Below are 57,671 nucleotides of genomic sequence, written 5' to 3' on the forward strand. Positions count from 1 at the left end.
CTTTGCACTCATAGTACATGATAAAATTTATATTCGGAAGATTCTAAAAAATATTTTTCGAGAAAAATAGGATTTTCTATTTTGCATTATTGGCAATAATGTGCGAAGATGCGTGGCTAAATGTTACGGGTTTTTGTGCCTTTTGAATACAATTTTAATCTCAAAGGATTAAGTGTTTAAGGACTGGAGTTTTTAATATGAAATTAAAAAAGCCGACCGTTGAGGAAGCCAAAGAAGCGATAAGGGTTATTTTACGTTGGATTGGTGATGATCCAGATCGTGAGGGGCTTAAAGATACGCCTGATCGTGTTATAAAGTCGTATAAAGAGCTTTTTGCAGGTTATAAACAGATCCCTACCACTCAGGATACATCACGTTTTCATTTTGGGGAAGCATCCAAGTATCAAGATATGGTTTTAATAAAAGATATATCTTTTTTTTCGTATTGTGAGCACCATATTTTGCCTATTTGGGGGAAAATCCATCTTGCATATATCCCTAAAAAACATGTGATTGGCTTGTCAAAATTGGTTCGTATTTTAGAAGTTTATTCACGTCGTTTGCAGATACAAGAGCGGTTGACGATGCAGATCGCCCATGCAATAGAGAGTAGTACTGATTCTAAGGGAGTAGCTGTTTTAATTGAAGGACAGCATATGTGTATGTCTATGAGAGGAATTAAACGGGATGGTTTAACTACAGTGACTACGGCTTTTACAGGTGAGTTTAGTAGAGATAAGGGAAAAACGGATTTTTTCCTTAAAATGACCCATAATCAACGGTAGTGTATATTTTATTGTTTTCTAAGAGATCTTTTTAAAACTCATAGATTTTAGTTATTGTAATTTCAAGTGGTCATTCTGTTTGATTAAATGTTGCGTGAAACGAAATGGCTCTCGCCATGGTATGACTTGTATTTTTAGTAATGCTGTTGAGATTATTGTTTAACGTACATCAAATCTTGCTACAGGAAATTTGCGACATTATTTTTCTATTCTAATAGATAAGATTATTCCATATAGATAGTCCATACAACTACATACAAGAGAACAAATAAAGAAGATTATTTTGCTCAATAGATGATGCCAGTCTTTGGTAACTATAAAAGACATAAAACTGTAGTCAATGAATTCATATTCTGAAATAATATATTTTTAAGATATAAGGTGTACAACTCTAACATAACTTCAGATGATCAGAGAGTTTTACCATGTATCGAGGAATCCATAATTTACAGTTTATAGATCAGCGTGCATTTCAACGTGTCAAAGTGGATCTTAAAGGTCGTTTTCTCTTGTTTGACGGTACAGAATATAACTGTATCGTACGAGAAATATCCCCAGGAGGGCTTTGTATTGTTTGTGATGTTCCGATGTTTCTTGTCGGAGAACGGTCTATCGTTTTTGTTGAAAAGGTAGGTCGTATAGAAGGTAAGGTTGTAAATTTTGATAGCAATAGAGGGTATGCTGTAAGAATCGTTACTTCTGAAAATGAAAGAAGAAAATTAGCGGATAAACTTATATGGCTAGCTAATAAGGATGATTTGCATCTTCAAGATTGTCGAGCGTATGGTCGCAAGATCACTCGAGATCGAGAAGTCGATGCTCAGTTGGTTTTAAATGATAACACTAAACATTCTTGCAAGGTAATAGATATATCAGAATCAGGAGTTTCTGTGAGTGTGGATTTGCAGATAGAGATGTTTTCTAAGGTTCTTTTTAATGATATTTTAGGTCGTGTTGTGAGAATTTTTCCTGGAGGAATAGCAATAGAATTTTCTTCTGTTCAAGAATCAAATATTGCATTTAAATCTTTAATTAATCATTGTTATTAGATTTTTTCTCAGTAGGGATAGGCTTGGAAGTTTGAAGTTTTCGTCGTTTTCTGTGTGCTGATTTTGTGTATCATTTGGTATGGGAGATGGTATATAGTAGAGTAGACGACAAGGAATCTCATAAGTTCGCTACGAATTAACGATCTGGTCTTGCTTTTTACATCAAGCCGCCGTCCAAGGAAATTAGAATTTCATATTCTGTTTCTCTTTAGGCATAAAGAATGGCTCTTCTACCATATTTCTATATTTTATAGTGAAATAGCTATTTTTGTAATTCCAAATGGCGTATTCCGTCAATATTTTTTAAACCTTTGACGGGTTATTTTTTGCACCGTTGTTGCTTTCGTAGTTTCTATACTACACAATCTTTTCGTATTGATATATTGAGCAGCATTTTACCGTCTTAGTAACAATTTCTTTTTGCTTTTCAGCTTCTTTTAGTGGCGATTCTAGGATCTTATTGTTCCTTTATTGCTATTTCTATCTTTCTAATTGCGTGCTTTAGATTCCAAGAATAAGAACAGCTACTCATTATAGCGGTTGATGATATTATAGAAGCTACTATTAATCCCTTGGCATTCATTAAATCAATCCTTTTATTGGTAAATCGCTAGAAGATGCACCTCTAGATGGGTAAGTAAATGGTTTATCATTAGTTGATACACTGTAATTTAAATTATTAATTAGTTCAAAAGAGACCGTTTGTGGAATTATGGTTGAAAGATTACAGCTTGGTTTCAATGCTTTTTTAGGATGATTTTTATGGCGCAATCCCATTTCAAACCTGATCCTTGTGATACCCATTGACCCGACTTTCAAAATTTTTTTCTCTACTTTACTCATCTATGAAAAATAATCTTTGGTCGAAGATCTTTTTTCTATTATCCCCGTTAACACAAGATACCACTGCTTGTATTCTCGGTTCTTGGTTCACACGTAAAATATTTTAGAAGAAAAGGTTTAAACCCAGTCTAGCCGATTTAATCATTATAATATTCATAATTTTTATAATGTTTATAATGTGGGGCGGCTCTATAATAACTGCGGACATAAGTCCCGTTTTTTCTGAAATAACCCCTGACTTAGACATTTTTACAACCGTGCGTCCCATATCCATGGCATGTATTGGTCTTATACGCAAAAGCAGGATATCCTGCAATCATGAGTATAATACTCAATCCTAAGAAAAAGTTACGAAACATTACTTATCTCTTGATATGTAAAAATAACGTTATAGTTGCTATATAGTCAGGTATTCGCCTTTTTGAGTCAATGTTTGTATATCTCTAATTGTTACTAAAGTTAAAAATGTGTAATCTTTATAAATTGTCTAGCTATACTATCTAACCATTCTTACTTATATGATTTTTCCTTCCTTTTTCAGTGTTCAAAGGTGCGGGAGGGGTTTCAAAAAAGTATCGTAGAATCAATGGGATTTCATCGCTGTTATTTAAAGGTAAGGGGGCGGTAAGTATTTGATTTAACTCCATAATTATCATTTTTTAACGAACATTATAATTAAATATAAACTATGCGAGTATTTGTTTGTTAAGTGTGATGATACTTTTTTAGAAAAGAGATAAAATAGTTTTAGACTTCATTAAATATTTTATTGAAGTGAAGGTAATTTTTGGAGTATCCTGACCCTTGAATCGTGTTGTATGTTTTTTGTGAAATTGACTATTTCGTCTCATAAATTTCTCGTGTAATCATTGATTTTTTTTATCAATATCAATAAAGTTCCGTTTTTAAAGGCATAGAAATTTTCAATAGGAGTTTGTGATGGCGAGAATTATTGAAAATAATGTAGGCGGTGTAGCACTAACATTTGATGATGTTTTATTGCGGCCAGAATTTTCTAATGTTTTGCCAAGAGATATTGATATATCTACACGAATAGCAAAGGATTTTACCTTGAATTTGCCTATTATGTCAGCTGCTATGGATCAGGTGACTGATTCGCGTCTCGCTATAGCAATGGCACAAGCAGGTGGTTTAGGTGTCATACATAGAAATTTTTCTCCTTCTGAGCAAGTTGCCCAAGTACATCAGGTCAAAAAATTTGAAAGTGGGATGGTTGTTAATCCTGTGACCATTTCCCCTTACGCCACATTGGCAGATGCATTGGCTTTGATGAAAAAATATAGTATATCAGGCATTCCTGTTGTTGAATCTGATGTTGGAAAATTAGTTGGTATATTAACTAATCGAGATGTACGTTTCGCTTCTAATGCTCAGCAAGCAGTAGGCGAATTGATGACTCGAAATTTGATTACGGTGAAGAAAACAGTCAATCTAGAAAATGCCAAGGCGTTGCTTCATCAACACCGAATTGAAAAATTGCTTGTTGTTGATGATGATGGTTGTTGTATAGGATTGATCACCGTCAAAGACATAGAAAGATCACAGCTTAATCCAAATGCAACAAAGGATAGTAAAGGGCGTTTACGAGTTGCAGCTGCTGTTTCAGTAGCGAAGGATATTGCAGATCGAGTAGGTCCTCTTTTTGATGTGAATGTTGATTTAGTAGTTGTTGACACTGCTCATGGACATTCTCAAAAGGTTTTGGATGCAGTGGTTCAAATTAAGAAAAACTTTCCTTCTTTGTTGGTGATGGCAGGAAATATTGCTACTGCTGAAGGGGCATTGGCATTGATTGATGCAGGTGCTGACATTATAAAAGTTGGTATAGGTCCTGGATCAATTTGTACAACTAGGGTTGTAACAGGAGTTGGTTGTCCGCAGCTTTCTGCTATTATGTCGGTTGTTGAAGTAGCGGAGCGTGCTGGTGTTGCGATTGTTGCTGATGGAGGTATTAGATTTTCTGGTGATATTGCTAAAGCAATTGCCGCGGGTTCTGCATGTGTAATGATAGGGTCTTTGCTTGCGGGCACTGACGAAAGTCCGGGGGATATTTTTCTTTATCAAGGACGCTCCTTTAAATCTTACAGGGGGATGGGATCTGTTGCTGCTATGGAACGTGGATCTTCTGCGCGTTATTCTCAGGATGGAGTAACCGACGTATTAAAATTAGTACCTGAAGGTATAGAGGGTCGAGTACCCTATAAGGGGCCTATAGCATCGGTTCTTCATCAGATGTCGGGTGGGCTTAAGTCTTCTATGGGATATGTAGGGGCTTCAAATATAGAAGAGTTTCAGAAAAAAGCAAATTTTATTCGTGTTTCTGTTGCTGGTTTACGAGAGTCACACGTACATGATGTGAAAATTACACGTGAAAGTCCTAATTATTCCGAGACGATATAGATTTTATATATCACGTTTATGTTTTTTGAATCGGTATACTGAATAAAATGGTTCATAGTGAAATTTATGAATCTCTTTCAATCGACTTACACTGATGTTGCAATGTATCAATTTCTTGTATTATTGCTTGTGTCAATGAGCTATTGGTTTTTTGATTTGTTCTAAGCAAATCAAATATAAGAGATTTTTCCCCTTCGCGGAAAACGATTAATGCTATGATACGCGCAGTAATAATATATATTTTTGTGCGTATTTCTTGATTTGGGGTGTCTCTTGATTTTTTAGATAATATTGCGGAAATTTCCTCTATTTGAAGACGAATGTTGTGTACGACTTCGGACTCTAAAAAAACCTCTTTTTCCCTGCTATCATAAAACAAATCTATACCTCGTAACAACTAACTGTGTAGCAATACTACTCATTTTAAAAGAAAATGAACAGTGTATTAATTGGTATATAAACAACAAGTGCAGAGGTATGGTGTTTTTTTAGAAAGTTATTGCGTTTTCGTCTTAAATCATAAGGATAGAATCAGTATTTAATAGGGATTTCAAAGGCTTCTTGTCAGGCAATTTTCTATCTCTTTATTGATTATATAAGGTGTTCTGAACAACAAACAGTCCTATGCATGAATGTAATAATCATTTGGTCAAAATTCATTTAATTGTCAAAGAGATTATTTATAACGGGTGATTGAGTTTATTATCTTGAAGATTACAGGATTTTTGTGGGAAAATATTTTCATCCACGGAGTAGGATACAACAAGTGAGTATTATCAGGGGATGATTTCTAATTATTATACCTAGAATTGTTTTAACAACCTATAATATGATTATTCATACTGGTGATTCAGTTTTAACAAGAAAGAAGAATTTGGGTAAATAGCGGTATTTCAATGGAAATTTGATGAACTTTTGAGGAGAAAACATCTGTGGCTAAAAATATTTGTTTTAATCTTTCTTCAATGGATCTTGTTGCACTGTTATGCAGCCGCATTTGTCACGATATTATTTCGCCGATAGGTGCCATTCATAATAGTTTAGAATTATTGGATGAGGTAGGGATTGAAGATGAAGTCATGCAACTTATTCGTTTAAGTAGTATGAGTGCTATCATTCGCCTTAAGTTTATGAGACTGGCTTTTGGTTATACTGGATCCGTTGATTCTTTAATTGGTTTGGGGGATATCGAACAAGTTATTGAAGATTTTATTGCTGTTGATAAGAGGGTTCAAGTGTCTTGGACGGGCGAGAAAATAGATCTTTCTAGGGAAAGAGCTAAGATTCTGCTTAATCTTTTTATGGTAGCGCACGCTTCTCTTCCTAGGGGAGGCAAGGTGACGATATCTGTTCAAGATTCAAAAAACGAAAATATTTTTTCTCTGAAAATAAATGGCAATTTAGCGCGATTTCCTGAAAAATTTACTCAGATCGTAGATGGCAATGTAGAGTCGACAATTGATTCACATGATATCCAATTTTATTATGTTATTTTATTGGCTCATGAAAATAAAATTAGATTATTGCCTGAGATTATCGATGATCACAATGTTGTATTGTCAGCGTTATTGGAAAAATAAATCAAAATATTTTTAGTTGTATTTAATTTGATTATAGTAGGAATAGTTTAGGATTATTGTGAGAGAATGGGCTTATGTTCAATACTAAGGAGTGATTTTATGGATAGCCTTCTTTTAGTTGATTCTTCTCATATTGTTAGAAAAGTGGGGAGGCATCTTTTTAACGATTTTGGTTTTATGGTTTTTGAAGCTACTAGTGTATGTGAGGCGCGGGAGTTCTGCGAGAAAGAATTGTTGCCAAATTATTTGGTTATCGATGAATCTATGGAAGGCGTTCTAGAATTTATTGCTCACGTTCGACAAATGCCTTTGGGCACTGACGTATTTGTCTACTATCTTCTCATGGAGGTGGATTTTGAAAAAATGATCGCTGGTGCTAGAGCTGGAGCGAATAGCTTTTTACTCAAACCTTTTAACCGCGAAACTCTTCGATTCGCAATGAGAGAATTGCCACAAATGCAAAAATCGAAAGATGAAAATCAGTTTTTGGATGCAATTTAAGTACGAGAATCTTTCTTATTGATAATCAGTAAGCTAAGCAAGTAAGCAGGGGGGGAGAAAAGACGGTTTCTCCCCTACGTATAACCATCATACCAAAATTCACCTTTATGCTGTTTCGAGATACTCACATGTTTCGTCTTTTGCGTTCTCTCTCAACACATATCCACGTCCCCAGACTGTTTCGATGTAATTTTTTCCTCCAGCTGCATTGCTGAGCTTTTTGCGTAGTTTGCAAATAAATACATCAATAATTTTTACTTCTGGTTCGTCTCTGCCATCATACAGATGATTGAGAAACATTTCTTTGGTGAGAGTTGTGTTTTTACGGAGAGATAACAACTCTATCATCTGGTATTCTTTGCCAGTGAGATGAATTCTATGACCTTGAACTTCCACAGTTTTTGCATCAAGGTTGACTGATAGGTCTCCGGTGACAATGAGTGACTGGGCATGTCCTCTAGATCTACGCACGATTGCACGTATGCGTGCTACAAGTTCTTCCTTATTAAAGGGTTTGCTTATATAATCATCGGCTCCAGATTGTAGTCCCCGCACTTTATCTTCTATACTAGACATACCAGACAGTATACATACGGGAGTTGAAATTTTTGCTACGCGCAAGGCTCGAAGTACTTCGAATCCAGGGATATCAGTAAGACCCAAATCCAAAATGATCGCATCAAATTCGTAAAATTTACAAAGTTCTATACCATCTTCCCCTAGATCGGTGACATAGACATTAAAATTCTCTGACTTTAACATCAGCTCAATACTATGTGCCAATGCCTTATCATCCTCAATCAGTAAAATTCGCATCAATTATCTCCCTAAAGTAATATAACAGCGTTTCAAGGTTAATAGAAGCGGGACTAACCTTTGTATCATCAGACGAATTATGATCACCAAAACCTAAAGATGGATAATAAAAAACAACAAGGAAGAATAATTAGTATACCAGTTATAACTTATCGCAACATTGTTTCATAAGACGAAGAACCCACATCTTCGCAACTAATTATTAATTTTTCTTCAATTCTACCCATCTATGGTTAATAAAGCCACCTTTCTTTAATTACAAGTAGTTTGTTTACTACCTTTTAATTTTGATCTCCTATTATTAACTATGCTCGTAAATGAAAAGTTACTATTTATGAATTTGTGGTGCTTTTATGTTTATTTTTTTAATTTTTTTATATTAAATTTCGTTTTAGGGTGGCGATTGACATAATTTTTGAATTGATAGGGTAAATATATCATGAGATTGCAAGAACAAAGAACACGATTGAAGGAATTTCGATTAAATGACGAGAGACGTCAATTGCAACAACTGCGAGCAACGATATTGGAATTCAGAAGAATAGTTGCTGATTTAGAAAAGCAGATTGCAATAGAAGAAAGACAGGTTGGCATTTATGATAAGGATCATTTTGCATATCCTATTTTGGCTAAGTCTGCACGCCAAAGAATAGATAATCTTCTTCTTTCGATTAGAGATCTTTTATTACGACAGGAATCTCTGGAATCTCATTTGGAATCAGAATCGAATAGTGATAAGTCAGTGAGTTAAGATAATTATAAGAATCGCATTGGTGATAGGCTTAATAAGAAAACAAGTACGGAATCTTTTGATGTCGCCATCACAACTTAAATAATATTTTTTTGTAGTCTGTTTTTTGCAACTGTATACTGTAGATTTTCCTTGTTTTCTACTCGCGGTATTTTTGTATTTGAGTTGTGCGTAATCCTGCGAGACCATGTTGCACGATTGATGCTTGCCAAGAGAGGAATTCCTCTACGGTAAGGGTGTAAATTTGACATGCCTCTTCAAGACTTAGCAGTCCACCTTTTACTGCTGCTACAACCTCTGCTTTTCTTCGTGCAACCCATCTTCGTGTATTGGGAGGAGGGAGATTTGCTATAGTGAGAGGGCTTCCATCTGGGCCAATTACATATTTCATATGGGATTGTATTTTCTCTGTCATCGTAAACTCTATTACTCATTCAATATCAATAATCTTTGTGTATTATAGTAGATTAGATTTAATGAACATCTAATTTTAGAGCCTAAAAAATGAATAAGAGTATGAAAAAATACGCTTTTATGTTATTTTTCTTATTTTTTGATATATTTTCCTGAATTGGTACTTTGACTTAAGTACGTCATCCTTTATTAAGTGATTACTTTTTTTCTGATATATTTATACAGTATTTTGATAAAAAATATGCCTATAATAACTACTATCAAATATTATTTATATTATTCATAAGTTTTAGTTTGATATTTTGATATGTTAATTCGCTTACTTTTTTACATTTTCTCTATTAGATTCTATTTTTGGAAAGATAGGCACAATCATTATAATATATTTTACTTGTAATATTATATCGAAATGAGTATTTCTCGGGAATACATTGTTAAATAAGTATGATGTTATCGAGTAATGAACAGAAGGTAGATTGTGAGGAATGTAGCTTGGAATGATTTTTGCAGTATTTGCAGTGTTTTTTCAATATTTTTTTCTTACAGTTTTTAAATTTTGTATATAAAAGTGGATTAGCGAGTTATGTCAATATTTTCCCTAAGATTGAATAAATACGATAAGATTTTATGTCTTCTAGCTGTGGTATACCCCCTTCTACTTTTTCTCTTCCTTGGTGCTACTAAATCTCAAAAGTATATAGATAGCATGGGAATTCAGATTCTTATATATGTGATGTTTGCTTGGGGTTTAAGCATCGTCGTAGGATCTTTAGGATTGTTGAGTCTTAATTGCGTTATTGCCTATGCAATAGGAGCATATTCTTACGTTATATTAGGGAGTCGTTACGGTTTATCCATATGGTTATTGATACCTGTATCTGCTATGATTTCTGGTGCATGTGGTATGATAATGGGTTTGCCTTCTCTTAAGTTTCGAGGAGACTATTTGGCTATTGCGACATTGATTATGTCGGAAATTTTTCAAAATATTTTAATAAAATGGAAGCCAATAACTAATGGAAAAGCAGGGATTTATGTTGCTGATCGTTTATATTTTTTGGGAACAACTGTTAGATCGTTGATACGTTTTTTCCGATTTCCTTCTTCCTTTGTTATTTATGAAATATTTATGTACTACGTTCTCTTAGGTATGTGTTTTTTATCGGCATCGATAATTTTGTGGTTACGTCGTACAGCTATCAGCAATGCTTGGAGAACGATTAGGGATAATCAAAAAGCCTTTTTTTCTCTCAATACAACAATCATTTTTGCGAAATTATCCGCATTTGCTGTGAGTTCTGCGTTTATAGGGATGGCTGGAGCTTTTTTTGCTGCATCACGAGATAGAATATCTCCTGATATGTTTAAATTCTCTGAGAATATAATCGTTATATCTATTGTTATCCTTGGGGGTATGACCTCCCTTTCTAAAATTGCTAAGGCTACCGCAATTCTTATCGGTGTAGTAGAGCTTTGTTGTGGAATGAATTTCTATTATTTCAATTCATTACTGAAATTTGATTGCTCGTTTAATATGCGTCACACTACTTTGATGGTTATTGCTTTGTTTTTAGTTATATTAATGAGATCTCATTCTTTGCTTAGGTTGCGTACTCCTTCAAATTTCTTAGAAAGGTAATGATCAGTCATTATCTCTACTAGTATTTCCTACAATTATATTTTCGCTGTCTCAGGGTCCGGTGTTTCTTTGTCATACGGTGAAAAAAGGCTTCTTATTTTCAAGGGATTGAGGTATGCCGGTTATATTGTGCGATATTAGTTTTAATATAAAAAACAGTTGGAAGTGTTTTTTACTCTATTGATGCAACAGATATTTTTTCGTTATAATCTTTCGATTGAGTATGTTCTTCATATTATTAGATGGGAAAAATGTTTATAAAATCATAGAGTATAATCAACAAGAGATATTGACGAAGGAGAAAAATATGGACTTATGATGCGATGCTTTTGGGGGAACAAAAGAAAAGATGCGTATTTTTGCATTAAAAGGATGATTTCCTGAGATGTTTGTTATAATCATTTCTTGGGATATCGGTTCATGTACAAAAGGGTAATATCTTCTTTGCGATAATAGGTAATTTGATGGTTTCCTATGTTGTTATCAGTTTGGCTTTGATGTTGAATACCTAAGGTTACTCTTTTGCTGGGTCATTCTCAGAGATGTTCTCGTTTGATTTTTTGCACATGTTCTATAAGTTTTTTCCTCTGTAATATGATTAATGAATTATTTGGTTGGGGTTTGAGATGCAAGTTATTGAAAAATTTTCAGAAGGATTAAAAAGAGAGTTGGATGTGATTATACCATCCAATCGGTTAACTGATAGTTTTAATGAGCGCATAGAGGACATAAGAAGTAAGGCTAATATCAAGGGTTTTCGCCCAGGAAAAGTGCCTTTATCTCATATTAAATCACTCTACGGCAAGTCTATCCTTTCTGAAACCATTGATGAAATCATTAAAGAGATTGTGCCTGAGATTCTCTCTAAGCGAGATGAAAGAGCTGCGATGCGACCAAGCATTACCATTAATGAGGGGGAATCTGACATAACTTCTGGTTTGATAGAAGGGACTGTGGATTTAAAATTAAGATTGTCGTACGATATACTTCCTCAAATTGAAATTAGTTCTTTTGATGATTTGCAGGTCACTCAAGATATTTGTGAAGTTGATGAAAAAGAAATTGATAGACAAATGGCTGAAATTGCCAAGAATAATGTCGCATTTGAGGTGAAAGAAACAGAATCTGAAATTGGCGATAAAGTTACTGTAGATTATACTGTATCTGTTGATAATGTAATTCTCGAAGACCAATCTAAGAAAAATGTTCAATTTATCGTGGGTTCTGCAGATCTTTTCTCTGAAACAACAGAGATTCTAGTGGGATTGAAAACTGGAGATCAAAAAGAAATAGAGCGTTTTTTCCCGGAAGATCATTCCATTAAAGATTTAGCTGGAAAAAAAGTTAGGCTGAATTTTTCTATTAAAGAAGTTTTTTCTCCTCTGCCTGTAGTGGTCAATAATGATTTAGCTGTTAGATTAGGTTTCGAATCAGAATCTGCTATGAGAGGTTTGTGTTCTCAGAAAATAAAGCAACATTCTGAATTTTTAGTACGACAAAAAGTTAAACGTCAGATTTTAGATTATATCAGTAATAAGTATACATTTGACGTTCCAGAATCTCTCGTGGAAAATGAGTATAATGGTATCTTACAAAAAGTAAGATTTGAGATGAGTTCTGCCAATCAAAAATCGCAGAATGTGGATTCTATTGATGAAGAAGATTTGCAATATTATCATATGTTAGCAAAGCGTCGTGTTTTAACAGGGATTGTTTTGGGAACAATAGGAGAGAAGAACAATATAGAAGTCACAGAAGAAGAGATGCAATCTGCTCTCTACCAACAACTAGGACGTTTTCCTGGTCATGAGAAAAAAATGCTTGATCATTTTCAAAAATATCCTAACGCTCTCGCTGAGTTACGAGCTCCAATTTTTGAGGATAAAGTCATTGATCATATATTAAAAAGTGTACAGATTGTTGATCGGAAAGTGACGTTTGATCAGTTATTTGACAATTCCAGTGAATCTTCTCCGGAAAAGTTATTAGATAAGAGTTCAAAGGTTGAAACTTTTCAGAGCGAAGAAGCACCTAGCGAAATATCTTGATTTCATACAAAATGATCGCAGGAAAAATCCCCTATTGGAAGAAACATTGCTGTATTTGCAATAATTTTTCCATGGGGAATTGCGGTTTTTATGGATATTTCTAACAACCTAACTTTTATTATGTCGCATTCATTGGCTGTTCAGTATCTCCTTTAGATACATTATTGGGGTACAATTGTGTGATTTTTTCAAAAGTAATATCCATTGTTATTGTCTTTAAAACGGGGAAATGTCCGTATAGCATCGAAAGTTGACGATGTGCCTCTTCTTTTGGATAGTGAGCAACGATGTATAGATAAACAGCAGAAGCTAATCCGGTTCTATCTGCTCCACTTTTGCAGTGTATTAGAAGAGGTTTGGGAGCTGTTTTAAGAATGGAAATAAGTTGTTTGATTTGTTCATCATTAAGTTCCCGAGTAGCGGAAAGAGGAAAATTTATTAACTGTATCCCCAAGTCGTTTGCAGCCTTTTCTTCCTCTTTATGCCAAGACTCAGGGAGTTTTCCGCGTAGATTTAAGATAGATTTGATTCCATATTCCTTCTTAAGGTATTCTATAAATGTACCATTTGGCTGTGCAGAACGGTATATTTCGTGTGGCACTACTGCATGAAAATTTTGTGTAAAAGTAGTAATTGTGAGGAAATATAATCCTAATGAAACGGCGCACAGGACGAGCACGCCTAATAGAATCTTTATATAAAAAATAAGGAGATTTTTTCTAGGTTTTTTGATTTTTATCATATGATTCGCAATCCTTTAAAACTTACAAAAGCGTCTTTTCCAATAATGATGTGATCATGAACGATAATATTGAGTGGATTCAGAGTTGTTATAATATTTTGGGTCATGTTGATATCGGCATCTGACGGATTTGGATTCCCACTTGGATGATTATGAACTAATATTATAGACGTTGCAGAAAGTTCTAAACAACGCTGTACAATTTCGCGTATATATACAGGTACATGATCTATTGTTCCACGGCTCTGCACCTCATCTGCAATCAAAATATTATGTTTATCGAGAAACAATATGCGAAGTTGTTCGCGTTCTTCATGGGGTAATGCCGTTCTACACTAATCAAGCAAGGTTGACCAGGAGTCAAGAATTTTTTTATTGACCAGTTTGCTTTTAGAATTCGTTGGGACGCTACTGATACTAACTTTAGCTCAAGTGCGACTCTTTTACCAATTCTGTTAATTTCTTGCAAAAGATGCAGTGGCGCTCCGAATACGCCCCCTAATGTTGCAAAGCGTTTTAACAGTGCTTTGGCAATAGATTTAGTATCTTTACGTGGAATAAGTCTAAAAAGAATTAATTCAAGTATCTCATAATATGCCAATGCATTTTCTCCTTTTTGAAGGAAGCGATCTCGCAGACGATTGTGATGCCCAATATAGTCTAAATGGGAATCTTTTGAAGGGGCTTTGCTCATTCGGAAATCTTCCAATTGTAAAATTTATTGAATAGGAGAAATTCCTGGTTGTCCTAAGTTATTGGGAGATAATGTAAAAATTTCGCATCCTGCCTTAGTAATGCCGATCGTGTGTTCATATTGTGCAGATAGAGAGCGATCGCGCGTTACGGCAGTCCATCCATCGGATAGTACTTTGGCAGAAGATCCCCCTACATTCAACATTGGTTCGATGGTGAATACCATTCCTTCTTGAAATGTACCTACAGAAGGATAAAGAGGATCGTAGAAGTGTAAGATTTCTGGTTTTTCATGAAAGGATTTTCCTATACCGTGTCCACAAAAAACCTCAACAACAGAATAGCGCTCACTGTGGGCATATCGCTGTATTGCTTTTCCAATATCTTCTATGTTTGCATTTAATTTAACCGCAGCAATTCCCTTATAAAGAGATTCGTACGTAACTTGGAGAATCCTTTCTGCTGCTCTTTTTATTTTTCCTACTGGATACATACGACTGCTATCGCCGTGCCAACCATTGACAACGTAAGTCACGTCCACATTGACAATATCCCCCTCACGGAGTTGTTTATTGGAGGGTATTCCATGGCATATAACATGGTTGATGGATGTACAGCATGATTTTTTATAACCACGATAATTAAGAGTAGCAGGGATTGCGTTATTTTCCATTCCAAATTTGAGAACAAAATCATCGATTTCTTCAGTTGTCGTCCCTGGTTTTATTATGGGCGTCAAGGAATCCAAACAACGGGCTACTACGTTGCATGCGCTACGTATATTTTCAAGTTCTTCTGGAGTATATATATTGATGGATCCTGATTCTCTAGATGAAGAAGAAAGCATGGCGTCTGTTATCCGTTTATGAAAAGATTAGACAAATTGTTCTATATAAAGCTGGGGGACATCATATATTGTTACTTTTTTGATACCTTTTGTCTCAAATAAATATATACTCTGCCGATTAAAAAATATCAAGATCATATTTTTTTATTAGTAGACCAATTGATTGGTGGAGGGCGCTCCTCATTGAATTTTTAAAGGATCAAGACGATTTGCATAAGCATGTTGAGGCGAATTATCATAAAAATATCTTTAGAATCAATATGATATGGCTTTATTTCTTAAGATATCACCGAGAAATCGACGCTGTTAGAGCATATCATTTGATATTATGGTCAACGTCATTCTTAAAATTATGTGATATAAAAAATCCAATTGAAGTATTTTCTTAATTTAATCCAACGTAGTTGTACATTCGTGATATATTGTGAGTGTCATTGGATTACACATTTATAATGGGCTTTATAGCATACGAGAGAGGATTATTCTCCCCATGGTAAGGGGGCGCGTATTTTTTAGCGAATAAGGAGTTCTACTACTTTTCTGTGTAAATATTTCTACAAGCAATTAATCTGATGGCTTTTTGCAAGGTAAGAAGAAATATGGTATATGTGTTCTATTATCAGACAGTACAACACCAAATAATTTGAAGAAATTTTCTCTATAACTAGTGGTTATGTTCACATAGATCTTCAGTTCCTTTAAAATATTCTGTGTTGGTATCATGGAAGGATCAAAGGTTAATCGAATGGCAGGTGTTTTAAAAGTTGGTGTTGCAGGACTTGGAACAGTAGGGTCTGCCTTAATTCGGAGTATTCAAAAACGAGAAGGAAGATTTAAAGATCTCGATCAGCATTCATTTGTTGTTTCTGCTATTAGTGCTCGTGATAAAAATATTGATAGGGGTATTGATTGTCTCAGATATGAATGGTTCGACGACCCTTTAATCATGGCTGGTGAAGCAGATATTGACGTCTTTGTAGAGCTTATTGGTGGCGAAGACTATCCTGCTTATGATGCTGTGCGTATTGCTTTAATGCGAGGATGCCATGTAGTGACTGCAAATAAGGCTTTGATAGCGAGTCATGGGAAGGATTTAGCTCTGTTGGCGCAAAAAAATAATGCCATTCTAAATTTTGAAGCTGCTGTAGCTGGAGGTATTCCTATCATTAGGATTTTGAAGAATTATGTGGAATATGATGAAATTAATCGTGTTTATGGAATTATAAATGGGACGTGTAATTATATTCTTTCGCATATGAATAATTTGGGATTATCTTTTCAAGATTGCTTAGAAGAAGCTAGAAGGCAAGGTTATGCTGAAGGTGATGCGACATTTGATATCAATGGAGTGGATTCTTCACATAAAATTGCCATTCTCTCCGCGATAGCTTTTGGTATCGATACATCTGTTGAGGGAGTGTATTGCGAAGGTATTTCTAATATTACTCTTGAAGATATTAGGGGTGCAGCGGATTTTGGTTATTGTATTAAATTCTTAGCGATGGCTCGGCGTAAAGGTAAGGGAATCATCCGGTATGTATATCCCGTTTTATTAAAATATGATTCTGTTATGGCATTAGTAGATGGTATAACGAATGCGGTGGTTATTGAAACAAACGGATTAGGGAAATTAACGATGACTGGTCCTGGTGCTGGCGGAAGTGCAACGGCTTCTGCTGTATTAGGAGATATTTGTAGTATTGCTAAAACTAATACCCAAAAGTCGGTGTCTTGGGCTTTGGGAAAGGAAAGTTCTTCTTTTAGTGTTATTCACTGTGATGGTGTATATGAAGAAGAAAAAGAATATTTTATTCGACTAACAATACGCAATTTTGAGGGAATTTTAGATAAAATTACTTCTCAAATGTCTGATTTTAATATTTCATTGCGGTTATTTTCATGCCCACATCAAGAAGAAAATTCTCAAGAATTTTCTGTTTTTATGATAACACATAAGGTGTCGGGTAAATTAATTCGTGATGCCATCGAATGCTTTAATGGGAAAAGTGATGCTATCAGATATTCTTGCGTGATTTGTATTGAGAATTTTGAATCAATATAAGATATCAGCAAAGATCATATAGGATTTTTCTCGCAGTTATAGGAAATAATCATGAATGATCAAGCTTTTTTAGGGGTAGAGTGTTCTATTTCTGGCTTTCGATGGGTATCTTTATTGGGACAAGAAGGAATTAATCGTGCCCTTGCCATTACTCAAAAACATGCAATTCCTGATATCGTTGCTCGTGTTTTAGTGAACCGGAATGTTTCCATTGATTATGCTAAAGATTTTTTAAATCCGTCTATTCGCTTGCTCATGCCTGATCCCTTAATTCTAACTGATTGTGATAAAGCAGCACGTCGGATAGTTCAGGCGATTTATAATTCTGAAAAAATAATGATCTTTGGTGACTACGATGTAGATGGTGCTGCTTCAGTAGCTCTAATGATGCGATTTTTATCACATTGTAGCGTTAATGCTAATATGTATATACCAGATCGTATTGTAGATGGATATGGACCTAATCCTAGTCTCATGGAAAAATTCATAAATGAAGGAGCACAGCTGATTATTACAGTAGATTGTGGATCTACCAGCTATGATGCTTTGCAATATGCTACTAATCAAGGGATTGATGTGATTGTTATTGATCATCATCAAGTAAAAAGTGAAGAAATTCCTGCTTATGCATTAGTCAATCCAAACCGTTTAGACGATTTATCTGGACAAGGTCATTTGTGCGCAGCTGGCGTTGTTTTTCTTGTTTTAGTTTTGATTTATCGTATTTTACGGCAAGATAATAAAGTTCCACTAAATTTTGATTTATTGTCTTTATTAGATCTTGTAGCTCTTGCCACTGTATGTGACGTTGTTCCTTTAATTGGGTTAAATAGAGCCTATGTCGTCAAAGGATTGATGGTTGCTCGTAGGCAAGGAAATCCAGGATTAAAGGCGTTAATTGAACGCGTTAATATTTCTTCTCCCATAACAGCCGAGAATTTAGGATATATGATAGGACCATCTATTAATGCAGGAGGGCGTATAGGAGAATCTAACCTTGGAAGTCGTTTGTTGATTTCAGATGATTCACAAGAACTTGAAATGCTTGCGATGAAATTGGATGTTCTCAATCAGAATCGTCGTTTGATGGAATCTGCAATGTTGGAACAAGCAGAGGCAAAAGTTTTAACACAGTGTGATGATATTCAACAAGCTTCTGTTATTGTAGTAGAAGGAGATAGATGGCATCCTGGTATTGTGGGGTTGTTGGCTGCACGTTTGAAAGAAAAGTTTGGTCGACCATCTTTCGCAATTTCTTTTGAGGAAGATGGAAAAGGCATTGGTTCAGGACGCTCTATTGAGGGTTTTGATATTGGAAAAATGGTGTCGTTTGCAGTAGAAGAAGGGATTCTGGTAAAAGGTGGGGGACACGCTATGGCAGCTGGTTTGACCGTGGAACGTGTAAACTTTGGTCGTTTATGTGATTTTTTTCAAAAATTCGCACATAATATAGTTCCAGCTTTAATTACAACTCCGGTTTTCAAGATAGATGGGGTTCTTAATGCTTCTGCTGTGAATATCGCATTAATTGATATGCTTGAATCAGCAGGACCATATGGTGCGGGGAATCCAAATCCCGTTTTTGCATTTCCTAATCATAAATTACAAAGTATTCGCGTTGTTAACTTAGCTCATCTACAAATGACGTTTGAATCGCAGGATTCAGAAACTCTACAAGCAATTGCCTTTCGTGTTTACGGTACACCTCTGGGTGAATTCTTAATGCAATCTCGTGGAAAACGGATGCACGTCACAGGTCATTTGTGTGTTAACTACTGGAGAGGGAGTAAGCGTTGTCAGCTACGTGTATTAGATGCTTCCCCTGTAGAGGGTCATCATTTTGCCAAAAAGTAGTTATTATGAGATCAAAGAGTGATCATCAATGGGCCTCTATTATTGTTTATCCGATATGCTGAGGTTTTTCTGTAAAGCATCTCGCAGATTATCGCTTATTTTTTCAATAAAATCGGTAGTAGACAACCAATCTTGTTCAGGGCCAATAAGTAATGCTAAATCTTTCGTCATAAAGCCGTCTTCGACTGTTTTAATGCATACACGCTCTAAGTTTTCAGCAAATTTTTTCAATTCAGCATTTTCGTCTAATTTAGCTCGATGCAACAAGCCACGCGTCCAAGCAAAAATAGAAGCAATTGAATTAGTAGACGTTTCCTTGCCTTGTTGATGTTGACGATAATGCCTTGTTACCGTTCCGTGTGCTGCTTCAGTTTCCATCGTTTTTCCATCGGCGGTGATGAGAACTGAGGTCATTAAGCCAAGAGATCCAAACCCTTGTGCTACTATATCTGATTGCACATCACCATCATAATTTTTACAAGCCCAAATATAACCTCCAGACCACTTGATGGACGAAGCTACCATATCATCAATCAGACGATGTGTATATGTAATTCCAAGTTCATCAAATTGATTTTTAAACTCAGCTTCAAAGATTTCATTGAAAATATTTTTAAACCGTCCATCATAAGATTTGAGAATGGTATCTTTTGTGGAGAGATACAGGGGGAGTTGACGTGCTAACGCGTATTGCATTGCAGCACGCGCAAAGTTGCGTATAGAATCGTCTAGATTATACATTGCCATAGCGATGCCACTTCCAGGCGAATCAAAAACCTCTTTTTCAATGGTTTGACCATCGTCACCAACAAATTTTAGAATCAATTTCCCTTTGCTAGGAAATTGAAAATCTGTTGCGCGATATTGATCTCCAAAAGCATGTCGTCCAATGATAATCGGCTTCTTCCATCCAGGAATGAGTCGAGGGACATTGCTACAAATAATTGGTTCTCGGAAAATGATACCCCCAAGAATGTTGCGGATAGTACCATTTGGTGATTTCCACATTTTCTTTAGATTAAACTCTTTGACACGTGCCTGATCTGCAGTGATAGTCGCGCATTTAATCCCAACACCACAATTTTTTATAGCATGAGCTGCATCAATGGTTACTTGATCATCTGTCAAATCTCTATTTTGAATAGAAAGATCAAAGTATTCAATCTTAATATCAAGATAAGGGTGTATAAGGTTTTCTTGGATCAATTGCCATATGATCCTTGTCATCTCATCACCATCTAAACTGACAACGGGTTTGGTAACTTTTATTTTTTTCACGAAAATTTTCCTATAGGGAAGATATCAAATATTTTAGACTATGTTCCGCAATATAACATTGAATACAGATAAAAGAAAGTAAAGGATGATATTTTTCAAGTGATAAATAACGGTTCTCTCTCATCAAACATATAAAATATCAGTGTCTTCTATTGTAGATAGTTTTTTACATGATTCTTATAGATCGCAGTTATCATCAATTTTGCAATTATTGTGGCATGCAAATTGTTACAATCGTTCCTTTTCCTTCTTGAGAAATAATTTTCAATCGCCCACCGTGTAGATTCGTTAAGGCATCAGATATAGCGAGTCCAAGTCCAAATCCTCCAATGCTTTGATCATATTGATTGTGTAATGGTTCAAAGGGTTGCCCAATTTTTTCTAAAGCGGATTTAGGAATACCAATGCCTGTATCAGCAATGGTTATGATCACACATTGACCTATTTTAGAGGTTCTAATCATCATTTTGCCATTATTGTTGGTGAATTTGATTGAATTAGAGAGAATAGGAAATAAAATTTTCTTTATGATTCGTTTATCAGCATTAAAAAATAGTTCTGAAGGTATTTTTTTTTCGATTTTGATATTTTTACTCTGCGCTGAAGAGCCAATCAATCGAATTCCTTCATTAATGATTGGTATTAAATCAGCATTTTGCTTATCTATCGAAATCTTCTCTGTTTCTATTTTAGACATTTCCAGAATATTGTTGATCATATTCAGCAGGTGTTGTCCGCTATAATGAATATCTTGGGCATATTCATAGTATTTAACCGATCCTAATTCTCCAAATATTTCTTTTTTGATAACTTCGGAAAAACCGAGGATGGCATTAAGAGGAGTTCGTAATTCATGAGACATTTTAGCGAGAAATTCTGATTTAGTTTTATTCGCTGTTTCAGCCCGTTCTTTTTCAACTTGATATTTAGCATTAGCAATTGAAAGTTCTGTTTTTTGACGTTCTAATATTTGACGTGACGTGGAAAGATCATTAATGGTCGCCTTGAGGCGACGCTTAGATTCTCGTAATTGCGCTTGATTATGTTTAAGGAGTGTGATGTCCGTTCCGACGGAAATAGTGCCCCCGTCGTGTGTGCACCATTCATTAATTTGGAGCCATCTTGAATCCGCAAGTTTGATCTCTTTACTCATATCCTGTGAACGTTCGGGATCGGAAGTGCGATATTCAATGATGGGACGAGTTTGGGCATCTTGAATAATTGAACGAGCATTTCCTGGTACAAGAACGTGATCAGGTAATCCATAAGCTTTTTGATAATTCGCATTACACATGACGAGTCGGTCATTTTTATCCCATAAAACCAAGGCTTCGGAAGTACACTCTATTGCTTTTGATAATCGCTGATCTGCTTCTGCATAGCGTTTTTCTAGGTGATATTTCTCTGTCAGGTCCATTGCTATGCCAATGATATTCATGCCTCCTGATATTGTTCGCATCATCTGAGCACGTACTTGTATCCAAATATCTGCTCCGCTTGCATGTCGCATATGAAATATCTGATCTAACTGTTTAACATGTTTTCCGGTTACTGATCGTGCTATTTCACATATTTTTTTATTATCATAATGAATGAGGCGTGCTATTGCACGAAATGATAGGGTTTTATTCTCATAAGGAATTCCCATAATTTCATACATAGATCGTGATAAATGAAATTTTTTGTTGTCGAAATTAAAATTCCAGAGGCCACATCTACCACGGGATAAAGCTGTTTCAACACATATATTCGCTTCCAATAAAATAGTATCATTCTCTTTGTTTTTTTTTGCCTGTCTGTAATAACTAAAGAGGATAAACAAAAGAAGTGCAGAAATGATGGAAAAAAAAACAACTTCTAATGTTACTTCTTCCCTCCATAAACGTAATAACGGCACTCTAGAATTGATTATAAGAATCGATCCACTATTATGTGGAAGGTTCACCGATAATACATGATATGGTTGTTGATCAAGAGACGCTTCTGACATTTGAACCGTTTTACTTCTACTTCTCGAGCGAGATAACTCAGGAATTATTTCTCCTATTTTCTTTCCTATATAATGGGAATTTTTTGTGGATGAGGCAAAAACGAGTTCATTGGGTTGAGCAAGAAGGATGAAGCTTTCGGATAGAAAACGTGTTTTGGCAAGAAGTTGTCCTAGCATCGATTCTGCTTTTTTTTGAGATGCCAGATCAAACTTTATGTTGTTGTTTTGAAAAATAATTTCTATAGCTTCCGTAAGCATAAGGGAGGTTTGATTGGTCATCTTCTCCTGTTGTGCATATCTTGTCGTAACTTTAATAATGCTAGAAGTAGCTATAAACACTAGAAATACCATGCTAATCATCGGTATTGTTTGATTGAATGACGAAAAGAAAGAGAATAGATGAGATATGATTGATGTATACGCTCTTTTGAATGCTTGTTTTGAAGAAACAGTGATTTTTTGTCGGTTTCCTGGATAATATAAGCCATAATTTGCTAAAATATTTTGCATATTTTCCATTAGAGTTGCCTCGTCAATCAGTCTACAAAAATAGGGATGAGGGTTTTTCTCTTTCCCGAATCACTAGTAATGAATCAAAGCAGATTCTCCTTGTCCAGAGAAAAGATATACCTTTTGTTAAAATTTTAAGATATTTTGTATATTCTTAGTGGATTTGTTTATTGTTGTTTCATGAACACATGGAGAATTAATTGCGAAAATGGCTGATATTTAGAACAAAACCTTTTTTCTTGTGGTAGAAAGTATTCTCATGACACCATATGCCCCTCAATTACAAAATTCTGCTAAAGGTCCCGTTATTATCCTTGTTGATCCACAATTAGGTGAAAATATTGGTATGGTAGCGCGTGCAATGTGGAATTTTAACTTAACGCAATTGCGCCTTGTTAATCCCAGAGATGGATGGCCTAGTGAAAAGGCTCGCTCTTCTTCTGCTAATGCAGATTGTGTTATAGATTCGGTGCGTGTTTTTTCTAATCTCAAAGAAGCAATAGCGGATCTCCATTTTATTTATGCTACTACAGCTCGTAATCGTAATAATTTTAAATCTGTTTTGGCTCCGAAGGAAGCTGCTATTGTATTGAATGAAAGAATTTTTTCTGGACAAAATGTAGGGATAATTTTTGGGCGAGAGCGCTGGGGTTTAACTAATGAGGAAATTGCTTTGTCTAACGCCATCATTAGTTTTCCAGTCAATCCACTTTTCCCTTCTTTGAACATTTCGCAAGCCGTCTTGTTAATGGTTTGGGAATGTATGGAAAATAGTATTGTATCATCAGAAAAAAATGTAAAAGAACAGAATACTCCTGCTACCAAAGGTGAATTATTGAGTTTTTTGGATTATCTTGAAATCTCTTTGGAAGAACGAGGATATTTCCGCCCTGTGGAGAAAAAGAAAAAGATGCTAGATGATTTGTATTCCATATTCATTCGTCCTGAGTTGATGCGAGAAGAGGTTTTTTTATTACGAGGCATTTTTTCTACATTAGATAAATTTTCTAGGCAGTCTTCGCGCAGAAATAATGTTTTGCTTCAGAAAACAGAAAAATCGGAATGAAAATAGATAACTATCCTTGTGAAAAAAAACTTCAGAATAGTATTCTTATCTTCGACAGTGGTATCGGCGGACTTATTGTCTTGCAAAAAATGCGTTTTTTAATGCCTGAATATCACTTTATTTACGTTGCCGATGATGTTGGTTTCCCTTATGGGAATTGGGAAGATCATGCATTAAAAAAACGTCTTATGTTTCTTTTTTCAGATATTTTAGACAAGTATCAACCCGTATTATCAGTCATAGCGTGTAATACTGCTTTTACTTTGATTAAAGATGAGTTGCGTTCAACTTTTCCATCCATGGCTTTTCTTGGTGCAGTTCCTGCTATCAAACAGGCAGCAGCTTATACACAAAGTGGTTTAATTTCTATTTTATCAACGCCTGCGACACTAAGGCGTACATACACCAGTAATTTGATTCATTCTTATGTATCACAATGTCATATTCATCTTGTTTCTTCGATGATACTAGCGTCTAGAGTAGAGGAGTATGCTTGTGGGATCAAAATCAAAGAGGATGAAATCAAAAAAGAAATAGAGGGATGTTTCATTGAAAAAGAGGGTAAACGGACTGATGTTATTGTACTTGCTTGTACACATTATCCTTTGATCGTGCATGTTTTCCGACAACTATCTCCTTGGCCAGTAGATTGGTTGGATAATTCAGATTCCATAGCTCGTCGTGCTCGTTGTCTGCTGCCGAGAATTAACACACATCAGACTAGAGTATTCGATGATCATGCGCTTTTTTTATCGGGTAAACCAGATATAGCTATGCGACGTTTAATGCAAGGATTTGGTTTAAAATCTTGATCAAATCTTAATATTTAACCAAAATGAACGACATAATTATGTCGTTTCGCTTCAGTCAAAAATGGTATTAGTGATCGAAGCTAAGTCTTGGTTGAAATTATCTTTCCCATTCTCTAACGTATCTTTCACCATTCCATCCTCCTTCCCAGCGACTAGGGCCGGGTTGTGGTTCTATTATATTGTTCTTTATCTTTATGGATGATGTATTTGGTTTTTTTTCCGTAGGCTTTTGATTATGGGAGTCGTCTATTGGGAAAAGAAGATCAAGATGATTTTTTGTATTGTTGATTTTATTATGTTGCTTAGAGTCAGAGAGAGTATCACCACAAGAAGAAAGTATCATGCCTGTAATAAAGAAAAGAATGGCTTGATTTTTTGATATTGTCATTAGTATATTCTACGTTCAAATATGTTGTTTGAAATTTCTTGATTGATATACACGTTTCTTATTTTCTGCTATACCGTATTGGAGGGTATAGCAGATTAGTTTTTAATCTTGAGTAGCATTAAGATGACGATAAGAGGGACTTTAGGCTCCTTCTTTTTTATCCTCTTTTGTCAGCAAATCTATTCCTAGATCTATTATATCAAGGGTAATCTCTTTTGCTTTGTCTTTGTTGCTTGATTCTGTTTTAGGTGCTTCTGTTTTATTTTTAGGAGGGGCGGCAAGAGCGACGGGAGCAGGAGGGATAGGGGTGATGTTACTCTTTTTAGCGGGGTCAGATGCGGAATCGCAAGAAATGAGAGCTGTGCCCATTGCAAATACTGGAGCAATTTTGGAAAAAAGTAATTTCATTGTATAAATATCCTATAAGGCTATATATTGTTCCTTTCATATGATTGCGACAATGAATTCATTGCTGCAATCATATGCTAAAAGTGTGATAGCGTGGTTATTAAATAGCTTTGACAGCTAATCCTCTTTTGTGTTTTCTGCTATCTTGTCTTTAGATGATGGATCATTTGTTGCGTTGGATTGATTGTTTATCCCATCCGTTGTACCTTGACGCTTTTCGTTAGGTGTTTTTTCGGCGTCTGTTTGTGATGTTGTTGTCTTATTGATGACTTGTTGTTGTGTTTCTTGAGATTCGGGCTCTATATTGGCTGCTACCGGTACCTCATTGACCTCTTGGTTTTCCTTTGGTTTCTTCTTGTCTTTATGTATGATTTTTTCTGCTGCTTTTTTAGCTGCTTCTGCTGCTTGTTCTGCTGCTTTTCTTGCTGCTTCTGCTGCTTTTTCTGCTGCTTTTTGCGTTGCTTCATCTAATAAGGCTTTTCCACGTTCTGCTAATGTTTGTGGTGGTGGTGGAGCTACAGGATCAGCTTGTCCACAAGAAGCCATGGTGGTGCTCAAAAGAGAGAGTAAAATAATTTGATATTTCAATCTTTTCATCACGATATCCTTTTTAAAATTAAATTTTTTGAGTATAGATGCCCATGAGTAAGTTGCTCATGAACGCTTTTATTTTTTAAATATTGTTGTTTAATTGTATTAAAAAAAAATATTTTTAAAGTAATATAAAAATATTATTGGTAATAATTATTGTTATTTTAATTTATAAATTTATTTCTCCTCATAATAATATTTTTAAATAATATTAATATTGTATTTAAATTATTTAATTTGATTTATTTATAGCTTTTAGACTAACTTATTTTATTTAATAAATAAAAAAATAAAAAAATATATTTTAATTTACTATATAATAAATTTATATATTTATTTGATATTGCTATATAAGGAATTTTATATGCTATGAATTATTTTTAAATTTTATATATCAAGTAATATATATTATAAAATGGTAATATTGTAATTATTTATATAGTATTGGTCATAAAATTAATCGTGATAATTCAAGGTATATTCCTATTATGAGGGGGGAGCGTATGAAGTTTTATTTTAATATTGAAATATATGAGTAGTCTATCTCCCATAAATTTTTATGATCTCATTTGATTTTTGTAGACTTGCTGTAGGAAAAATGGGAATAATACTCAAAAAAGGATCAATTCTTCTTCGTAAGAATTGTGATGCGGGGTATTTTATGAATCGAGATCGTCTCTTTCCTCTGACTGTTAATCATCGAGGAATGATGTTAATTATTTCTTCTCCTTCTGGAGTTGGCAAGTCTACGATAGCACGTCATCTCCTTAAATGTGATCAGAATTTTGAGATGTCAATTAGTGTCACTACACGTGTTCGCCGTCCAAATGAAGTAGATGGTAAGGATTATTATTTTTTAAGTCTTAGTAGATTTAATGAGTTGAAAAAGGCTAATGCTTTTATAGAGAAGGCAGAGGTGCATGGTAATTTTTATGGCACTTTGCGTGATCCTATAGAAGAAACTATATCTAAGGGTAAGGATATGCTCTTTGATATTGATTGGCAAGGAGCGCAGAATCTGCATAAGCAGATGGGCTCGAATGTTCTGTCGTTTTTTATTTTGCCTCCGACAATGCAAGAACTGTGTTCTCGTTTGAGTTTACGTGCGAAAAAAAATCAAGAAGATAAGGAAAAGGTGCAATTACGATTGCAGAATGCTTATTCGGAAATAAAAAAATGGGAATTTTATGATTATGTTCTGATCAACGATGATTTAGAAAATTCTCTCAGCATATTAAAATCTGTCATTGAAGTTGAGAGAATACGCCGTCATCGTCTTAAAAATGGTATCGGTGGATTCGTGGGAAAATTATTAAAAGAGGAGTTATGAGTCCATTTGGATTCAGTTTGATTTACAAGGAATATCAGCAATATTTTTGTTATTGAAAATAATTATTTGGATAAGCAGGAAAGACGATAGTTTTCCGTTTGTTGATAAAGACGCGCTGTTGAATATGAGCGTTTACTGCTTTCGTTAAAACCTTTGCTTCTATATTTTTCCCTATTGCGATGTAATCTTCGATAGTTTGTGCATGTGTAACGCGTACAACATCTTGTTCTATAATAGGACCTGCATCTAGTTCGCAAATAGCATAATGTGCTGTAGCTCCAATAATTTTTACACCATATTCATATGCTTGTTTGTAGGGGTTTGCTCCTTTAAAAGATGGCAAAAACGAGTGATGTATATTGATGATGCGTCCTGTCATTTTGTGACATAAGTGATCAGAAAGAATTTGCATGTATCGTGCTAAGATCATGAGTTCTACGTTGTTTTTTTCTATTATATTGATTAATTTTTGTTCAGATTCTATTTTATTTTGTTCCGTCATGGGAAGATAATAAAATGGAAGTTGATAATTTTCGACTAGTTTTTTATGCGTGGTGTGATTAGATACTACGCCAACTATGTTAAGAGCGAGAGTGCCAATGTTCCACCTATATAATAGGTCATTGAGACAGTGATCAGGTTGTGAGACTAAGATGAGGGTTTTTGTCGCTTCTTTTGTGTTTCGGATAGAGTACTGTAACGAAAATTGCTGAACAATTGGTTGAAAATCGGCAATGAAGAGTTTCATGCAAGTATTAAACACAAAGCTTATTCGCATAAACAATTTGCTGGTATCTAAATCATTAAATTGAGATATGTCTAATATATTGCATCCTTGTGTAGATAAATAGTCGGGAATGATAGAAGTGATTTCTTCATTGGACGGGCAGGTGATGGTTAAGATGTAACTAGACATTAGATGGGTTCACACTTTTGATTTTTTAAGGACAAAAAGGGAGTTCGGAGAATAAGGTTGCGATTTGATGGCATAGTAAAAAATAATCTCTATTCCCTTGATGAATATAAAAGAGATGAGTATAACCATGTGCAGTTCATGATTATCTTACTGTATTATACTCATTTATACAAAACGAGAGGTAAGTCATACTCCGTTTTTACAATATACAAAGGAAAAATACAATTCTTTGTGGATCTTATTGATAAACAGTGCATTAGTTTTGATCGTTTTTAATAAATTCATCAATACACGAAGGTCAATTCAAATGAGATAATGGGTGTTGAATGAGATATTTACTTTCTGTGAGTAACAGAAACAAGTATTATGATTAATAATCCTTTGAGCTTATTAAGCCTTCCTTCGTTCATGAAGTCATTGCTCCGATCTTTGGAACTTTGTTCACAGATAATGCAATGCGTTTCAAAGGAGAAAAATACTATAAATAAGGCAAGCGTGAGGGCAGGAGCTCGAAATGCTATTTCTAATCCTGGGAAATATGTTATCAGCGGATTATTGGAAGGTCTGCTATGAGTATGTAAGTTTATACTGCTTAGATATTCAAAAGAAAATACTTAATGCCATCGATTATACATTAGAAAGAAAAGACAATAATCAGGATCTCTAGATAAAAACCAGTCGACAAGAAAAATGCGCTATGAATCGAATAACAAAAGCGATAAGAAGCGAAAGTAACCATCTCTCAAGGACGTTTAGACATGCTATAACGCAAAAAATCCTGATAACAAGCAATCAGAGAATAGAGGAAAAATAAAAAACAGCATAAGGAAAGAGAAAATTCCTATTTTACTAAAGAATTTTCTCAAAATAATAACGCTACATAAGAAGAATCTTGCTTAGCAATAAAAATATCCCGTAACGTTGTTGGGTTCCAATACAGATAAAGAGACTAAGCTAATTTGAGGATTTCGGCACTAACTTGAGATTCTCTGCAGAATACTTACCATTCGCATCGTTTTGTACGTAATCATAAGTAACCAGTTGTCCTTCCGTCAAGTTAAATAAACCAGCGCTAGCTACGGCAGATCTATGCAAGAAAACATCATCACCACTCTCCGTACTCCCTTCAGGGGTAATAAAACCATATCCCTTGTCTGGGTTATACCACTTAATTGAACCTCTATGCACCATTATTTCCTTTCGAACACAAAACACAATAACTTTTAAAGATCGATATATCGCAGTGATAAGAAAGACTAGCAGAAAAATCTTAAAGAAAAAACCACAGCTCACCCAGCTCACCCAACCACCAATCTTGTGCGGAGATTATTATGCATAAAGATCATTTTGTCAAGATATCAAATAGGTTTCTAATCCTTAACGTCGTTCGAAAATTACGAGGTTTCCTGCTTGATTTATAGTAGATATCGTGAAAAATGTTCTGACTTGTCGTAGGGCTTCAGATTCCCGATTATGGGCCTATGGGTATCTTAATCTTAATTATAAAAATGGATTTTTTCTATAGATAGCAGATAGCGCATAATTTTGGTTTTACTATATTTTTTTGAATATTCTCCGTAGCTTAATCTATAAATTAGTTTATTGACTAAGTATTCGAAATTTTTTCTATAAAGTAACAAAATATCTCATATTGGTACATTTTTTAAGAAATATATTTGAATCGGTTGATAAATAGTTTACAAAGTATATTATAGTTTACTAACAAATTATTGATATCCATTTTTATTATTTATTTTCATTAATATATTTTATCAACTATATTTCGAGTATTATATGTTTCAAAATAAGAATTTTTTATTAGGCGTTTTGCGTCTAAAAAAGTGCACGCGTGGTGTTTTTTTAGTTATTACAGCTATTTTATTGTCTTCTTTTGTCGCCATAGTAGATGTTGTGGTAGATCAGGTGACGGTGATGCAGAAAACAGCTTTGCTTCAAGAGGTCTTGGATCATGTTATTTATCGCACTTCTCCAAAAAATTTATATGATTTAAGGGAAGCGGGTAGAGATAATTTTATAAGACATCAAATTGAAAAGGCTTTAAATACTTATAATTCCAGAGATCTTTCAAATATTGGGAGTATAGAATCAATCGTTAAAGATGCTGTTATTTTAACGAAAAATGTTAATTCTTTGCCTTTACAATTTACTGTCGACATCGCCCTTTCGACAACGGTTCAATTGCGAGGATCTCTTTTGCAGATGTTTTCGCAATCGAAGGGTAAAGTTGATATTTCTCGTCGAAAAAAAGTTATGTATAAACAAAATATTGGTTTAATGATTATGCCTTTTGCATGGGATGGCTATTGGCTAGCTTCAAGAGGAAAGGTTGCAGACTCAAAAGTACATCCTCCAAAGTATTTGGAGTATTCTCATTATTATCAGCAGTATCTTAATAGAAATACGCTTGTGAAAAATTTTCTCTCACAAATTCCTTATAAAAATTTCTGTATGGCTCCTTATCATTATTCTTCTATTCTTTATTGGGCAGTCGGAACCTTGACGTATAGCGTGGATAACAAGACGACTACGCGCGAATATTATAAGGATCCTTACTATGCTACATGGGATCATTTTCCTTATTCATTTATCAAGAACGTATTTGACATGACTTCCAATCAATTTGGAGATGGGCAGGTATTGACTAATACCAATCATTGCTTTCCTCATGGAGCAAGTCAGAATAAATATATGTTGATGCTTGCGATAGGAAATCAGCTATCTCGAAGTTCAGTAGAGAAAGAAAAAATAGAAAAGGTTCTGCAAGACTGCCATTACATGCATAAGCGTCATAGAACTGGAAGAGATGCAATTACCATATTTTCTGTAGGATTTTCTCCGGATCAAGATACGCGATATACTTTAAGACAATGTGCAAGTGATCCATCTAAATATTATGAAATTAATTCTGACGAGAATGTCATGCCTATAGCCAAAAGTCTTGCACGTAATGTTATAACTAATTGGTTTAGTCAGTTTACAATTACTGTGGTCGATAGCTAGAGGCGGTAAGTTTTCGCGAGGAATTTAAGAAAATAAAATAATTTTTACCTATTATTTTTTTTCGGGTGATCTCATTGATAATAAAATAAAATCACGTTGCAAATATTAAGGGAATATAAGTTTATCAAAGGACAAGCGTGCCATTTAATTCTTCATTCAAAAGACCGGAAAATATAAACAATATTCTTAGGGATTTTATGTGTCTTGAAGTCTTATGTTAGGATTCATTGTATGCATTTTTGTCATCAGCAGATTGTAAACCATTGTCATGGGTAATCCTTAGTATGAAAAAGGGTGCTGGGAATATATAAAAAAGCACCGTTAAATCAATGATGGTTTTGCAGGGAGGTTGAGAGAATAAAGAAAATTTAAATGCTTGATTTTACATTATAATTAATCGTTATTAAATTAAGGACGTGACATAATATGCTTTTTTATTCCATTTATCTATTGTCACTTTTGATAAATGAATTTGCTATTAGATACTCTGCTAAAATGCCCATGATACGGTATTTATGTCTTGGTATATCAAGATAAGTGAATAATTGGGAAAAATTCTTATTATCCCTCATACAGTAACTGCGACGATTGGAAAAAGAAATTTGTCCCAATCGTCAGCAAGCAATAAAAGTTGCAGATTATTTTTTGAGATAATATTACTGATCCGTATTCAGATTACATCTTTTCAACATCATCAATCATTTTTTCAACTGTTTGTAATCCTCTTTCCCAAAAATTTGGATCAGAAAGATTAATGTTCAAAGGTAACAGAAGTTCTGAGTAATGCTTTGAATTTCCAGCACGCAGAATATTGAGATATTTTTCCTTAAAGCAATCGACGGTATTGCTCTTATATATATCATATAGTGAATTAACAAGACAATTGCCAAAGGCATATGCATATACGTAAAAAGAACTCTCAATAAAATGAGGAACCATCATCCAAAAACTACCGTATTCCAAATCACTTAAATCAAAAGCAGGGCCAAGAGATTCCTTTTGAGTTTCAAGCCATATTTCATTGATTCTATGGGTGGGAATATCTCCAGTCGATCGGCGTTCTGTATGTAATTTTAACTCAAAATCGTAGAAGGAAATTTGTCGTACGATGCTGTTCAGCATATCTTCAATTTTATTGGCTAGCAAAATTTTGCGTTCTTCCTTACTAGAGGCTGCTTGGAGTAAAGAATCAAAAGTTAAAGTTTCACCAAAAATAGAAGCGGTTTCTGCTAACGTCAGCGAAGAATTATTCGTAAGAATTCCTTGTGTTTCTGATGAAAGTACAAAGTGAATACCATGACCTAGTTCATGAGCTAGTGTCATCACATCCTGCGGTTTTCCTAAATAATTCAATAAGATATATGGATGTACTGAAGGTATAGTGCCGTGTGCAAAAGCTCCCGATCCTTTTCCATCATATTGAGGAGCATCAATCCAATTATGAGTAAAAAACTTTTCGGCAATTATAGACATTTGAGGAGAAAATTTAGCATAAGATTGAAGAACGAGATCTCGTGCTACTTCAAAAGGAATGATGTCCTGAGATGTTCCTGGTAAAGGGGCAAGGCGATCCCAAAAATACATGGTATCTAATTTTAGCCATTTTTTCTTTAATTCATAATACCTATGTGATGTCTTTGGATAATAATTTTTAACAGATTGCATAAGGGCTTCTATCACATATGGTTCTACATTATTAGATAAATGACGACTGTCAGCAATTTTTTCATATTTTCTCCAACGATCCTGAATTTCTTCATCTTTTGCCAAAGTGTTGGTAATAAAAGAAAAAATATGGCTACTCTTATTGAATGTATGAGAGAGCGCTTTAGCAGCTGACTTACGAACTTCTCTATCAGAATCAAAGAATGACTTATATGCTTTTGTTAGTGGTATTTTTTGGTCATTTATTTTAAATCGGAGAGATTCTATATTTTCGCAAAAAAAGCGTTTGAGCGCTTCTCTTCCTACTTGAGATGTATCGGATAAGAGACATTCCATATCATTGGACAATAAGTGTTTCTTGATTTTTCTTATATTTTTTATCCATGCAGAGTACTTAAGTGTTAAGGGATCTTGAGCATAGGATTGTTCTAAAAGCGCTTCATCCAGAGTATTGATTTCCAGCGCAAAAAAGATGAGTACTTTTTCAAAATCAGCAAGTTTTGCATTTATGTCTGTATAAAACTTGCGAATAGTTGGGCTAGATAGATTACAGTTGTACGATAACATGGCATAAGAGGCGATACGTCCGATGAGTTCGCAAATTCTCTCATATTCAGCGATAGCTGCCCCTAAGCTATGGCAGTTTTTCTGATTAGTAGCATGTGCTAAATTACCTTCCCAACGTGTTTTAAAAGCTAAACTCTCATGCTCAATGCATTCCATATCATTTGAAATTTCTTGGCTATCATGGGATGGATAGAGATCTTCTAAATTCCAGCGAGGGAGATTCCCTAGATTTTCTTGAGAATCCATTGTTGTCATATCAGAGGAACGAAGAGCTTTGCGGAAGAAAGCATTAGAAAAAAATTCATAGTCAGGATATTTCGTCATTATTTTTGTGCATCCTCTGGTTAAATAACAAATATGGTTTCATGTGGATATCATAAAAATCCCTTATATTAAGAATGGCAAGCAATTTTACTGCTTGCGAAATAATTTTCCTAAAATTGGAATATTTAATCCAATAATATTTTCAAATATAATGAGTAATTTGACTAGGTGATGTTTTACTCTATATGAAGGAAAGGCGAAAAATGCCTAGAAAAAAGAGCCTAGATCGCCATAAACGGGTTTTAATTATAGATAAGGATGATGAACAAATCAAGATTATTAAAGATCATGTAGAATCATACGGATATGACGTTTTTATTGTTAATGTTTCTGATCTATCAACTATAAGTAAAATACAGGTAAATGTAATTTTTTTAAGTCTTATAAACTGTGAGGATGATAAAGAAAATATTTTAAAGAATATTGTAGATAAAATACCAATCGTTCCGATTATTGTGCAGACGACACAAGATAATATCAAGATTCTTAATTGTTTTCTATATAATAGAATTTCTAAATTTTTTTTAAATCTTGTTTCAAGAAAACAACTTTGCGATTCTATAATCTGTGCTCTCAGGGAGGGTGTAGTACCTTCTCAAGAAAATGAACATTGCGCGTTAGATTCATTAATTGCAGTGAGTCCTGCTATGATTCAAGTGGTAGATTTGGCACGGAAGGCGGGAGATTGTGCGATTCCAATAATGATACAAGGGGAATTTGGTGTTGGAAAGAAGAGATTATCGCGTTTTATTCATGAATCTGGAAAACGCGCTTTTTTCCCTTTTTTTATTGTTAATTGTGGAATGATTGATCAGGATAAAATTGAGAAATTTCTATTTGGTGATGTAGATCTACAAACTAAAAATAGTGCACAGTTTCTTGGAAAATTTATTGAAGCAAACGGAGGGACTATCGTTTTAGAAGAACCAGATGCGCTTCCTCTTGCAGTACAAGGAAGGATTTACAATTTCATTGAGACGGGGAAAATTGAATTTTTTGATTCTCGAGGCGCTATCAGACTAGATGTGCGCCTTATTTTTTTGACAGAGAAAAACTTACTTCCACAGGTCAAATCTCATGTATTTCGTAAAGATCTTTACTATAGAATTAGTGTTTTTCTTATCAATATTTCTACATTACGTAGTCGTTCAGAGGATATCCCATGGTTAGTGCATTTTTTCTTACAATCTTTTTGCACAAAGAATGCTATAAAGCAGATTAGTATATCAGATAAAGCATTGTCTCTGTTAACCAAGTATCCTTGGATTGATAATGTGCAAGAGCTGAAAAATATTCTACTGCGAGCTGTAATCGGGCTTAAAGATAGTCATCTTACAGAAGATCGTTTTGTTTTATTGTTATCGAGAGAAGGAAAAAAAGAGAGAGAATTTCATACAGAGACAGCATGTACTTGTTATACAGAAGGTAAAAGTAGTGATACCATACTAGATAATCTTTCACAGGAGAGTATTCCTGCTATTGGTCAAGATGGAGAAGTACGTCGTTTATCTGATATTGAAAAGGAAATAATTGGATTAGCAATGAAATTATATCGAGCACAGATGAGTGAAGTTGCGAGAAGGCTTGGTATAGGGCGTTCTACCCTTTATCGTAAGATTAGAGAATATAATATTGAAGTTGATAGTTTGTAATTGATTTTAATATTTTTTCCCGTACTTGTGGGAATCAAGGAAAAATATGCTTAGATGCTAAGTCTGATCGGTTTCTATCCGCCCCCTTTCATCTATACTTTTGCTGTGCTATAGCTTTCCGATCGAAAATCTCTATCAGTTTAATTGAGGCAATAGCTATTCATAAAGATTTTTCTTAATTTAAGATTATACCATGAGAATATCTTTCTATGTTATTTTAAAAATATTCGGTATACTACAGATAATGCGTGTGACTATAGGAGATTATGATGAGTGAAGGAGAATTGGCTTCTAGCGTGATTTCTTTTTTATATGGGAATAGTATAGACGAATTTTTGTGATAATTATTGTCAATTCCCTGATTTGCAGAATATGCGATCCTGTTTATATGAGAAAATTGAGATTTCTATAGGTTGCATTTTAATATTGTCGTATGATTCACAATTTTTCGAGGAGTAAGATTTTTTTTCAAAGATGAGGAATTTTTTTTTTGTATTAGACAAAGTAATGTCTCCTTCCGACAGAGAAATGCTATCACGTCTCATAAGAGAGAATATCCATAAGCATGTAACATGGTATTCTATGTCTATTGTTGCAATGATAACCGTTTCTTTGATGACATCATGCAGTGCATGGATTATGCGTGACGTGATGAATGCAATGGTTGCATCAACGGATATTTTTCATGTTATTGTTGTTTCTAGCACGGTAGCTGGGATATTCATTGTAAAGGGCATCGCCTCTTTCGTGCAAAATTACTACCTCAGTTGTGCAGGTAATTCCATTATTGCGGAGCAGCAAAGGAAAATATACCGTCGCCTTCTTCAATATGGAATGGAGTTCTATGATAGCAATCAATCTTCTGAATTGCAAGTACGGTTCACCCATGCCACGCAGTCAGTAAGAAGTGTTGTTGATATATTCATTACTTCTTTCCTGCGTGACTTTTTAACACTCGTCGGATTGATAGTAGTGATGTTTTTGCAAGAGCCGACGTTATCATTGTGTACTATAATCATTGGTCCTCTTTGCATTTTAGGTGTTCGTATTCTCGTTAAAAGAGTACGTCATATTATGGAGCAGGGGATGGTTGCTATTGGCCATATTATTCAGAATCTGCAAGAGACTGTTATAGGTATTCGGATAGTAAAATCTTTCGCGATGGAAGAGGTTATGAACCAGCGTATGTGTAATATGATAAAGGAAGTAGAAGATCGCTTAAATAAGGTGGCCAAGATAGAATCTGCTACGAGTCCAATCATGGAAACTATATCAGGATTATCCATAGCGGGAATTATTCTTTTTTCTGGTTTTTTAATGTCTAAAAAAGGCACTAGCAATGCTGGTGAGATTATGTCCTTTATTACGGCTTTACTTATGGCATACGAACCTGCAAAGCGTATTGCGCGCACTCGTATTATTTTAGAGGGGGGAATGGTTGGAGTACGTTGTATGTTTTCTCTTCTTGATCATCCTATTATGATTGAGGAAAGTCCTCATGCAGTAAATTTGCCTGTTGGAAAGGGAACAACTGTATTTCGTGACGTCTTTTTTTCATATAAACAAGGGCATCCTGTCCTTTCAGGAATAAATCTTTGTTTCAAATCAGGGAAAATGACAGCCTTGGTTGGACCTTCGGGCAGTGGGAAATCAACGATCATTAATTTGTTAATGCGTATGTATGATCCGTCATCTGGATCGATTGAGATTGATGGTATTAATATTCGCGATATTACTTTTTCTTCTTTACGAGAACGTATCTCATATGTTGGGCAAGATGTTTTTTTGTTCTCTAATACAGTAAGATATAACATACTTATTGGACGTCCGATGGCTACTGAAGAAGAAATGATCGAAATTGCTAAATCTGCTAATGCACATGATTTTATCATGAGCTTGCCCCAAGGATATGATACATACGTAGGCGAAAATGGTAGTAATCTTTCTGGTGGACAAAAACAGCGTATAGCAATTGCACGTGCTATGTTACGAGATGGTCATATTCTTGTCTTAGATGAAGCTACTAGTGCTTTGGATACGCATACTGAAAACCTTGTTCGCCAAGCTCTTTCCCGTTTAATGCAAGGACGTACCACAATTGTTATTGCACATAGGATCTCAACAATTATCGAAGCTGATCATATTATCTTTATAGAAGATGGTAAAGTATCTGAATCAGGAGATCAAAAATATTTGTTACAGCAAAAAGATGGTAGTTTATACAAAAAGATGTATGCTTCACAGCTACTTGAAAATCTATCATAATATATGGGCATATATGTACAGATATTACGAAATAACTGATAGAGTTAACAATATCTTGGTCTACGTTTTTTGTAATTGAGCATGAAGTAGGGATAGATCTTCTGTATATAAGAGGCTTGAGTTTGGATTATAACTCGGGGTACCTTTTTATGATTTTTGTCAATTGTTTTGATAGAGATTGACATAGCTATTGGATTTTACTCCTCCTACAGCCATGTCAATTTTTCTTACTTAGTAGGAGAAGAAAGACAATCCAAACGAGGTGGATAGGCTAAGGTATGTCCTCCTTCGTGCAAGAGGCTTAAATTTGGATTGTAACACGGGTCTTTCTCTATAATTTTTTTCCAGCGTTTTTGTAGATATTGGCATGCTTCTTGGAAGACGATCATTTTTGCAGGATCTTCGTGGTCATATTTCCGTGTACGAGATTCATCATGATATAAGTCTGCATGAGGAGTCCAAACATTTCGATAACCAGCTTCAAGGATTCTCAAGCAAAGATCTATATCACTGAATACAACAGGTGTATTTTTTTCGTCAAATCCACCGACATGCATAAAGCATTTTTTGCTCATAACCATGCAAGCACCTGTGACAGCAGAAATCGAATGTGTAAAGTGCATTGCGAAAGCTTGATAATTGGGAACACTGCATCGTGCTTTATGATGTTTGTTTTTATGTCCTGCAATGTTGTTTATGCCCATAATCACACCACCATGTTGTAGACGTTTACTACGTTTCCATAACTTTTTCCGACGATACCACAGACGTGCACCGACAGCTCCAACTTGTGGTTGACTAGCTATTCCCATCATTTCAGATAACCACTGACCATTAATAACTTCTGTATCATTATTGAGAAAGCAAAAATATTGGCCTTTGGCATGTAGTGTAGCGTTATTGTTTATTCGTGAATAATTAAAGGGATGTGTATTGTCAGTTATAACACGCAAGTTTGGATATTTTTTTTGAATCTTTTGCAAATACAAAAAGGTTTTTGAATCATCTGATAAGTTATCAATAATAATGACTTCAAAAGAGGAATAAGTGGTTTTGTGATAAATGCTTTCCAAACATATTTTTAAGAGATGGTGATGGTTATAGGTAGGGATAATAATACTGACCAAAGGAGGGGGATTGGGTATCATATAGTGAGTACGATATTGCGCACCATCAAAAACTGCTTTGGCTGCTATACCAGTGCGCTGAAAATGTTCATTTAAAGCACGTTCTCCAGCTTTTCCTGCATAATTTTTATTACCTATTTTTTGCGCTGTACTGTTATCATGCATACGCCAGTGATAAAGAACGCGGGGTATGTGTATTATTTGTGAAAGGTCAATGTTTTCTAAGAATCTAAGGACCAAATCATAATCTTGTGCTCCTTCAAATTTTTCTCTAAATCCTCCTATTTTTTTAAAGGTTTCCGTCCTATAAACGCCTAAATGGGTGATCATATTATGCACATGAAAAAGCTCGGGATTAAAATCATATTTGAAATATGGACCAGATCTTATTTGATTTTCATTAATTTTATCTTCATCAGAATAAATAATTTCAGCATTTGGATTGTTATTAATAGCATCTGCCACATAATATAGTGCTGTAGGGTGCAAGAGATCATCATGATCTAGCAGAGCAAGCCATTCACTGGTTGCTAATTGAGCGGCGCTATTAGAAGCAGCGGAGATATGTCCATTTTTAGCTCGAAAAACAACTTTAATGCGTGAATCCATGTTGGCATATTTTTTGAGTAGTGATACCGTTTCTATATCACCGGAACAATCCTCTGCAATGCACAATTCCCAATGAGAATAAATTTGGCTTCGAACAGACTCTATCGCCATTTCTAGCCATTCTTTCTTTATTTTATACACTGGCATAATGACAGATATAAGAGGCTTGTTTTGCCATTGTGATATGTTTTGGAGAATTTTTTTTGTGAATTGAGGAGATGTATCATGAAATAAGGATGACCATTCTCTGTATTCTTTTTCGAAATTTTCGAATTTGATAATCCGACGTTTGTGACGCGAAGGGAACTTAAGTTTTATTTTTCTAAGGAGTGATTTGACAACACATTTACAGGATTGTATCATTTTGAATTTTCCACTATTAGGTATTTTTTTTTGTGAGGGTGTGTACAGTATTCCATTTTGAATTAGAAGAACGTCGTGTCCTCTTTATGAAGTTATTTTGAATAAATTATTTTTTAAGAAACACGTTCATAAGTCCATTTTATATGCGATCAATAAAGCAACTTATATGTAATTAATAACACAACGATGAAAAATTAATTTAAAAATTCAATTGAATGATAGGTAACTCCTATCAAAAATAATAATTTATATTTATAATATGCTTCAGTAATTTTTAACTTTTTTTATATAGCCTGTGCAGAGTATTTTAAAATAATTTTTTTAATTTGCATCACTTTTTTCATTGTTATTATTGGGTATATACATTTTAATGAACATTAATCCCGTACGTATTTTAAAAACAAGAAAATTTGAAGATTCTAGAGGATGGTTTTCCCAGACTTATAGTAGTAAACTATTAAAAGAACTTGGTTTACAGGATGTCTTTGTTCAGGACAATCACTCTTTTTCTTTTGATTGTGGTACAATAAGAGGATTACATTTTCAGCGTCCTCCTTATGCTCAAGCAAAACTTGTGAGGTGCATTGCTGGTCGCATCTTTGATATCGCTGTGGATATACGGAGAAATTCTCCAACTTATGGATGTTGGGTTTCTTTAGAAATTTCGGCAAACAATGGTTTGCAGATTTATATTCCCACCGGATTTGCACATGGATTTATGACTTTAGAAATGAATACAGAAGTGATTTATAAAGTCACAGACTTTTATTCTGTAGAGCATGATTCTGGAGTGGCTTGGCAAGACAAAAGTATAGATATAACATGGCCATTATTGGATACAATATTGCCTTCTGTATCTGAGAAAGATCAAAATCTTCCTTTTTTAAATCAAATAGATAGTCCATTTGAGTATGATGGCTTGCCTCTTCTTTCACTGAATATGGAGAGGGATTTGCTATGCGTCTAATTGTGACAGGAGGGGCAGGTTTTATTGGTTCTGCATTGTGTCGATATTTAGTAAATGATCTAAAAATACAAGTTTTGGTCATAGATAAATTAACTTATGCTGGGAATTTAAATTCTTTAAAAGAGATTTCTCAAAGTAATTTATTTTCATTTTTACAAGTAGATATTTGCGATAGAGAGTGTATTCGTTCTGCTTTAAAGGAATTTCAACCTGATGCTATTGTGAATTTTGCTGCGGAAAGTCACGTAGATCGTTCTATTTTAGGAGCAGATGAATTTATTACTACCAATATCATTGGTACTTTTATTTTATTGGAAGAAACCAGATTATGGTGGTCATGCTTGTCTCAAGACAAAAAAGATCAATTTCGTTTTTTGCAGATCTCAACAGATGAAGTCTATGGATCTTTAGATAAGGGGTTGTTTTCTGAAGATATGCCATATAATCCATCCTCTCCTTATTCTGCTACAAAAGCTTCTTCAGATTATTTAGTGCTGGCATGGGGACATACATACGGCATTCCAGTTCTTTTGTCTAATTGTTCTAATAATTACGGGCCTTATCACTTTCCTGAAAAATTAATACCTTTAGCGATTACAAGAATGATAGAAGGATCGCATGTCTTTCTTTATGGTGATGGTCAAAATGTACGTGATTGGCTTTATGTCGAAGACCACGTGCGCGCATTATATTTAGTGCTTAAAAAAGGGAGGATTGGTGAGAGATATAATATTGGTGGCAATAACGAAAGAAAAAATATTGATATTGTTTTCGAGATTGGCTTTTTATTGGATGCATTAATTCCAAAATCTTATTCCCATACTGAATTAATTCGTTTTATAGAAGATCGTCCAGGACATGATCGTCGTTATGCTATTGATTCTTCTAAGATTAAATCTGAAATAGGATGGTTTCCACAGGAAAATATGGAGAGTGGACTAAATAAAACTGTGTGTTGGTATTTGGATAATAACTGGTGGTGGCGTCCTTTATATAAAGAATTGAAACCTGATAATGATTATTCCAAATGGAAAAATTTAAATGAAATGTCTTGTAATCGGAAATAACGGACAAATTGCACAATCTCTCTCTAGTATGTGTGTGCAAGATGTCGAAATTATTAGAGTAGGGCGCCCGGATATTGATCTTTTAAAGCCCAAAGATTTTGCAAGTTTTTTTCTCAGTTTTTCTCCTGATGTCATTATCAATCCTGCTGCTTATACCGCTGTGGATAAGGCTGAAGATGAACCAGAGATTGCTTTTTCTATTAATGCAGAAGGTGCTGGTGCCATTGCAAAGGCAGCGGATTCTATTGGAATTCCTTGTATTTATATCTCTACGGACTATGTTTTTGATGGTTTATCTCGTACTCCTATTGATGAATTCTCTCCTACTAATCCTCTTAATATATATGGTAAAAGTAAGTTAGCTGGAGAAGAAAAAGTAGCATCTTATACCAATAATTATGTTATTTTACGGACAGCATGGGTTTATTCCATATTTGGTAGCAACTTTTTACTTTCTATGTTGCGATTAGCAAAAGAACGTCGCGAAATAAGTGTTGTGTGTGATCAATTTGGAACACCAACTTCAGCTTTGCAGATCGCTAGAGCAATTATTCAAATTGCTCATAATTTGATAGAAAATTCTGATACGTCATTGCGGGGAATATTCCATATGACGGCAGATGGAGGTCCTGTTAGTTGGGCAGATTTTGCTGAATATATTTTTTGGGAATCAGCAGAACGTGGAGGTCCTTATTCCAAGGTTTATCGGATTTTCACCAAACAATATCCTACAAAAGCACATCGTCCAGCATATTCTTGTCTTGATTGCAGTAAATTAGCAAATACTCATAACATACGGATTTCTACCTGGAAAGAAGGAGTTCGCAATATTCTTGTTAATATTTAAGAGGGGATATTATTGGAGGGAAGATGAAAGGTATTGTTCTTGCTGGTGGTTCTGGTACGCGTCTTAGGCCATTGACCGATTTGCTTTCTAAGCAGATGTTGCCGATTTATAATAAGCCGATGATTTATTATCCTGTGAGTACTCTCATGGATGCAGGGATTCGTGAGATATTGATTATTTCTACTCCAAGAGATCTTCCCGTACTAAAGGAATTTCTTGGATCAGGAGAGAAATGGGGAGTACAGTTTTCATATATAGAACAACTTGTTCCAGCTGGTTTAGCGCAATCTTATATTTTAGGTGCAGAATTTATTGGAGATTCTTCTTCTGTCCTCATTTTAGGGGATAACGTTTTTTATGGTTCTGATATATCGGATATTTTTCATAAAGCACGTGCACGAAGAAATTCTGCTACCGTGGTAGGCTGTCATGTCCAAAATCCACAGCGTTATGGTGTTGTTGAAGTGGATTCTTCGAATCAAGCTATTTCTATAGAAGAAAAACCTAACAATCCTAAATCTTCCTTTGCGGTTACAGGGATTTATTTTTACGATCAGGAAGTGGTTAATATAGCCCGTAATATTAGACCTTCTGCTCGTGGAGAATTGGAAATTACGGATGTTAATTCTTATTATCTCGATAAAGGTTTGCTTGCGGTAGAATTTTTGCGTGAAGGCAGTGCGTGGTTTGATGCAGGGACACCAGAATCGTTATTAGATACTGCTGTTTTTGTTCGAAATATTGAAAACCGTTTAGGATTGTACGTCGCTTGTCCCGAAGAGATTGCATATCGTCATGATTTTATTAATGAGAGTCAATTTTTTCAGCTGATTGATCATTTCGGCAATTCCCCTTACGGATTATATCTCAGGCAAGTTGTTGAAAAGAAAAAAAGAATATGATTGAATTACCGATTTATTTTTATATTTAAGACTAATTTCTCATGATATTTTTCCCTACTGTATACCGCTTGATTCCTGATCTTGTATTTCGAAATCGTTCTTTATGTAGTTTGAGAATGATCTCGTCAAATAAAAGAAGTCTAGTTATCTATTTGCCAGTTAGTGGATGCAGTAAAGGTTATTTTCTATTCACTTCTCATTTTAAATCCTGGAATTTTTATAGTGATCACTTTAACATTGAGAAAGTCAATCTTTGGGGAGGATTTTTTTTTTGGTTCTGGACTCTTTTTTATAAACGTAGCAAAAAGTTATGCTACGATGAAAATTACGTTGTTGCTTATGGTTCAAGAAGTGGAAAGAAGTTTTTTGCCCAGTCCAATCTTTATATGATGGAACGAGAGCTTCATTTTGATGGACAGAGAATTCATCATTTCCCACAATTACTGCATGGGTGGGAATCCCCTGCTATGGGAAAAGTGATGCAGATTGCAATCAAAGCAAAGATCGCTATTGTTGTGCACCTTTATTATATTGATCTTTGGATAGAAATAGCTAATTTGCTGTCGAATCTCAGTATTTCTTTTGATTTGCACGTCACACTTGTTACAGAAAGTGCATCCATAAAATCGGAAATTTTAAAAATTTTTCCTGCTGCACGAATCCATATAATGGAAAATCACGGACGTGACGTTCTCCCTTTCTTAATATTGCTTGAAACGGAACAATTAAGCAATTACGATTATGTATGTAAAATTCATGGAAAGAAATCTAAGAGAAAAGGATATTCTTGGTGGGAAGGGGACTTGTGGAGAAGATGGCTCTTCTATGATCTTTTAGGTGCACCTGGCGTTGTCTTTAAAATTATTCGTACTTTTGATACGCATCGTGATATAGGTATGATTGGTTCCCGAGCGTATCGTTATCCTAATAAATATTGTGATTACACGTGTTCTTTAGGAAAAAATCGTGAAATGATTTGTACTCTTGCAGGAAGAATGGGGATTACTTTTCAAGATCAAAAGTTAGATTTTTTTGCTGGCACAATGTTTTGGGTTCGAACTGAGGCTTTAGATCCTATAAAAAATTTGAGGCTTTCACGATATTTTGAACCAAAAGTACATAAAGCTTTAGATGGAGAGATTGAGCATGCTGTCGAAAGGTGTTTTTCTTTATCTGTTAAAAAAGCGAATTTTCGTATTTCTGACGTTGATTGCATTTTGGGATATCGCAAATCTCTATCTCAAAATTAATTGGTTACAGAAAAATATTTTCTTTTTAATTGTGTATTTTTAAAAGATCTATTTTTGTGTATAGTAGGTATAGTGGATACTTACAAATGATAGCGAGTATTATTGAAGGGAGATATTAATCGATATAGTAAATTTTTTCCACAAATTTTTTTTATTTAAATTTGTGCCTTAATTGCATTGTAAGGGTCGCGGATATACGATTTATTAGGAATTTTCAATCATAAAGTAGGGAGTTATTCCCTATGTGCATTTAAATGGATTGTTAACTTTTTGTTTTTTTTGTGTGTTCGTAGATGAAAAAACGAAAGGGTGGTATTCTGAATTTTCGTGGGAAATGTTATTTAGGATGGCTACGAGATTGAATTTTTAGTCTTACATATTATTGATTTTTCTCGTATTTATATTTTCAATTTAAGAAGATGATTTATTCATCTATGAGGCCTTTTTATGTCACACGAGACGCCTTTTATGACAACCATTATATGGGGTTTTGTATTGGCTTTTATTTTCGGAGCTATTGCAAATCGATGTCGCTTGCCAACATTAATAGGGTATCTCGTGGCAGGTATTCTTGTAGGTCCTCGTACTCCGGGATTTGTGGCTAGTCAATCTTTAGTTCCTGCGCTTGCAGAAATAGGAATTATTCTATTAATGTTCGGGGTTGGTTTACATTTTTCTGTGAAAGATCTCATTTCTGTACGTGGTATTGCTCTTCCCGGTGCTCTTATCCAAATTATTTTAGGTACAGCGCTTGGCGCTTTAATGGGAATGGTAATGGGCTGGTCTCTAGGAGGTAGTGTTGTATTTGGTCTTGCACTTTCTATTGCGTCCACGGTTGTTCTTTTAAAAGCTCTGCAAGAGAATCGGATTCTTGAGACAGATCGTGGTAAGATCGCCGTTGGATGGTTGATCGTTGAGGATCTGATAATAGTTCTCGCGCTTGTTTTAATTCCTGCTGCTGCAACTAATTATTCAGCAGAGCCTTCTTCTATGACTCATCCTTGGACTTCTTTCATTACTCAACAGATGGGATTTGAAGTAGGAATGCCAGGGTTGATTATGATTACCTTGTTGAAAGTCGTTGCTTTTATCGGAGTGATGTTAATTTTTGGACGACGAGTGATTCCTTGGATATTGCATATGATATTTTATACGGGATCTCGAGAACTCTTTCGTCTTGGGGTTTTAGCTATAGCGCTTGGATTTGCATATGGATCATCAAAGCTTTTTGGGGTTTCTTTATCTCTCGGTGCTTTTTTTGCAGGGATGATTTTAGCGGAAAGTGAGCTTAGTCAAAGCGCTGCACAAGAAAGTCTTCCTTTGCGTGATGCTTTCTCGGTTCTTTTCTTCATCTCAGTGGGAATGATGTTTAATCCTGATATTTTGATCAGTAATCCTATTCTTTTAATGATGGCAGTAATCATTGTTATTATAGGAAAAGCTTTGATAGCGTTTATCGTGGTGATTGCTTTTGGGAGATCTGTTGCAACAGCTTTGACAATTGCGGCAAGTTTATCGCAAATTGGGGAGTTTTCTTTTATTTTAGCTAATCTTGGAGTAGAATTAGGGATCTTGCCAGATCAGGCTCGAGATCTTATTCTAGCTTCTTCTATCATATCTATTATATTGAATCCGCTTGTATTCGTTTTGGCTGAATTTCTACAATCTTTTCTTGTTCTCCGTTTTGCAAGAGTTACAAGTAGTACAGAGCAGTACTCTCACATTTGTGTAGAACAAGATACAAAGCAAGAAGTTCCTGTGGAATCCATTTTAGAACAGCAAGAGGTTACGATACAGAAGACAGATCTTTGTGATCATGTTATTTTAGTTGGGTATGGTCGTATTGGTAAAGTAATAGTTCAAAATTTGAAAGCAGCAGGTATTGCGCTTCTTGTTATAGAAGATTCTGAAAAGAAAATTGAAGAATTGCGTTCATTAGGCATTGATGTAATATACGGCAACGCTACCATTACAAAAATTCTTTTAATGGCTAATATTGAGAAAGCTCGTTCCCTTGTGGTATCTATTTCTACTGCTTTTGAAGCAGCATACATTACGCAAGAAGCACGAAATTCAAATCCTTCTATATTGATTATAGCTCTTGCAGATTCCGATTCTGAAGTAGAACATTTAACTCGATATGGGGCCGATACTGTTGTGATGAGTGCGCGAGAAATTGCTTTGGGTATGTTGGATAGATTAAATCAAGTACATCATGAAAAAGTTACGTGTGATCGGTCTAATAAAGATGAGATTGATTCAAAAGACGATTCTTCAGTACTGAGTGTTAATTTATAAAACATTTTTTGTTAATCGTTATTTTCTTGCTAATGACGGGTATAGATTGCTATTTTTTTGTTATATCTTTTGAAATCATGTAAATTGTTAATTACGGGAAACGCTATATTTTCTTCAGTGAGAGGTGTTTTCCTGAATAGGATTGTACTAATATTTTTGAGAAATGAGAGTATAGATGCGCAATAATCCTTGGCTTGTGATTTTGTATTCTATGATTTGTTGTATTGGATTGCTTATTGCTTTACCTAATTTTCTTCCGCAATCTATGCTAGATAGATTCCCTTCTGCCATGCCAAAGAATCGTATTTCTTTAGGTTTGGATTTACGAGGAGGATCTCATCTAGTCTTAGAAGTAGATGAAGACGATTTTGTTAATGGTTTTTTGCAAATGTATTCGGATGAATTACGCTCTTTTTTAAAGAAAGAGGGTATTGGCGTTTTTTCAATGCGTCAGATTCAAAATAAAATAACGCTTTCTTTTGCTGATTCTAGGTTTAAAGAGAATATTGCGGATAAAGTTACTTTGTTTCTTCAAGGTGTTAATTCTAAATTAAATGTAGATCCAAAAAAAAATTTGTTGGTTACTACTACTGAAAAGGAGATATCAATTGTATTAAGCCAAAATAATATTGATCAAGTAATTTCGCATGCGATTGAACAAAGTATGGAGATTATTCGTCAGCGTATTGACCAAATTGGTATTAGTGAATCAACGATACAGCGTTTAGGCTCACATCGTATACTTATTCAACTTCCAGGAGAACAAGATCCGTCGCGTTTGCGTCAATTGTTAGGCACAACGGCTAAAATGAGTTTTCATAAAGTCTTGCCAAATAATAGTAAAAAAGGATTTATGTTTGGTGTAAGGTTTTTGAGAGACAGCGATGGTAATCAATATCTCGTGGAAGATAAAGTTGAAATTTCTGGTATACACTTAAATGGTGCCACTGCTAATTTTGATCCTAAAACGCATAAACCAGTTGTTGATATTAGTTTTGATGAGATGGGTGCTCGTCGTTTTTTTGAAGTTACGCGTGATAATATAGGAAAGCCTTTGGCTGTAGTTCTCGATGGAAGAGTTTTAACTGCTCCTGTTATTAATCAGGCTATTCCTAGTGGTAAAGCACAAATATCTGGTAATTTTACGATTGAAACTGCGGGTATTTTAGCAGCAATGTTACGTGCGGGTTCTTTGCCCATAAAATTAAATATTGTAGAAGAGAGGAATGTTGGTGCAGATCTTGGCAGTGATTCCATTTATAAAGGGACATGTGCTATTGTAGCGGGATTAGTTCTTATCGTTCTTTTCATGATTGTTCTTTATGGAAAGTGGGGTCTCGTTGCTGATTTTTCTATTTTTTTAAATGTTATCCTCACTCTTGCGCTATTAAGCTTGTTGGGAGCTACTTTAACGCTTCCAAGCATCGCGGGGATTGTGCTGGGTATAGGATTAGCGGTTGATTCCAATATTCTAGTAAATGAGCGAATAAGAGAAGAAAATCGTAAAAATCAAAGTGTTTTTTGTAGTTTAGATATGGGGTTTTCTCGTGCGTATTCTACTATTTTTGATTCTAATATTACGGCTCTGATAGCCACTGTTGTTTTGTTCTTTTTTGGAGGTGGCGCAGTTCGTGGTTTTGCAATTACCATGGGTTTGTCAATTTTGATTTCTATGTTTACGGCAATCTCTATTGTTCGTGCTATGATGATCTTTATTATACGATACAAGAAAATGAAATCTATCGATATTAATCCTTTATCGCGATTTTTTTTGATTCCTGATTGCATTGCTATTCAATTTATGAGAGCGCGCTTTTGGGGAGTTGGAATTTCTATTCTTTTTTCCATTTGTTCCATTTGTTTATTGTTTACGCACGGATTAAATTATGGAATTGATTTTAAAGGGGGAATCCAACTAGGTGTACTCGCTAATCGGCCCGTAGATTTGTCCGTTGTGCGATCTAATTTAGAATCATTGCAAATAGGAGATATCTCTTTTCAAAACTTTGATGGAGAGAAGAACTTCCTTGTCCGGTTACAATATCAACCTGGGGATAGTGTTGCTCAAACTCGTGTTTTGGAGATGGTCAAGAAAAAAATAACAGAAATAGTCCCCTTGTCTACAATCCAAAATACTGAGATAGTAGGTCCGAAGATTTCGAGAGAATTAATAAGAAAAGGGATTGTAGGAGTTATAATTTCTGCAATTGCGATGTTAATTTATATTTGGATTCGTTTTAAATGGTATTTTGCTTTGGGTGCAATAACAACGCTGATATTAGATATAACCAAAACATTAGGGTTCTTTGCATTATTTGGCATTGAATTTAATTTAACGGCTGTTGCGGCGGTTTTGACGTTGATTGGTTATTCGGTTAACGATAAAGTTGTAGTATATGATCGGATGCGTAAAAATATGAAGTTGTATACAACTTCTATTTCTTTTCGTGACTTAATAGACAAGTCTATCAATGAGACTCTAGGGCGTAGTGTTTATACTTCTATGGCTGCTTTTATTTCTGTGTTACCTATGGCCGTTTGGGGTGGTAGTGTTATAGGAAGTTTTGCAATTCCCATGGCATTTGGCATTGTTGTAGCAGCATCTTCTTCTATTTTTATTGCTGCTCCAATATTGCTCTTTATATATGACTGGCGTGCTAAAAATGCTAGAATATGAGTAAAGGCTTTTATATATTGACGATTTTGGGTGCCAAGAAACGGAGTTCTCCAAGAAACATATATTTTTCTAGCAATGTTATCTGAGGAATTTCACTTACTTTATAGGAGGGGACTTTTACTCATGGTTGTTTGTTTGGTGCTGCAAGAGAGAATCGGACTCTCGACCTCTCCCTTACCAAGGGAGTGCTCTACCACTGAGCTACTGCAGCAATTTCGATAGGTACATGCGAATGTATATCAGTTACAATGCTATTGCTATAGTTTATTATAGGATACAATGGAAAAATTCTATTGACTATAAAATATTGTGCACATTGTTCATAAATATTTTATTGATTTATTTGAAAGGAACTTTGAATGAAAATAGGTAGTAATCAAGATGATAATGATGATTTCGCTTGTGGAAGAAAAAAGATTGATGCTCAAGAAGAACGGAAAATACGATTAGCGTCCATGCTAAGAAAAAATCTTCATCGTCGTAAAGGGCAGGCGCGTCTTAAAAATTAAAAATCTAAAAAATGCTTTAGATGAATTTCCATTTTGTCTATGGTATTACAATATTTCGGAATGAGATCTCTTTTCTATGGGATCTTACAGAGAGGGATTCCTCATATTTTTAGAGAGAGGTTTAGGTTTTAAAAACCGTGGAGCAAATGGATCGTATAAAGATTATAGGGGGAAATAAACTAAATGGTACTATTGCAATTTCTGGGGCAAAAAACGCTTCTCTGCCAGTAATGATAGCATCATTGCTCACAAGTGAAACGTTAACATTGGAAAATATTCCGGATTTAGCAGATGTCAAGCTTCTTATCCGTATTTTAAGATCTCATGGAGTTGAGATTTTAAGTGATAGTTCATATAATGATCAGAATAAAAGTTATTCTTCCACAATGCACTTTAGGTGTCGTCATATAGTTGATTTAACAGGATCATATGATCTTGTTTCAAAGATGAGAGCTAGTTTTTGGGTCATTGGTCCCTTGTTAGCACGAGAAGGATATGCACGTATATCCTTGCCCGGTGGTTGTGCCATTGGTACGCGTCCTGTTGATTTGTTTGTAGATTCATTAAAATCTTTAGGTGTTGTGATAAAAATTGATGGTGGTTATGTAGATGCTCGTGTTTCTAGTAAAGGATTGAGAGGAACGAGTTATACGTTTCCTAAAGTTTCTGTTGGGGCTACACAAGTTATGATGATGGTAGCTAGTTTGTCGCATGGAGACACATCTATTTATAATGCGGCCCGTGAGCCAGAAGTTGTAGACCTTGCTCATTGTCTTAATTCTATGGGAGCAAAAATTTCTGGAATGGGCTCTTCTACCATTACAATACAAGGGGTTACTAGTTTATCAGGAACACGTCATAGGATTCTTCCAGATCGAATTGAAGCGGGCACTTATGCAATGGCTGTGGCAATGACAGGAGGAGATGTCATATTAAAAATGACAGATTCTTCTTTGCTAAAAACAGTTTTTAAAGTAATGCGTCAGACGGGTGTGGATATTGATATTATAGATGAAGGTATTCGCGTACGCTGGAATGGAGAAAAATTAAGACCTGTTGATGTGATAACAGCTCCTTTTCCTGGTTTTCCTACTGATTTACAGGCACAATTTATGGCTATGATGTGTTGTGCTGCTGGTATTTCTCATATTACTGAAACTATCTTTGAAAATCGTTTTATGCACGTACAGGAACTAGTCCGACTTGGTGCTCGAATTTCTCTTTCAGGACAAACAGCAAGAGTCGAAGGAGTTCAAGGATTACGAGGAGCTCCTGTTATGGCAACGGATTTACGTGCTTCAGTTTCGCTGGTGATAGCAGCATTGGCTGCCCAAGGAGAAACAGAAATTTCTCGTGTTTATCATCTTGATCGAGGTTTTGAATGTTTAGAAAAAAAACTGAGCCGGTGTGGTGCTTTGATACAGCGTATTAAAGGGTAGATTATAAAGAAGATCGTGATCTCATTTTTTGTTAGTGATATTTAAGATAACAAAAACCGGTAGTAGAAATATGAATCTTTCTACCTAATGCATAGGATACTACAAACAGTAGTTGCTTATTTTTTGGTAATAAGGTTTTCGTACACTCCTTTGGAAGTATATCATCGCTGAACATCCATTATTTTCGAAAAAACGAAGTACTTATATTTCTTCCTTATTTTCTTGCAATATTTTTTTGACAGTAGACACCAATTCAGAAATAGGAATTGTGATCTGAGCTACGCGTGCTTCACGCCAAGACTCGTTATTTTTTATTTCGCGCGAGAGCTCTTTTCCTTTCGCTAGGTCTTTAATCTGTAACATTCCCCGGGATCGTTCGCCTGTTCCTTGAATGATAGCAAGAGGACAATTGCGTCGATCGGCGTACTTCAATTGATTCCCAAAATTCTTAGAAGATCCTAGAAACATTTCAGCGCGTATGCCAGCTGTGCGTAACATTTGTGTGTACATTTGATATTTGCTCAAGCTATCACTATCATGATCCATAGTGGTTATGAGTACTGGACCCATTTCTTTTATATTATTCGTGGAACTTTCAAGACTCTTCAAAGCAACGATCAAGCGTGAAATTCCAATAGAAAAACCAGTCGCAGGCACGTTTTGTCCCTTAAAGCGTGATACAAGTCCATCGTAACGACCACCACCTCCAACAGATCCAAAGACTACAGGTTTTTGTTTTTCATTCATTACAGGAAATCCTAAGATGGCTTCATAAACACATCCCGTATAATATTCAAGACCTCTGACAATGGTAGAAGATATTTTAATGCGATTTGAATTGTATCCAGATTTTCTAACAAGTTCACTAATTACAACGAGTTCGTTAAATCCTTTTTCTCCAGCGATAGTGCCTTTAACTAACTCGTACAACTCATGCATTGATTTTTCAAGATCGATGGAAAGAAAAGACACCATTATGTCAATTTGTTCAGATGTAAGATTAGCTCCTTTCGTGAAGTCTCCTGAGTTATCTGTACGTCCTTCTCCCAGTAATAATTTGACTCCTTGTAGTCCAAATTTATCGAGTTTATCAATTGCACGCAGGACGATTAATCGCTCATTGAGCTTATCATCACCATGCAAGCCAATTTTTTCTAAGATACCATCAAGTATTTTGCGATTATTGATTCCAATGTGGTAATCATTGCGTTTAATCCCCACAGCTTCCAGAGTATCTGCCATCATCATACACATTTCAGCATCGGCTGTTTCTGCTGAAGAGCCGACATTATCCACATCACATTGTATAAATTGTCTAAATCTTCCGGGGCCGTGTTTTTCATTGCGGAATACAGGACCAATACGGTATGTGCGGCATGGAAAAACTATTGTGTCAAAATTTTCCGCAACATAGCGTGCTAAAGGGGCAGTAAGATCATAACGCAAGCTAATCCACTGACCATCATCATCTTGAAGAGAAAAAACGCCTTTATTGGGTCTATCTTCATCGGGAAGAAACTTTCCCAAGGAATCAGAATATTCTAACAAAGGCGTTTCAATAGGATCAAAACCATAATTTTCATATATATTGCGAATGGAATCAAGAATTCTATTGCGAATACGGATTTCTTTCGTTGGGCAATCAGCGAATCCACGAGGTAATTCTGCTCTTAATTTTGTTTTTTTTCCCATATTTCCTCGCATATATTAAAGGCATATTGCTCTATTCGTATGATATAAAACGGGATGTCAACGATAACTATGAATAATGTGACAAGAAGTTGTTTGATTATTTTTGATACATCATGCAAAACGGCTCAATTATGTCGGAAACCTTCCTGATTTTTATTTCCTTCCGGCAAGCATATTGTACGTTGTTTAAAACTTTATGTATATACCTTTCGGTATTGAAAAATTATAGAATATTTTGGCTAATCCTTTGATTTGATGTCGTTCTTATAATGACACCGTGCTTTTATTTTTTAGGTTTGATATTATTTTTTCCCTGTTTTTTCTCAGGAATAATAGTTATTTTTCAATGACTTGGAATTCGTAGCATATTTTCTTCAATTTTGGAACATGATCCGTTTATCACATGAAAAATTGATTCAAGAAATGCATTTTTAATAGGGAGTGTCGCATGTTTATTATTAAGATTGCTCCTGTCTTAATCGATATACTAGAAGAATATATTATCAAGGAAGAACAGTCGATAGCATGATCAACTACGGTTTGAATTAGCTAAACTTTTTGATATATACACAGGTGATCATTATTTTTTCTATAAAGTAACAAAATATCTCATATTGGTACATTTTTTAAGAAATATATTTGAATCGGTTGATAAATATTTTACAAGGTATATTGTATTTTACTAACAAATTATTGATATCCATTTTTATTATTTATTTTCATTAATATATTTTATCAACTATATTTCGAGTATTATATGTTTCAAAATAAGAATTTTTTATTAGGCGTTTTGCGTCTAAAAAAGTGCACGCGTGGTGTTTTTTTAGTTATTACAGCTATTTTATTGTCTTCTTTTGTCGCCATAGTAGATGTTGTGGTAGATCAGGTGACGGTGATGCAGAAAACAGCTTTGCTTCAAGAGGTCTTGGATCATGTTATTTATCGCACTTCTCCAAAAAATTTATATGATTTAAGGGAAGCGGGTAGAGATAATTTTATAAGACATCAAATTGAAAAGGCTTTAAATACTTATAATTCCAGAGATCTTTCAAATATTGGGAGTATAGAATCAATCGTTAAAGATGCTGTTATTTTAACGAAAAATGTTAATTCTTTGCCTTTACAATTTACTGTCGACATCGCCCTTTCGACAACGGTTCAATTGCGAGGATCTCTTTTGCAGATGTTTTCGCAATCGAAGGGTAAAGTTGATATTTCTCGTCGAAAAAAAGTTATGTATAAACAAAATATTGGTTTAATGATTATGCCTTTTGCATGGGATGGCTATTGGCTAGCTTCAAGAGGAAAGGTTGCAGACTCAAAAGTACATCCTCCAAAGTATTTGGAGTATTCTCATTATTATCAGCAGTATCTTAATAGAAATACGCTTGTGAAAAATTTTCTCTCACAAATTCCTTATAAAAATTTCTGTATGGCTCCTTATCATTATTCTTCTATTCTTTATTGGGCAGTCGGAACCTTGACGTATAGCGTGGATAACAAGACGACTACGCGCGAATATTATAAGGATCCTTACTATGCTACATGGGATCATTTTCCTTATTCATTTATCAAGAACGTATTTGACATGACTTCCAATCAATTTGGAGATGGGCAGGTATTGACTAATACCAATCATTGCTTTCCTCATGGAGCAAGTCAGAATAAATATATGTTGATGCTTGCGATAGGAAATCAGCTATCTCGAAGTTCAGTAGAGAAAGAAAAAATAGAAAAGGTTCTGCAAGACTGCCATTACATGCATAAGCGTCATAGAACTGGAAGAGATGCAATTACCATATTTTCTGTAGGATTTTCTCCGGATCAAGATACGCGATATACTTTAAGACAATGTGCAAGTGATCCATCTAAATATTATGAAATTAATTCTGACGAGAATGTCATGCCTATAGCCAAAAGTCTTGCACGTAATGTTATAACTAATTGGTTTAGTCAGTTTACAATTACTGTGGTCGATAGCTAGAGGCGGTAAGTTTTCGCGAGGAATTTAAGAAAATAAAATAATTTTTACCTATTATTTTTTTTCGGGTGATCTCATTGATAATAAAATAAAATCACGTTGCAAATATTAAGGGAATATAAGTTTATCAAAGGACAAGCGTGCCATTTAATTCTTCATTCAAAAGACCGGAAAATATAAACAATATTCTTAGGGATTTTGATGACTACGGATTATATCCACTTCCAATAGCGATATAAAGATCTACATAGCTCTTTGCCAATTGTCTTTTGGCAATAGATAAATCAACTTCTACTTTTGCAGTAGCACGTTCTATATCCAATATATCGAGTAAGGAATATCTCCCTTGACGATAATTGATCATTGATAGTGACATAGATTTTTTATGTAGTTCCACGGCATGTTGAAGTTTTGTAACAATTTTTTTATCTTCGTTAATAGATGTCAGTGCATTTTCAACTTCTTTGATAGCATTTAATACTGTTTCTTGCCATGTGATGTACTGCTCTTGTGCAGAAGACTCAGCTCTACGTATGTTAGATTTTATTTTTCCCTTATCAAAAATTGGTAGGTATAGTTTTGGACCAAAAGACCAATGGGTATTATATCCGGGAAAACTATTGTCGTGTGTAAGGGCGATGGAACCATTCAATGAAAGGGAAGGATAGAGGTCGGATTTAGCTATACCTATTTTAGCTACAGAATCAGCGAGCTTTTTCTCTTGATAGCGAATATCTGGCCTGTTTCGAATCAGATCTGCGGGGATTCCGATATTAATGGGTATATATAAATTCGGTTGAAAATTATTAGATTGCTTTTGCATGTAATGTAAAAACTCAGTAGCGGGATAACCAAGAAGAGTAGAGATGTTATGCACGTTCATACGGAAGCTTTTTTCGAGGGTAGGTATGTCGGATTCAATTGATTTTATTTCTGCCTCTAGTTTCACAAGAGATAATTTTGATGTGGCTCCTTGGGTGAATTTAAGGTGACTTAATTCTATATTTTTTTTGTACAAATCCAATATTTGATGAGCAATGGATATCCTTTCCTTGAAATGACGTGCATCTATATATGATGGTATTAATTTGGAAATAACATTGAGTTTTGCTATATCCACTTGGGCATATGCACTATCAAGGTTTGCTAGGGAGCTTTCTATGTGTCTCCTTTGTCCAAATAGATCAATTTTCCAATCAGAATCTAATTGTCCTGTAGAATTAGTCTTTAAGTTAGGTATAAAGCGATGAGATATTGAGGCATATGAAGAAGGGAAAAGATCAGCTCTGACAGATAAAATATTTTCTTTTGCGGCATTTATGCGTTCTGTTGCTTGAAGTATTGTGAGATTTTGTTGTAGGGCGATTTTGACAAGTTTATTAAGGGAAGTGTCGTTAAATGATTCCCACCATTTGAGCGTGTCTATATTGATTAGGTTTTTTGAATTGCCTATAGAAAATTGTGTGGGTAATAGTGGCATGTGAGGTTTTGTATATTCGGGACCCACTGTGCATCCTGCCAGCAATACAATAAAAAGAGAAAAAATGGCTCGTAGAATATTCATAATAAATAGTCAATTACTTTTTCGAAAGCGATTAAAATATGGAGATAAAAGATTATATCTTTGTCCTTGATATCTTTAAGAAAGATATTCTGTGCTCGCATATCTCCTAGTTTACCGAAAACAGTTGAAATAGTTTTAAAGTATTCTTTGTTACAAGGGTAATCCATCCCTTCTTTACCAAAATCTATAGTATCAGAAAGACGAGAATGCTTTCATTTATACACTAGCGTTATCCTAATGAAGAAAAAATTGAATTTGCTTAGATATTCTTATATCATATGACTGTAAAAATAATGTGACTTCAGGTGCAGATCTTTTTTTTAAATGCTTCTCTATGATTATATTCTAGGCCTTCATGAAAATTTTTGGCTATTTTTTTTAAAAAAAGATGATTTCTACCGTATTATGGTTTGCGTAATTTCACTAAAAACCAATAATTAAGGAACACTCAAATGCTTTTCCATTGTGGGTTTTCTTTACACTATTTTCCTATAATCCTTACTTAAGATGAGGATCTCTTTGAGCCATATGCCCACTCAGGAATAACTATA

General features: G+C 34.8%; 45 protein-coding genes, 1 tRNA gene and 1 pseudogene (1 of these 47 running past the window's edge). 26 read left to right on the forward strand and 21 right to left on the reverse strand.

The window, feature by feature from the left end; translation table 11 throughout:
- Positions 1-19, reverse strand: the beginning of a protein-coding gene (gene yidD, locus CD16_RS03890; protein WP_015452713.1) for a membrane protein insertion efficiency factor YidD. The gene continues 401 nt to the left of window position 1, outside the view; only the first 19 of its 420 coding nucleotides appear in the window; its start codon is at positions 17-19; its stop codon lies off the left edge, out of view.
- A gap of 178 nt (positions 20-197) precedes the next feature.
- On the opposite strand from yidD, the gene folE reads away from it, so the two are divergent.
- The gene (folE, locus tag CD16_RS03895; protein ID WP_015452714.1) at positions 198-785 is read left to right on the forward strand and encodes a GTP cyclohydrolase I FolE; all 588 of its coding nucleotides are present in this window, start codon (positions 198-200) and stop codon (positions 783-785) included.
- Positions 786-1,210: 425 nt separating this feature from the next.
- Positions 1,211-1,834, forward strand: a complete 624-nt coding sequence (locus CD16_RS03900; protein ID WP_015452715.1) for a PilZ domain-containing protein — start codon at positions 1,211-1,213, stop codon at positions 1,832-1,834.
- Positions 1,835-2,416: 582 nt separating this feature from the next.
- On the opposite strand, the gene CD16_RS03905 is transcribed toward CD16_RS03900, so the two are convergent.
- A complete protein-coding gene (locus tag CD16_RS03905; RefSeq protein ID WP_015452716.1) occupies positions 2,417-2,677 on the reverse strand; it encodes a hypothetical protein in 261 nt (86 codons plus the stop codon).
- A gap of 939 nt (positions 2,678-3,616) precedes the next feature.
- Between CD16_RS03905 and guaB the strand changes: the two genes are divergently transcribed.
- Positions 3,617-5,098, forward strand: a complete 1,482-nt coding sequence (gene guaB / locus CD16_RS03915; RefSeq protein ID WP_015452718.1) for an IMP dehydrogenase — start codon at positions 3,617-3,619, stop codon at positions 5,096-5,098.
- Positions 5,099-5,162: 64 nt separating this feature from the next.
- On the opposite strand, the gene CD16_RS03920 is transcribed toward guaB, so the two are convergent.
- Entirely contained in the window at positions 5,163-5,477 is a 315-nt protein-coding gene (locus CD16_RS03920) for a hypothetical protein (protein ID WP_015824936.1), read from the reverse strand.
- Between the two features lie 553 nt (positions 5,478-6,030).
- On the opposite strand from CD16_RS03920, the gene CD16_RS03925 reads away from it, so the two are divergent.
- Both CD16_RS03925 and CD16_RS03930 read left to right on the forward strand, forming a co-directional pair.
- Entirely contained in the window at positions 6,031-6,678 is a 648-nt protein-coding gene (locus tag CD16_RS03925; protein ID WP_015452720.1) for a histidine phosphotransferase family protein, read from the forward strand.
- A 99-nt stretch (positions 6,679-6,777) separates the two neighbouring features.
- Positions 6,778-7,179: a response regulator gene (locus CD16_RS03930; RefSeq protein WP_015452721.1), complete on the forward strand. Its 402-nt coding sequence runs from the start codon at positions 6,778-6,780 to the stop codon at positions 7,177-7,179.
- 105 nt (positions 7,180-7,284) lie between these two features.
- On the opposite strand, the gene ctrA is transcribed toward CD16_RS03930, so the two are convergent.
- A complete protein-coding gene (gene ctrA / locus CD16_RS03935) occupies positions 7,285-7,995 on the reverse strand; it encodes a response regulator transcription factor CtrA (RefSeq protein ID WP_015452722.1) in 711 nt (236 codons plus the stop codon).
- Positions 7,996-8,434: 439 nt separating this feature from the next.
- Here ctrA and CD16_RS03940 point away from each other — a divergent pair, with 439 nt between their 5' ends.
- Positions 8,435-8,746, forward strand: coding sequence for a hypothetical protein (locus CD16_RS03940; RefSeq protein ID WP_015452723.1), 312 nt, complete (start codon positions 8,435-8,437; stop codon positions 8,744-8,746).
- Positions 8,747-8,885: 139 nt separating this feature from the next.
- Here CD16_RS03940 and sciP read toward each other — a convergent pair whose 3' ends face one another.
- The gene (gene sciP / locus CD16_RS03945; RefSeq protein WP_015452724.1) at positions 8,886-9,161 is read right to left on the reverse strand and encodes a CtrA inhibitor SciP; all 276 of its coding nucleotides are present in this window, start codon (positions 9,159-9,161) and stop codon (positions 8,886-8,888) included.
- 705 nt (positions 9,162-9,866) lie between these two features.
- Here sciP and CD16_RS03950 point away from each other — a divergent pair.
- Positions 9,867-10,799: a branched-chain amino acid ABC transporter permease gene (locus CD16_RS03950; RefSeq protein ID WP_244612073.1), complete on the forward strand. Its 933-nt coding sequence runs from the start codon at positions 9,867-9,869 to the stop codon at positions 10,797-10,799.
- A 614-nt stretch (positions 10,800-11,413) separates the two neighbouring features.
- On the forward strand, positions 11,414-12,847 hold the full coding sequence (gene tig / locus CD16_RS03955; RefSeq protein ID WP_244612074.1) for a trigger factor: 1,434 nt from the start codon (positions 11,414-11,416) through the stop codon (positions 12,845-12,847).
- Positions 12,848-12,965: 118 nt separating this feature from the next.
- Here tig and CD16_RS03960 read toward each other — a convergent pair whose 3' ends face one another.
- From CD16_RS03960 to map, 3 genes and pseudogenes are all read right to left on the reverse strand, one after another.
- Positions 12,966-13,589, reverse strand: coding sequence for a dual specificity protein phosphatase family protein (locus CD16_RS03960; protein ID WP_015452727.1), 624 nt, complete (start codon positions 13,587-13,589; stop codon positions 12,966-12,968).
- Positions 13,586-14,283, reverse strand: a pseudogene (radC, locus tag CD16_RS03965) (RadC family protein). The gene CD16_RS03960 and the pseudogene radC overlap by 4 nt, the downstream one beginning before the upstream one ends.
- A 24-nt stretch (positions 14,284-14,307) precedes the next feature.
- Entirely contained in the window at positions 14,308-15,129 is an 822-nt protein-coding gene (gene map / locus CD16_RS03970; RefSeq protein ID WP_015452730.1) for a type I methionyl aminopeptidase, read from the reverse strand.
- A gap of 745 nt (positions 15,130-15,874) precedes the next feature.
- On the opposite strand from map, the gene CD16_RS03975 reads away from it, so the two are divergent.
- Complete coding sequence (locus CD16_RS03975; protein ID WP_015824937.1) at positions 15,875-17,191, forward strand: homoserine dehydrogenase; 1,317 nt, start codon at positions 15,875-15,877, stop codon at positions 17,189-17,191.
- A gap of 51 nt (positions 17,192-17,242) precedes the next feature.
- Positions 17,243-19,045, forward strand: coding sequence for a single-stranded-DNA-specific exonuclease RecJ (recJ, locus tag CD16_RS03980; protein WP_015452732.1), 1,803 nt, complete (start codon positions 17,243-17,245; stop codon positions 19,043-19,045).
- A 39-nt stretch (positions 19,046-19,084) separates the two neighbouring features.
- Here the strand turns inward: recJ and CD16_RS03985 are convergent, their stop codons facing one another.
- On the reverse strand, positions 19,085-20,323 hold the full coding sequence (locus CD16_RS03985; RefSeq protein WP_015452733.1) for an NADP-dependent isocitrate dehydrogenase: 1,239 nt from the start codon (positions 20,321-20,323) through the stop codon (positions 19,085-19,087).
- Between the two features lie 208 nt (positions 20,324-20,531).
- A complete protein-coding gene (locus CD16_RS03990) occupies positions 20,532-22,832 on the reverse strand; it encodes a sensor histidine kinase (protein WP_015452734.1) in 2,301 nt (766 codons plus the stop codon).
- Between the two features lie 250 nt (positions 22,833-23,082).
- Here CD16_RS03990 and CD16_RS03995 point away from each other — a divergent pair, with 250 nt between their 5' ends.
- Entirely contained in the window at positions 23,083-23,889 is an 807-nt protein-coding gene (locus CD16_RS03995; protein WP_040055308.1) for an RNA methyltransferase, read from the forward strand.
- Positions 23,886-24,701 carry a glutamate racemase gene (locus tag CD16_RS04000; protein WP_015452736.1) on the forward strand — a complete coding sequence of 272 codons (816 nt, stop codon included), beginning with the start codon at positions 23,886-23,888 and terminating at the stop codon, positions 24,699-24,701. Before CD16_RS03995 ends, CD16_RS04000 begins: the two co-directional genes overlap by 4 nt.
- Before the next feature lie 97 nt (positions 24,702-24,798).
- Here the strand turns inward: CD16_RS04000 and CD16_RS04005 are convergent, their stop codons facing one another.
- The 3 genes from CD16_RS04005 to CD16_RS04015 form a co-directional block, all read right to left on the reverse strand.
- A complete protein-coding gene (locus CD16_RS04005; protein ID WP_015452737.1) occupies positions 24,799-25,089 on the reverse strand; it encodes a CLas virulence factor CLIBASIA_04025 in 291 nt (96 codons plus the stop codon).
- A gap of 141 nt (positions 25,090-25,230) precedes the next feature.
- On the reverse strand, positions 25,231-25,497 hold the full coding sequence (locus tag CD16_RS04010; RefSeq protein ID WP_015452738.1) for a hypothetical protein: 267 nt from the start codon (positions 25,495-25,497) through the stop codon (positions 25,231-25,233).
- A gap of 117 nt (positions 25,498-25,614) precedes the next feature.
- Positions 25,615-26,094 (reverse strand): hypothetical protein, encoded by a 480-nt coding sequence (locus CD16_RS04015; protein WP_015824938.1) that lies wholly within the window; start codon positions 26,092-26,094, stop codon positions 25,615-25,617.
- A gap of 655 nt (positions 26,095-26,749) precedes the next feature.
- Between CD16_RS04015 and gmk the strand changes: the two genes are divergently transcribed.
- Positions 26,750-27,418, forward strand: a complete 669-nt coding sequence (gene gmk, locus CD16_RS04020) for a guanylate kinase (RefSeq protein ID WP_015824939.1) — start codon at positions 26,750-26,752, stop codon at positions 27,416-27,418.
- A gap of 49 nt (positions 27,419-27,467) precedes the next feature.
- Here gmk and purU read toward each other — a convergent pair whose 3' ends face one another.
- On the reverse strand, positions 27,468-28,334 hold the full coding sequence (gene purU / locus CD16_RS04025; protein WP_015452742.1) for a formyltetrahydrofolate deformylase: 867 nt from the start codon (positions 28,332-28,334) through the stop codon (positions 27,468-27,470).
- Positions 28,335-29,288: 954 nt separating this feature from the next.
- Positions 29,289-29,525 carry a cold-shock protein gene (locus CD16_RS04035; protein ID WP_015452744.1) on the reverse strand — a complete coding sequence of 79 codons (237 nt, stop codon included), beginning with the start codon at positions 29,523-29,525 and terminating at the stop codon, positions 29,289-29,291.
- 603 nt (positions 29,526-30,128) lie between these two features.
- On the opposite strand from CD16_RS04035, the gene CD16_RS04040 reads away from it, so the two are divergent.
- Positions 30,129-31,355, forward strand: a complete 1,227-nt coding sequence (locus CD16_RS04040) for a CLIBASIA_04065 family virulence factor (RefSeq protein ID WP_015452745.1) — start codon at positions 30,129-30,131, stop codon at positions 31,353-31,355.
- Positions 31,356-32,030: 675 nt separating this feature from the next.
- On the opposite strand, the gene CD16_RS04045 is transcribed toward CD16_RS04040, so the two are convergent.
- Positions 32,031-33,911: a M3 family oligoendopeptidase gene (locus CD16_RS04045; protein WP_015452746.1), complete on the reverse strand. Its 1,881-nt coding sequence runs from the start codon at positions 33,909-33,911 to the stop codon at positions 32,031-32,033.
- Positions 33,912-34,114: 203 nt separating this feature from the next.
- Between CD16_RS04045 and CD16_RS04050 the strand changes: the two genes are divergently transcribed.
- Both CD16_RS04050 and CD16_RS04055 read left to right on the forward strand, forming a co-directional pair.
- Positions 34,115-35,563: a sigma-54-dependent transcriptional regulator gene (locus CD16_RS04050; RefSeq protein ID WP_015452747.1), complete on the forward strand. Its 1,449-nt coding sequence runs from the start codon at positions 34,115-34,117 to the stop codon at positions 35,561-35,563.
- A gap of 474 nt (positions 35,564-36,037) precedes the next feature.
- Positions 36,038-37,828, forward strand: coding sequence for an ABC transporter ATP-binding protein (locus CD16_RS04055; protein ID WP_015452748.1), 1,791 nt, complete (start codon positions 36,038-36,040; stop codon positions 37,826-37,828).
- Between the two features lie 227 nt (positions 37,829-38,055).
- Here the strand turns inward: CD16_RS04055 and CD16_RS04060 are convergent, their stop codons facing one another.
- Complete coding sequence (locus CD16_RS04060) at positions 38,056-39,927, reverse strand: glycosyltransferase family 2 protein (protein WP_015452749.1); 1,872 nt, start codon at positions 39,925-39,927, stop codon at positions 38,056-38,058.
- Between the two features lie 370 nt (positions 39,928-40,297).
- Here CD16_RS04060 and rfbC point away from each other — a divergent pair, with 370 nt between their 5' ends.
- The 7 genes from rfbC to secD all read left to right on the forward strand — a co-directional run bounded on the left by rfbC (position 40,298) and on the right by secD (position 49,935).
- Positions 40,298-40,894 (forward strand): dTDP-4-dehydrorhamnose 3,5-epimerase, encoded by a 597-nt coding sequence (rfbC, locus tag CD16_RS04065; protein ID WP_015452750.1) that lies wholly within the window; start codon positions 40,298-40,300, stop codon positions 40,892-40,894.
- Entirely contained in the window at positions 40,885-41,961 is a 1,077-nt protein-coding gene (gene rfbB / locus CD16_RS04070) for a dTDP-glucose 4,6-dehydratase (RefSeq protein WP_015452751.1), read from the forward strand. The genes rfbC and rfbB overlap by 10 nt, the downstream gene beginning before the upstream one ends.
- Positions 41,936-42,808 (forward strand): dTDP-4-dehydrorhamnose reductase, encoded by an 873-nt coding sequence (rfbD, locus tag CD16_RS04075; protein WP_015452752.1) that lies wholly within the window; start codon positions 41,936-41,938, stop codon positions 42,806-42,808. Before rfbB ends, rfbD begins: the two co-directional genes overlap by 26 nt.
- 23 nt (positions 42,809-42,831) lie before the next feature.
- Entirely contained in the window at positions 42,832-43,710 is an 879-nt protein-coding gene (rfbA, locus tag CD16_RS04080) for a glucose-1-phosphate thymidylyltransferase RfbA (protein ID WP_015824941.1), read from the forward strand.
- A 41-nt stretch (positions 43,711-43,751) separates the two neighbouring features.
- Positions 43,752-44,960: a rhamnan synthesis F family protein gene (locus CD16_RS04085; protein ID WP_015452754.1), complete on the forward strand. Its 1,209-nt coding sequence runs from the start codon at positions 43,752-43,754 to the stop codon at positions 44,958-44,960.
- Positions 44,961-45,407: 447 nt separating this feature from the next.
- Positions 45,408-47,258 (forward strand): cation:proton antiporter domain-containing protein, encoded by a 1,851-nt coding sequence (locus tag CD16_RS04090; RefSeq protein ID WP_031934991.1) that lies wholly within the window; start codon positions 45,408-45,410, stop codon positions 47,256-47,258.
- A gap of 175 nt (positions 47,259-47,433) precedes the next feature.
- Positions 47,434-49,935, forward strand: a complete 2,502-nt coding sequence (gene secD / locus CD16_RS04095) for a protein translocase subunit SecD (RefSeq protein ID WP_015452756.1) — start codon at positions 47,434-47,436, stop codon at positions 49,933-49,935.
- 136 nt (positions 49,936-50,071) lie between these two features.
- Here secD and CD16_RS04100 read toward each other — a convergent pair.
- Positions 50,072-50,146: transfer RNA gene (locus CD16_RS04100), tRNA-Thr, on the reverse strand.
- 148 nt (positions 50,147-50,294) lie between these two features.
- On the opposite strand from CD16_RS04100, the gene CD16_RS05715 reads away from it, so the two are divergent.
- Positions 50,295-50,444, forward strand: a complete 150-nt coding sequence (locus CD16_RS05715; RefSeq protein ID WP_015452757.1) for a hypothetical protein — start codon at positions 50,295-50,297, stop codon at positions 50,442-50,444.
- 146 nt (positions 50,445-50,590) lie between these two features.
- The gene (murA, locus tag CD16_RS04105) at positions 50,591-51,883 is read left to right on the forward strand and encodes a UDP-N-acetylglucosamine 1-carboxyvinyltransferase (protein ID WP_015452758.1); all 1,293 of its coding nucleotides are present in this window, start codon (positions 50,591-50,593) and stop codon (positions 51,881-51,883) included.
- 201 nt (positions 51,884-52,084) lie between these two features.
- Here murA and hisS read toward each other — a convergent pair whose 3' ends face one another.
- Positions 52,085-53,587, reverse strand: coding sequence for a histidine--tRNA ligase (hisS, locus tag CD16_RS04110; RefSeq protein WP_040055309.1), 1,503 nt, complete (start codon positions 53,585-53,587; stop codon positions 52,085-52,087).
- Positions 53,588-54,332: 745 nt separating this feature from the next.
- On the opposite strand from hisS, the gene CD16_RS04115 reads away from it, so the two are divergent.
- Positions 54,333-55,559 (forward strand): CLIBASIA_04065 family virulence factor, encoded by a 1,227-nt coding sequence (locus tag CD16_RS04115; protein ID WP_015452745.1) that lies wholly within the window; start codon positions 54,333-54,335, stop codon positions 55,557-55,559.
- 202 nt (positions 55,560-55,761) lie between these two features.
- Here CD16_RS04115 and CD16_RS04120 read toward each other — a convergent pair whose 3' ends face one another.
- Both CD16_RS04120 and CD16_RS04125 read right to left on the reverse strand, forming a co-directional pair.
- Positions 55,762-57,120 (reverse strand): efflux transporter outer membrane subunit, encoded by a 1,359-nt coding sequence (locus CD16_RS04120; RefSeq protein WP_015452761.1) that lies wholly within the window; start codon positions 57,118-57,120, stop codon positions 55,762-55,764.
- Positions 57,117-57,287, reverse strand: coding sequence for a HaeIII family restriction endonuclease (locus CD16_RS04125; RefSeq protein ID WP_015452762.1), 171 nt, complete (start codon positions 57,285-57,287; stop codon positions 57,117-57,119). The genes CD16_RS04120 and CD16_RS04125 overlap by 4 nt, the downstream gene beginning before the upstream one ends.
- Positions 57,288-57,671 lie beyond the last annotated feature (384 nt).

This window comes from Candidatus Liberibacter asiaticus (genome assembly GCF_000590865.3).
In the GTDB taxonomy this organism is placed as follows: Bacteria; Pseudomonadota; Alphaproteobacteria; order Rhizobiales; family Rhizobiaceae; genus Liberibacter; species Liberibacter asiaticus.

Coding starts and splice junctions, on each gene's coding strand:
- rfbA (WP_015824941.1), top strand. CDS start 42,832: ATGAAAGGTATTGTTCTTGCTGGTGGTTCTGGTACGCGTCTTAGGCCA.
- CD16_RS04010 (WP_015452738.1), bottom strand. CDS start 25,497: ATGAAATTACTTTTTTCCAAAATTGCTCCAGTATTTGCAATGGGCACA.
- CD16_RS04125 (WP_015452762.1), bottom strand. CDS start 57,287: ATGGATTACCCTTGTAACAAAGAATACTTTAAAACTATTTCAACTGTT.
- CD16_RS03950 (WP_244612073.1), top strand. CDS start 9,867: ATGGGAATTCAGATTCTTATATATGTGATGTTTGCTTGGGGTTTAAGC.
- CD16_RS04040 (WP_015452745.1), top strand. CDS start 30,129: ATGTTTCAAAATAAGAATTTTTTATTAGGCGTTTTGCGTCTAAAAAAG.
- CD16_RS04035 (WP_015452744.1), bottom strand. CDS start 29,525: ATGGTGCATAGAGGTTCAATTAAGTGGTATAACCCAGACAAGGGATAT.
- secD (WP_015452756.1), top strand. CDS start 47,434: ATGCGCAATAATCCTTGGCTTGTGATTTTGTATTCTATGATTTGTTGT.
- rfbD (WP_015452752.1), top strand. CDS start 41,936: ATGAAATGTCTTGTAATCGGAAATAACGGACAAATTGCACAATCTCTC.
- CD16_RS03995 (WP_040055308.1), top strand. CDS start 23,083: ATGACACCATATGCCCCTCAATTACAAAATTCTGCTAAAGGTCCCGTT.
- CD16_RS04045 (WP_015452746.1), bottom strand. CDS start 33,911: ATGACGAAATATCCTGACTATGAATTTTTTTCTAATGCTTTCTTCCGC.
- purU (WP_015452742.1), bottom strand. CDS start 28,334: ATGTCTAGTTACATCTTAACCATCACCTGCCCGTCCAATGAAGAAATC.
- CD16_RS03975 (WP_015824937.1), top strand. CDS start 15,875: ATGGCAGGTGTTTTAAAAGTTGGTGTTGCAGGACTTGGAACAGTAGGG.
- CD16_RS03905 (WP_015452716.1), bottom strand. CDS start 2,677: ATGAGTAAAGTAGAGAAAAAAATTTTGAAAGTCGGGTCAATGGGTATC.
- murA (WP_015452758.1), top strand. CDS start 50,591: ATGGATCGTATAAAGATTATAGGGGGAAATAAACTAAATGGTACTATT.
- gmk (WP_015824939.1), top strand. CDS start 26,750: ATGAATCGAGATCGTCTCTTTCCTCTGACTGTTAATCATCGAGGAATG.
- hisS (WP_040055309.1), bottom strand. CDS start 53,587: ATGCGAGGAAATATGGGAAAAAAAACAAAATTAAGAGCAGAATTACCT.
- CD16_RS04050 (WP_015452747.1), top strand. CDS start 34,115: ATGCCTAGAAAAAAGAGCCTAGATCGCCATAAACGGGTTTTAATTATA.
- guaB (WP_015452718.1), top strand. CDS start 3,617: ATGGCGAGAATTATTGAAAATAATGTAGGCGGTGTAGCACTAACATTT.
- CD16_RS04000 (WP_015452736.1), top strand. CDS start 23,886: ATGAAAATAGATAACTATCCTTGTGAAAAAAAACTTCAGAATAGTATT.
- CD16_RS04090 (WP_031934991.1), top strand. CDS start 45,408: ATGTCACACGAGACGCCTTTTATGACAACCATTATATGGGGTTTTGTA.
- CD16_RS03900 (WP_015452715.1), top strand. CDS start 1,211: ATGTATCGAGGAATCCATAATTTACAGTTTATAGATCAGCGTGCATTT.
- CD16_RS04005 (WP_015452737.1), bottom strand. CDS start 25,089: ATGACAATATCAAAAAATCAAGCCATTCTTTTCTTTATTACAGGCATG.
- CD16_RS04115 (WP_015452745.1), top strand. CDS start 54,333: ATGTTTCAAAATAAGAATTTTTTATTAGGCGTTTTGCGTCTAAAAAAG.
- CD16_RS04055 (WP_015452748.1), top strand. CDS start 36,038: ATGAGGAATTTTTTTTTTGTATTAGACAAAGTAATGTCTCCTTCCGAC.
- CD16_RS03990 (WP_015452734.1), bottom strand. CDS start 22,832: ATGGAAAATATGCAAAATATTTTAGCAAATTATGGCTTATATTATCCA.
- map (WP_015452730.1), bottom strand. CDS start 15,129: ATGCTTTCTTCTTCATCTAGAGAATCAGGATCCATCAATATATATACT.
- CD16_RS04085 (WP_015452754.1), top strand. CDS start 43,752: ATGATATTTTTCCCTACTGTATACCGCTTGATTCCTGATCTTGTATTT.
- rfbC (WP_015452750.1), top strand. CDS start 40,298: ATGAACATTAATCCCGTACGTATTTTAAAAACAAGAAAATTTGAAGAT.
- CD16_RS03940 (WP_015452723.1), top strand. CDS start 8,435: ATGAGATTGCAAGAACAAAGAACACGATTGAAGGAATTTCGATTAAAT.
- CD16_RS04015 (WP_015824938.1), bottom strand. CDS start 26,094: ATGAAAAGATTGAAATATCAAATTATTTTACTCTCTCTTTTGAGCACC.
- sciP (WP_015452724.1), bottom strand. CDS start 9,161: ATGACAGAGAAAATACAATCCCATATGAAATATGTAATTGGCCCAGAT.
- CD16_RS04120 (WP_015452761.1), bottom strand. CDS start 57,120: ATGAATATTCTACGAGCCATTTTTTCTCTTTTTATTGTATTGCTGGCA.
- CD16_RS03930 (WP_015452721.1), top strand. CDS start 6,778: ATGGATAGCCTTCTTTTAGTTGATTCTTCTCATATTGTTAGAAAAGTG.
- CD16_RS04060 (WP_015452749.1), bottom strand. CDS start 39,927: ATGATACAATCCTGTAAATGTGTTGTCAAATCACTCCTTAGAAAAATA.
- CD16_RS05715 (WP_015452757.1), top strand. CDS start 50,295: ATGAAAATAGGTAGTAATCAAGATGATAATGATGATTTCGCTTGTGGA.
- CD16_RS03960 (WP_015452727.1), bottom strand. CDS start 13,589: ATGATAAAAATCAAAAAACCTAGAAAAAATCTCCTTATTTTTTATATA.
- ctrA (WP_015452722.1), bottom strand. CDS start 7,995: ATGCGAATTTTACTGATTGAGGATGATAAGGCATTGGCACATAGTATT.
- recJ (WP_015452732.1), top strand. CDS start 17,243: ATGAATGATCAAGCTTTTTTAGGGGTAGAGTGTTCTATTTCTGGCTTT.
- folE (WP_015452714.1), top strand. CDS start 198: ATGAAATTAAAAAAGCCGACCGTTGAGGAAGCCAAAGAAGCGATAAGG.
- rfbB (WP_015452751.1), top strand. CDS start 40,885: ATGCGTCTAATTGTGACAGGAGGGGCAGGTTTTATTGGTTCTGCATTG.